Here is a 57671-nt window from a genome sequence, read left to right as displayed (position 1 = left end):
TCCGTGAAATTCTTGATCATCGCGTTCGTTCCGATCTCGACCGGTTATCCGGCGACCATGATAGCGGACTCGGCCATCGGATACGGCGCGGGATTTTTTCGCGGAGGCGCGGCCGGATCAAAGCCGAAAGAGCGCTGAAACCGCTCATTCAAAAGACCGGCGAAGCGGACGCGCCCCGACAAGCCGATTCAAAACGGATCAGCCCGTTTCAGAAAATTGCCGATGATATCGGCCACCCGATCCGGCTGTTCCACCTGCGGCAAGTGGCCGCAATCCGGCAGCACTTCGAGCCGCCCTTGCCCGAGCCGCGCGGCCGCGTCTCGGGCCTGGCGCACCGGGACGATGCGGTCGCGCTCTCCCCACAGGATCAGCGTGGGCACGGTCAGTTTCTGCAACTGGTCCAGCAGGATTTCGCGCTGGCCTCTCAGGTCGATCGTGCTCGCGGATGCCGCCGCCACCGCTTCCAAATATCCCGGCATGCGCGCCATTCGATGCGCCCGGTCCCGCCAATCGGACGGACAGCGGCGGGCGATCAGCATCGCCGACAATTGGAAGACCCAAAACCTAGCGCCGAGGGGGGTCCGAAACCAGAGCGCCGCCATTTTCCGTACACCCGGCAAACTGAGCAGCCGCATCGCCAGGCTGACCGCTCGCCCTAATCCGGCGCTGCCGATGAGCACCAAGGCGGAAACCCGGGCCGGGGCGGAAAGCGCCAGACGCATCGCCACCAACCCGCCGAGCGAATTGCCGACGATGCAGACCCGTTGCAGGCCGAGGGCGTCCAAAAAAGCCGATACGAATCGGGTAAAGAATTCGGGGGAGTACGGAACGGCCGGCTTATCGCTCTCCCCGAAACCGGGAAGACTCGGCGCAATGACCCGATAGTTTCGCGCCAATAGCGGCATCACCCACTGCCAAGTGTGGGCGCTGTCGGCGATGCCATGAAGCAAGACGATGGGCGGCCCGTCGCCGGCCATCAGATACTCGGTCGAAATCGCCGCTTCCGGCAAGGTGACGTCGACTCTCAGCTCTCGAAGAAGTGCTTCCATGATTTTGCGTCCTGTAAGGTTTGAGCGGCGGCCTTTAGTCTATTTCGACGGTTCGCCGGCGGCTTCAGAGAATAAGCATAGGCCATCTTCATCGGCCCGAAACGCCTGAGCCCGGGGAGCGATCGGCGGACGCCGGAGTCAAACAGCCAAGACCGCGGCGCGCCTTTTTGATCAAAAACAAGGCGTTCCGCTTCCGGAAATGCAAACATCGTCCGCACGATTTCAGCCGCGCGCTCGGAATAGATGAGAGCGGATACGACATTGCGACACGTAAAACCCGGCAGGACCGTTACACTCATCGGCACGATCGGGATCGTATTCGGCGATATCGGCACCAGCCCGCTTTACGCCATACGGATCGCCTTCAGCGGGCCTCATGCCATCGCGCCGAGCGAGGCCAATGTCCTCGGCGTACTGTCGCTCATTTTCTGGTCGCTGATCGTGATCGTCTGTCTGAAATATGCCGTGGTCATGTTACGGGCCGACAATCGCGGAGAAGGCGGCATCATGGCCTTATTGTCGCTGGCATCGCGCACGGCGACCGATTCGCCGCGCCGGCGCCGCGCCATCGTCCTGATCGGTCTGGTCGGCGCCGCCCTGTTTTATGGCGACGGCATTCTCACGCCGGCCGTTACAGTCACCAGCGCGATCGAAGGTCTGGCGGTCGTGGCGCCCAAGCTGAAAGCGTCCGTCGTGCCGGCGACCCTGGCGATTCTGACGCTGTTGTTTTTTTTGCAGAGCAAGGGCACCAGCCGCGTTGGCCGGCTGTTCGGGCCGGTTATGCTGGTCTGGTTTTTTTGCCTGGGAATCCTCGGCTTGCACAGCATCGTCGAGGCTCCGCAAGTGCTGGGCGCGGCGAATCCCCGGCATGGAGCGCGTTTCCTGGTGGAAGAGGAATGGTATTCGCTGGTGGTCTTGGGCGCGGTTGTCCTGGTGGTGACCGGCGCCGAGGCGCTTTATGCGGATATCGGGCATTTCGGCACTCGGCCGATTCGCACGGCCTGGTTTACCGTGGTCCTTCCGGCCCTGCTGCTCAATTATTTCGGCCAGGGCGCTTTGCTGCTGCGCGATTCGGCAGCCGCCCAAAATCCGTTTTATCTCCTGGCGCCGGAATGGGGAGCCCTGCCGCTGCTCGTGTTGGCGACGATCACCACGGTGATCGCGTCTCAAGCCGTGATTTCCGGGGTGTTCTCGACGACCTGGCAGGCGATTCAGCTCGGTTATTTGCCGCGCATACGCATTTACCACACTTCGCTGTTCCATCCCGGCCAAATTTACATGCCGACCGTCAATTGGCTTTTGTTCGCCGCGGTCTTCGGCTTGGTCGTACAGTTCGAATCATCCGCCCGCCTGGCGGCCGCTTATGGCATCGCCGTTACCGGCACGATGGTCATTACCACGTTGCTGGCTTTTTTCGTATTGAAAGGGCTTTGGCATTGGAAATGGCCGACCAGTCTGGCCGCCGCGGGCTGTTTTTTGATGATCGACACGGCCTTCCTTATAGCCAACAGCCTGAAGTTCACCCGCGGCGGCTGGATTCCGCTCGGGGTCGGCATCGTCCTGTTCACCGTGATGACCACATGGCAGCGAGGCCGGACCTTGCTCGGAAAACGCTTGAGCGAAAGAGCGATATCGTTCGAGACCTTGCTCATGCGTTTTCGGGAAAATCCGCCGCGGCGCATTCGTGGGACCGCCATTTACCTGACGGCCGGACGGCGGGGCGTGCCTCAGTCCCTTTTGAACAATCTGGCAATCAACAAAATTCTGCACGAGCGCGTCATCGTCCTGACCGTAATCGTCAAAGATCTGCCTTGGGTGCCGCGTTCGGAGCGAATCAAAATCAGGCATTTCGGCGAAGAATTATATCGGATCAAGATTTATTTCGGCTTCAATCAGGAGCCGAACGTGCCCGATGCCCTGTCGCTGTGCAAAGAACGCGGACTCGCGATCGATTTGGCCGACACCTCGTTTTTCTTGAGCCGGGAAGCCTTGATTTCGACCCCGCGTCCCGGCATGGCGATCTGGCGCGAGCATCTTTTCATCCGCCTCGCACGCAACACCGAAAACGCCATGGATTTTTTCAGAATTCCCCCCGACCGCGTGATCGAACTCGGAACGGTGGTCGAAATCTAATTTCTCTTTGCGTGTCGAGCGCCTTTCCGCGATGGCTTTGAGCCATTCAGGATCGCGCGGCCGCCCTGGCCACGGAGGACCGCGCGTTTGAAAACCCGAACGAACACAAATCCGACCTGAATGCGGCGAATTCCCGAAACTCTCGAGGACTCGGCTCGCGCCGACTCCTGTCGCCATGCCGGGTTTACGGATATTTCGCAGTCCGTCAATGAACCTGAGCACCTTTTGACGGTCGGGAATGAAAAGCCATTCAAGACATTTCATGGAGCGGTGCGATTATGATCCGATTACATTTCGAGTCCGTCATTCCGGAACACGCCGTTATCTTGGGGCCGGCCCCGTATTTCCGGATTAGCGGCCAAGTCATTCGCCGAGGTCCCGGGAACGAAATCGTGGGGCGGTATCGAAATCATTTCTGGGAAATTCAGGGCGATATGTTTTCGCGGTGCGACTGCCGGGACAACGCATCGATTCATTTCGAGGATGCCTTTGGCGGCGCGTCCGAATTTTTCGGTCCTTTCCGCCCTCTCTTCATGTCCGACGGAACCGTCTACGCCGATCACGAACCGTTCGCGAAATTTGTCGAGGAAGCGCGATGCTGGCATCATTGTGCCACGAACGTGCGCTGGCCCGTTCTGGTCGTTCGATAGCGGAAGAATGGGTTTCCGGTTCGGTTCTCCCGAAACGTGTTGACCTCAAATAAATGAGGTATCATTCGGCACTGGACATCACCGAAGCGCAATACCGACGAATCGGCCAGAGCTCGGCGCGACGAGGCGCGCCTGCCAGGTCCTCGAATCCTTTTCGCCAGGACGGTCGCATGAGAGAGCGACGAATCCGCCGACGGGCACTTGACCTTTGCTTTGAAATCGCCATCGGTCTGCACTTGAGAAATGGAACGAAAGGGAATATTACTTTGCCAGCGATCCAGGTCGCTTCCGACGCGAACCAGAACTCCCGTCTAAGTTCTGTTCCGGGCAAAAATAATAAGAGACATTGCAAATTTACATTGAGGAGTCTTTCACTTGAGTAAAAGATTATACGTTGGCAATCTCAGCTACAGCATCCGAAACAATGAGCTGGAACAACTGTTCGCCGCTTACGGTGTGGTCGAATCGGCAAATGTCATCATGGATCGCGATACCGGACGCTCCAAGGGCTTCGGCTTCGTGGAAATGAGCAGCGATCAGGAAGCGCAGGCGGCTATTTCCGCGCTTAACGGTAAGGAAGTGGAAGGCCGGAGCCTGACGGTCAACGAGGCCCGTCCCCCGCAAGACAAGGGCGGATTCGGCGGCGGCAGACGCGGTAACGGCGGCGGCCGCCGCTTCTAAAGCATCCGCGCCGGGGCATCGCTCCGTCCACGTCTTGAACCGACCCATGCGGCGATCTCGATCGTCGCATGGGTCGGCCTGCGGATATTTCGTTTGAAGACCGTCGTCGACCGGAAAAACGACGCTGCCGATTGCCAGCTTTTGGACAAGGAGCCTTCGGATCGCCCCATAGGGGCAGGCTCCCGGAGGTTTATTACTCCGAGAAACACGGAAAAGTCATCATGCAACGCTATCTATCGATCTTCACCTCCGGCACCGCAGAGGAACGCCGCTCCAATTTCGAGAGTTACTGGATCTTTTCCCAGCGCCATGCCGGAGAATTGCTGGAAAAAGAAAAGGATTTGTCGAACAAACGCGACAAGCTGAATCACTTCAAAAAGAATCCCGTTCGATCGCGCTTGCCGTTGCCCGACCCGGAAGCGTTTTATCGCAATTGCGTTCGTCTCCGCGACGCTCCGAGCCGCCTCGACCGCAAGGTGTTGCTGCTGACCTGCATCTACAAGTTCGCCCGTCACGAATGGAGCGGCATCCAGGGAGCATGGGACGCCACGCCGACGATGTCGGATTCACGCCGATTAACGGACCAAATCAGCCGGGTTCATCTGGCGGAGGAATTCTGCCATGTGCGCTTGTTTCAAGAAATGCTGCAAACATTCCATCTCGCCCGGGTCGAATGGGTGCCCGTGGGCCCTTTCATGAAAAGGGTTTACCGGATTTTTCCGCGCCTACCGGGTTTTCTGATGGATGCGCCCGCATTTGTTACCGAACTCCTGGGCATGGTGTTCTACCTGCATCTGAATGCCCTGTTCGACCGGGTGCTCGCCGACGAGCCCGAGGCGCACGACCGTCTGCGCGAGTTGCTAACGGAAATCATGATCGACGAGTTGGCGCACGTCGGCCAACGGCGGAATTTCATCGGCCCCATCGGAATTCGCTGCGCCAGACTGATGATAAAACCGTTGTTCCGCACTTTCTTCAACGACATCCCCGAAGCGCGGCATTTGTTTGACATCGATCGCATGATCGAGGACGCGCTGGCTTTCGATTACAACAACCTACCGGATTCGCTGCTTCGCCACAGCTGGATACCGAGCTACTGCCACGCGCGGCCGAAGTCGCTGGAAAATAACCCGAGTCGGCCGTAAAAGCCTCGACCGGCGAGCGGAACGACTTCGGCGGGCAAACCGGCGACGCCGTCCGGCGTGATTCGAACGGCTCGAACTTCGCTGAACTCGGGCTACAATGATCTTATCCGCGCATCCGTATTTCGAGCTCCGGCCACGACCGTCCGGGTTCGCGGCCAGCGCTTCGAAAAAAAACAGACCTTGAGCCGGCTTGGGGGGCTCGTCGATGGCTAACAGACTGATCCAAAGTTTTCTCGTGGTGCTGCCTGCCCTTCTGGCGGGCGGATGTTCCAGTTACCCTCCCGCGCAAAACGGTCAGCGAATTTACCAAGGCGGCAATGACCAGAGCTATACGGCGCCCGCTCCGGCCGCGATACCGTCTCGCGGGAGTTTGCCGTTGTCCCGCACGATGCCTTCCGCGCCGGCCGCTTCGGGCATTTTTCCGAAGCCCGCGAGTCTCGAGCCCCAGGTCGCCTTCTGGCGCAACGTCTACGGCGTTTGGAGCCGATCCCAGGTGGCTCTGCACGACAATCGTTTTCTGGATGTGATCTACGAGGTGATTCAACTCCCCGGCGATATCGCCGAGGGCTATACTCCGCGCCAAAAGGAATGGGTGCGCGAGCGGACGGCCTATTGGAAATCCCGGCTGCTCGATCTGGAGCAAAAGGTCGCTGCCGGAATGCCTTTGACGCCCGACGAGCGGAAGCTGGCTGCGAAGATCGATCGGCGCGGCGATCTCAAAACGGCGCTTCAGGGCGCGAGCGAGCGGCTCCGCGGACAACGCGGACTTCGGGAACGCTTCAAGAGAGGGTTGGAAATCAGCGGTCGTTACGACCGGCACTTCAGAGAGATTTTCCGACAGGCGGGCCTTCCCGAGGATTTAGCGTATTTGCCGCACGTGGAATCGTCGTTCCAAACCCACGCGCGCTCGTCGGCCGGCGCCGTCGGAGTGTGGCAGTTCACCCGCGCGGCGGCGGAGCGGTTCATGAGCGTGAACGCGGCGATCGACGAACGTCTGGACCCGGTCGCTTCGGCGCGCGGAGCCGCCCGCTATCTCAGCCATGCCTACGGCAAACTGGGCAGTTGGCCCTTGGCCATCACCTCCTACAATCACGGTATCTCGGGCATGCTGCGGGCCAAGCAGGCGTTTGGCCACGATTTCATGCGAATCGTCCATGACTACGACCATCCGCAATTCGGTTTCGCTTCCCGTAACTTTTACGCCGAATTTTTAGCGGCCCGGGAAGTCGCCCGCCTGCCCGAGCGCTTCTTTGCCGAGGGTCTCCGCTACGAAAAACCGCTCGATTGGGACCGCGCCGTCCTGACGCAAGACGCGCTCGTTTCGACGCTGGCCCAACGATACGTTACCGATAAATCCCGGCTTATCGCCCTGAACGCCGCCTGGAGCGAACCGGCGAAATCGGGCCGGACGGCTCTGCCCGCCGGTACGGAGGTCTGGCTTCCCGCGGGAACGCTCCGGCAGATGGCCTCTCGATCGCAACAAACCCGCACAGTCGCGCAAAGACGGGGAGCCGGAGAGATTTCAACCAACGTCAAAGTCAATTATCCGGGTAAGCTCGAAACCCTCGGAGCCAACATCCCGCCCGCTCCTTCGTCGAGAGTCCCGAACGCCGGCTATGAACCGGAGAAAACCCGGATTCTCATTCGATGATCGCGATTTCGTAAAATCAGACTGGCATCTTTGTAAGAATTAGGGTAGGCTGCACCTAGTTTGTCGCGGCGAAAGACCGGTCTTCGCCACGAGGATACGGAATTTTCCTTTCAGTCAATGCCTTTTCGGCACCTGCTAGTCCCCGCCTCCTCCCGCAAACCGCACGCGGCAGCACCCTCGGGTCCGCCCTGTGGTCATAGCAACCTCATGCTCGCGCTCCAACCGGTGCCGCTCATCGCGGCAGGCAAGAGCCAGGAAAACATTACATGGCTTTCAATTCTTTCGGCCTGTCCAAGACTCTCCTGCGGGCCGTCGCCGATCAAGGCTACGCATCCCCCACTCCGATCCAGTCGCAGGCCATCCCCGCCGTGCTGAACGGCCGCGATTTGCTGGCCGCGGCTCAGACCGGCACGGGAAAGACCGCCGCATTTACCCTGCCTTTGCTGCAACGCTTGCTGGATGGCGCCGAGAACCGCGATCGGTTGCCGCCGGGACGTCCGCCGCGGGCGCTGGTCCTGGTTCCGACACGAGAACTCGCGGTCCAGGTCGGCGAAAATGTTCGCGCCTACGGGCGTTATACGCCGCTGCGCGCGGCAACCGTTTTCGGCGGTGTCGGAATGCAGCCTCAGATCGACATGCTGCGGCAAGGCATCGATATTCTGATCGCAACGCCCGGCCGGCTCATCGATCTCGTCGCGAAGCGCCAGGCGAATCTGGCCAAAATCGGATTTTTGGTGCTGGACGAAGCCGACCGAATGCTCGACATGGGTTTCATTCATGACATCAAGCGCATTCTCGGCATGCTGCCCCAAGCGCGGCAGAACCTGATGTTTTCGGCTACCTTCTCGAAGGACATCTACGGTCTCGCGGCCGGATTCCTGAACAATCCGATGGATATCGAAATCGCGCCGCGCAATTCGCCGGCCGAGACCGTAAGCCAAAGCGTCTACCATGTCTCCCAGCAGAGCAAACGGGCCTTGCTCGCGCGTCTGCTGCGCAACGAATCCCAGGGACAAACCCTGGTGTTCACCCGGACCAAGCATGGCGCCAATCGCCTGGCGGAGCAACTCGGCCGGGACGGTTTTCAGGTTGCCGTGATTCACGGCAATAAGAGCCAGTCCGCGCGGACCCAGGCGCTCGCCGCCTTCAAACAGGATCGGGTGCAGGTTCTGGTCGCGACCGACATCGCCGCCCGGGGCTTGGACATCCAGGAACTCCCGCATGTCGTCAACTACGAGCTGCCTCAGGTTCCGGCCGACTACGTGCACCGCATCGGCCGCACCGGCCGCGCCGGTTCGACCGGCGAGGCGGTATCCCTGGTCTCTCCCGAGGAAACGCCGCAGCTCCGCGATATCGAGCGCTTGCTCGGCCGCAAGCTTCCCGCCCTTCCTTCACCGGAAGGCTATGTGCCACAGACCGCCGGAAATCCCGGAACGCAGGATGCCCGGCGGGTGTGGCAATCAACCCCGAGGCGTGGATCGGCTACTACTCCGCGTCGCCGGTTCGTTTAACCATCGCACCGCCGATCCAGGCGGCGCCCACAGGAGACAATCCATGCTGAGAATTTATGCCGGAAATCTGCCGGCCGACACTACCGAGCGGGAGTTCACGGAACTTTTCGCGGAATATGGCCGGGTCCGCTCGATCGAGTTGGCGCGAGACATCTTTTCGGGCCGCTGCCGCGGCTTCGGATTCGTCGAGATGGAAGGCCACGAGGCACGCGCGGCAATCGCGGGGTTGAACGGCCGCAATTTGCGCGGCAACAATCTTCGGGTCAACGAGGAACGCCCCCGCGGACGCAACAAGGGTGGTCGGCGACGTTAAAAAAACGTTGCGCGTCCAGTACGACCATCTACCTACAGAATCCTTTTTCAAAAAGGTGTTTACTAATAGATTCGTCGATCTCGCGAACGAGAGCTCGATCTGCATTTATTAAGTTTTTGTTTATATCCCTATCGAGGAATTTTTGATGAGCACGAAATTGTATGTCGGTAACCTGAGCTACAGCATTGACAACAGCGAACTGGAGCAACTGTTCGCGCCGCACGGCACGGTACAGTCCGCGAATGTGATCATGGATCGAGAAACCGGTCGCTCCAAGGGCTTCGGCTTCGTAGAAATGGGTACCGATCAGCAGGCCCGGACCGCGATTAGCGCCCTTCACGGCAAGGAAGTCGGTGGACGCAGCCTGACCGTGAACGAGGCTCGTCCCCGCGAAGAGAGATCCGGCGGCGGCTTCGGTTCCGGCAGACGCAACGGCGGCGGCTTCGGCGGCGGACACCGCTATTAATATTCGCAAACCGGCGCCAAAGCTCTGCCTTGGCGCCGGACAAGGGAATCATCCCGGCCTCGCGTTGGCGGAACAGGCCGGGATAGCTTGCGGGCCGAACCGTTGATTTCCGACCGGCGGGCTTACGCCGCCCGCAGCGGGGGCTCGTCCATCAATGCGATCTGCTCGCGAAGCTCGAGAACGCGGTCGTGCCAATAACGCGGGGTATTGAACCACGGGAACGCGATCGGAAAGGCCGGATCGTCCCAACGCCTCGCAATCCAAGCAGCATAATGAATCAATCGCAAGGTGCGTAGCGCCTCGATCAGGTGCAGTTCGCGCGTGTCGAAGTCGAAAAAGCTTTCGTAACCGGCGAGCAGATGGCTCAGTTGCCGCGCCATCTCCTGGCGGTCTCCGGAAAGCAGCATCCATAAATCTTGTACCGCGGGCCCCATCCGGCTGTCGTCGAAATCGACGAAATGGGGGCCGTCGTCCGCCCACAGCATGTTTCCGGGGTAGCAATCTCCGTGCAATCGCAGCGCGCGCACCGGACCTGCGCGTTCGAAACAGCGTTTCACGCCGTCCAGAGCGCGATTCACCGCATCGCGATACGCATCCGCAATGTCCGACGGAATCAAACTGTGAGACAGTAGATAATCCCGCGGCTCTTCTCCGAAACTCGCGATATCCAGCGCGGGACGCGCGTGATAAGGCTTGAGCGCGCCGACCGCATGAATGCGGCCGATGAGCCGCCCCATGCGCTCCAGCGTGGCATAGTCGTCGAATTCCGGAGCATGGCCGCCTTGCGTCGGAAACACGGCAAAGAGAAAGCCGCCGAACCGGTGCAGGGTCGAGCCGCCGGAACCCGGCAAGGCCGGCACGACCGGCAATTCGGATTCCGCAAGCTCCCGCATGAAGTCGTGTTCTTCGAGAATGGCGGCATGGCTCCACCTTTCGGGACGATAGAATTTCGCCACGACGGGCGGTCCGTCTTCGATGCCGATCCGGTAAACGCGATTCTCGTAGCTGTGGAGCGCCAGCAAGCTGCCGTCGCCGTGGAACCCCGCGCTGTCCAGCGCGTTCATGACGCAATCGGGCGTCAGGGATGAAAAAGGATGGGTGTCCGGGAGAATGTTCATGGGGCCTCATTCTACACGGATCGCGGCCGCCGTCTTCACGCCGGCGGATTTTGGATTATCCTTGGGCGATCGCCGGTCAGATTTCAAGTTCAACGTAGAAAGGCTCATGAAAATCAAACTCACGCCACACGAAGCCCGCGTCATCGGCTGCCTGATCGAGAAGGAAATCGCCACTCCCGAGCAATATCCCCTGTCGCTCAACGCGCTGACCAATGCCTGCAATCAGAAAAGCAATCGCGATCCCGTGCTCGATCTCGATGAAGCCACCGTACAACAGACGCTCGACGGACTCGTAAAAAAATATCTGGTCAGCGCCGACAGCGGCTTCGGCAATCGGGTCACGAAGTACCGGCACCGGTTCTGCAACGCCGAATTCGGCGATCTGAAACTTTCGCGTCAAGAAACGGCCATCGTGTGCGAATTGCTGCTGCGCGGGCCGCAAACACCGGGAGAACTGCGCAGCCGGGCCGAGCGCCTGTGCAAATTCGCGGACGTGCAAGAGATCGAGAGCGCGCTGGCCAGACTGATGGCGCGAGAAGAACCGCTGGCCGCGAAATTGCCGCGCGAACCGGGAAAACGCGAATCGCGCTTCATGCACCTGTTTTTTGACGCCGGCCAGGCGACGGCGCGCGATGGGGATGTCGAGGCGGGGCTTGAGCTTCCGGCTTCCGACCGTGAGCGGCTCCATCGTCTGGAGCGAGCGGTCGATGAACTGATGAGCGAAGTGCACCGGCTCCAACTGAAACTGGCCGCGCTCAGCCCCGAGTCGTAAACGGTGGATATTGGCCTGCCCGCCCTACTCGGCAGGCTTGCTTCTCAAGGCCTTGAGCCGTCCGCGCCTGCTTTTGCCGTCCAGCCGCCGCATCCGAGAGGCTTTGGTCGGCCGGGTCGATTTTCGCGCCTTGCGCGTCATCGCGACGCTTTTTATCAGCGCAGCCAGCCGCTCCAGCGCATCTTCCCGATTCTGCTCACGGGTTCGAAACCGCTGAGCCTTGATGACCACGACGCCCTCGCCCGAGATGCGCCGATCGTTCAGCGTCAACAATCTTTCCTTGTAGAACTCGGGTAAGGACGACGCCCCGATGTCGAAACGCAAATGAACCGCGCTGGACACCTTGTCGACCTTCTGCCCGCCCGCTCCCTGAGCCCGCACGGCGTTCATCTCGACCTCGGCGAGAGAAAGGCGAACCAGATTCGAGATTCTCGGCACGGCCTTTCAATAATGCGGCGGTTTTTCGTCCACGATCTTGCCCGCATCGGCTGCGATCGACAATTGCGTGATACGATCGACCAGAAGCCTGCAAGTCGCCTCCAACTGATCGATCTGTTTTTGCTGTTCGCACACCACGTTGTTCAATGCCTGAATCGTGTCTTCCTGATAAGCGAGTTTGGTCTCCAAATCAACCAAGCGTTCTTCCGTCATGTTCGGCCTTTAAGATCGTTTGTTTCAATCCGCGCCCGGCCTCATCCGCCGGACGAGAACCCGCCGCCTGCGGACGGAGGCCGTCGGATCGACCTCCTCGCGAACGAGGAAGTGATCGGAAGGATAACGATGCACCGCATCGTCGTCCAGATTCGGCCATTGCGAACTCTCTCCTTGGCGCCCGTCCCTTCGGGGCCCGCCTGCCGGCGGTCCGAGTTCGTTCCCTTCGAACTCGGCCCTCTGAAGGGGGCGATTTCAGCTCCGCCGCTCTTCGAGCCAGACCCGCGAGGCGCTCTGATAAAAGCGGCGGATTGAGCCTTATCGTTCCCGCTTTTTCAACAGGGCGCCGAGATCGGCGAACGGCTTGAAGACGGCGTCCGAGCCCCGCCGCCCTCCCCCGCTCGATCGCTCCGCACCCAGATAACGGGAATGTTCATCGTCGTGGCAATAAAGACAAAGCAATTCCCAATTGCTGCCGTCCGGCGGATTATTGTCATGGTCGTGGTCTTTATGATGAACCGTAAGCTCGCCGAGGTTTTCGAGCGAAAATTCACGGGCACAACGCCCGCAGACCCATGGATATAGCTTCAAAGCCCGCTCGCGATAGCCGCGTTCGCGCTTTTCCCGGTCGCGCCGGGCCGCGGCGACGACTTGATCGAGCCTCCGGTTGCCGGATTCGTTTTTCGTGACGGGCATGATTCTTCCTCCGATCATTCATCGTTCAGTTTGATCCCAAAATACGCCCGATGTTCGCCATGAAAAAAACCGCCCGCGCACTCCGAATTCGATGCCTGCTCGTGCTGCTGAGCGTCATCCTGGCGTTCCCCGCGATATATCGGGCGCTCCCTTGGATCATTGCGGAAAGTCTTCGATACCGGCTGGTCCTGGCCGGGTTCACTCAAGTCGAGGTGCGTACCGGATATCCCTCCCGGGACGAACTGAGCCTGGACGCCATTCAACTGAGCCGCCGCTCCGGAAACCGGATCTCCACGCTCCGCGCGACCGGGGTGACGGTTCGCTATCGCCCTCTGGAACTCCTGTCGGGACGTTTCGCCCGCATTCACATTCCGCACGCGGAGATCGAAAGCGGCTTCATCGCGGGCGAAGCGCCGGCTCGGGACGAGCCGGCCGAAACTGCCCGGCCGTCCGGCTTGGGCGCTCTCGCGCCGAGGTATCTGTTATCCCGATTGCCGTCGGACGAAGCGTATCTCGACGCACTAGACGCAGAATTCCGGATTCCAGACGGCCGGAATTACCGAGTACACGCGACGGGGCGCGTCGCGAACGAACAGGGATTGCTGACCGGTGAAATTCGTCCGGCGGAGGGACAAGCGCTCGCGTTCTCGGCGCATGTCACCGCAAGCGGCGGGTTTGAGCTGGATCTCCGGGCGGCAGGCGTTTCGGCGCCGCCGGTTCTTCATGTTGTTCTCCATGCGACGGCGGTCGATGATCGCCACTTGCACATCGACGGCTCGGCTCGGGCCGAACTGGACGGCATCATGCGCTTGCTGCGCACCGGCTTCCGCTCCGAGGAAAAATGGCCGGCCTTGGCGGGAACCCTGGAAAGCCGCTGGCAGGGTGTCGTCCCGATGGCCGCCGACGACTGGGACGCCATGAAGATCGGCAGCGATCACAGCTTGAAGATCAAGACCGGCCGGGCGAACGATGCGATTCGCGCTATCGAATCCCGCCTCGAAGCGTCCGTCGGAATCGAAGGCCGCCGAATCCGCTGGCGCATCGGAAACCGATCCGAGCTATCGGCCCGATTCGAAGGCCGAACGGACGCTTCGGCGGAACCCCGGATTGCGATGACTTTCCCGAACGGGATGGCCGGCCAGGCCGAAATAGCGACGGAAAGGCTGAATCTTCGTGTTGCGCCCGGATTCTCCGCGCATCTCGTCTCCGCCCTCCCGTCCGGATTTTCGTCGTCCGGGATCGATATCGAACTCGCCGATGGCGCGAACCTGAGCTACGACACGAAACCGGGACGATGGGCATGGGAACCTTTCGCATTCTCGACCCGGCCGGCATCCCTGAACTGGCCCGGCGGCGCGGTCGAGGCCGATGCGATCGCCCTGAAAATCGGCGAACTCGCCGGAGAACGAGCCGAATGGCGCGGCAAGGGCGAACTGCGCGTTGCGAATCTCAAGCCGAAGATTCAGGGTAAACCCTTGCCTGCCGGCGAGGTGAGGGTCGAATTCCAGGCGAATCCGAAGCAACTCGGACTGGAAGGCGCCGTGACGCTTTCCCACGGCCGAGTGACCTTGACCGGCCGGGCGCGCCACGCGCTTGCCGGCGGCGGGGGATCGGCGCAGTTCGACCTGACTCCGGTGGTTTTCGGCGAGTCGGACTTCAAGCTGAGCCAGTTGCTGGAGCCCTGGCCTTATCCACTCGACCTGCACGCGGGCCGGATCGAGGCGGCGGGCGACAGTTCGTGGAGCCGTGCGCCATCACGCGGCGCCTTGCACTTCGAAAATCGATTCACCGTAACCGCCGAAGGTCTCGCCGGCCGCTTCCAAAGCATAGGGTTCAAAGGGCTCGACGCCCGCCTGGTCCTATCCGACCTGAACGGCTTGCAAACGGTCGACCCCGCGCGGATCAGCGTCGCCCGTCTCGATGCGGGAATTCCGCTCACCCATCTGATCATGGACGCCGCGGTCGCCGGTCATGCCGGAAGCTCCGGCCCGACGATCGATTTGCGGCAGTTCGATGTCGATCTTCTCGGCGGAACGGCCCACGGCGGCCCGGTTCGGTGGAATGCGGCCCATCCGGATTCTCCGGTCGTCCTCGCGCTGAAAAGAATATCGTTGAGTCAGATCGTCGCGCTCGAAAGACAGCAGGGCGTGGAGGCTTCCGGCCTCCTCGACGGGCGGCTGCCGCTGGAAATCACCAAAACCCACGTGGCGCTGCGCGGAGGCGAACTTCAGGCGCGTCCGCCCGGCGGCTGGATTCGCTATCGGCCGACGGAAAAGGTCAAGGCGATGGCGGGCGCCAATCCCGGCCTGGAATTCGTGAACCAGGCCCTGAGCAATCTGCAGTACGAAACGCTGAAAGTGAATGCCGACAGCACTCCCGCGGGCGACTTGGCCCTGCGCGTCGGGTTGCGGGGCCACAATCCGGATTGGCAGTCGGATCGGCCCATACACCTCAACCTGAACCTTCAGGAAAATGTTTTGATGCTTCTGCGCAGCCTGAGGGTCGCCGACGATTTGACCGATCGCATGAATCGGCAGATCCAGGAGCGCTACCGAAAAAAACATTAGCCGGAGTCGATGCGGCGGATGGATATCGGCGGAACCCGATGCTATCCTCAGCCGCTCTTTTTGATCTCGATACAGAAAAACAACGATGATGCGAAGCTCTTTTTTCGCAAAGTTCTCTTCGGTCTGTTCCTTCTCCGCGATCACGCTGCTGGCGGCTTGCACTCCCCGAGTCGAACTGGCCGCGCCGCAGGAACCCATCACCATCAATCTCAACGTCAAGATCGACCACGAAGTCCGGGTCAAGGTCGAAAAAGACCTGGAAGACATTCTGTCGAAAGAGAGCGGACTGTTCTGATTCGAACGAGGATTTGCCATGTTCAGATATATTTCTTTGCGCGGAGCGATTGCTCCCCTGTTTGCGCTGGCGCTAGGCGTGGCGGTCTGGCCGTCGCCGAGTTGGGCGATCGGTCTCGACGATGCGAAAAAGCAGGGTTTGGTGGGCGAACAGCCCAACGGTTACCTCGAGGCGGTCGCGCCCAATCCGCCCGCGGACGTCAGAGCCCTGATCGCGGATATCAATGCCAAGCGCCGTCAGAAATACGAGCAGGTCGCCAAGACCAACGGCACCAGTTTGAGCGTCGTGGAAACATTGGCCGGAAAAACGGCGATCGAAAAGACTCCGCGGGGCCAGTACGTCAGATCGCCGGCGGGAAACTGGATCAAGAAATAAGCATGATTCGCCCGGAAGCCGGCTTGCCGGTATCCCGATCGGGCGTTCCGCCCGTCCCCTGCCCTTGATATCGCCATTTTTCAACCCACAAGGAGATTCCCATGTCCGACAAGATCGTCTTCAAAACCGGCGAAGCCACCGTGCTCGCCGCCGAAGGCCAATATACCGATGCCATGCCGGAAATTCTGATCGGCGACGTGAACGGCCCGGTCGGGCAAGCCTTCGCCAACATGATGGGACAGACGGCGGGACACACCCGCATGTTCGCGATCAGAGCCTGCAACCAGCAAGTGCGCCCGGCGACCCTGATGGTGCCGAAAGTCACCATGAAGAGCGGCGCCTACGTCAACCTGTTCGGCGGCGTGGTCCAGTCGGCCACGGCGGACGCTGTGCTGGACTGCGTGATCGAGGGCATCATCCCGCGCGATCAGGTCAACGACCTCTGCATCATCAGCCTGGTGTGGATCGATCCCGAGTGCGCCAAGGATCCCAACCTCGACGAAAAGGACCTGTACCGCACCAATTACGAGGCGACCAAGCTGGCCATCCGGCGCGCGCTCAACGACGAGCCTTCCATCGACGAACTGATCGCCAACCGCCATACGATCAAGCACGATATGTACGATCCGGACGCTTAGAGCGTATCGCTTGGATCGAAGGAAAAACGCCGGCTTCAGCCGGCGTTTTTGTCTCCCCTGAAACGGCTCTGAACGATGACCGTTTGCAATTGGAAGCCGCGATTGATGCGGTTCCCTTCGTTCACCGCATCCTACGACTCTTGATCTGTAGGATGCGGTGAGACACGAACCGCATCTTGCGAGGTTTAAAAACACTCGCGCCAACTGAAGAGCGCATTAGAGCTTTTTAAGCGTGCCCGAAACATTCAGCCCGTCTTCTGTTCGCAAAGCCCAGTCCCATCAAACCGCTGGCGAGCAGCCAGACGATGCCGGGTTCGGGAACGACATTGACGTAGGAGTCGCTGCCGCCACCTGAACCACCAATCGATATCACATGAAGACCTATCCGGAAATCGCCGGCCAACTTGGCCTGTAGTAGATCGGCAAGCGTAAAACCGCCAGCCAGATTGAACATGACGCCGAATATTTCGCCAGGGTTGATGCCGTTCTGGGGGGCGGGATCATCAGCCGTCATTCGCCATGTCGATATAAAACCCACCGTGTTTCCGGCCGGCAATTGAGCCGGGGTTCCGCCGACACTGAAGTCTACGTTAGGATCTCCCGTGTAACCGGCCGTAGTTTCGTCCGCATCGATGAGCCCGTTGACGCTCGAAATAATGTGATCCGCGTCGTCGTCGAAGTAAATTCCGGCAATCGATGACGCGATAGGGCCGACATTCCGAAAGACAAACAAAACCTGATTATCGGCAAGGTTCGCATCCCCGTTACGGTCGTAGATATCGACGAAAAGCTGATCCTCCAGAGCCTGCGTAAGAGGAGGATTATTATTGGTGATCGCCCTGAATGTTTGCGTATCGGCGGCATTTGCGGGATCGAGTGAAGAAAGAGGCACCGCTTGGGCCGCGACGGGCGCCAGAACGACGCTCAACAGGCCTGCCCGAACAACCGTGGATATTTGTCTGAGCATGATTATCTCCTTTAAGATTGATTTCCGTATCGAGCTCGCATCCTTCATTGCAAGCTCACAGCGAATAAAGCATTAAGTGTGCCAAGGAAAAATACAGGGAGCCAGGCTTTGATTATTCGGTTTATCTGCCGTCGCCGATACGGCCTTCGATGAGGCGGGTGTCGTGGCCAGAAAACCCCGCATCCATATCCCGGACGCCGTCTATCACGTGACGCTCCGCGGCAACGGCGAACGGCCCCTCTTTTTCCACGACGAGGACCGAGCCGCTTTCGAGGAGCTGGTTGCCGAGGGCGTTTCCCGTTTCGGCCACCGTATTCACGGCTATTGCTGGATGCCGAACCATGTCCGCTTGGCGGTTCAGGTCGGCGAACTGCCGCTTTCGAAAGCCATGCAACACCTCGCTTTTCGGTATACGCGACGGATCAACCGACGCGAAAACCGGATCGGCCATCTGTTCCAAGGGCGGTTCAAGGCGGTTCTGATCGACGCCGACGCTTATCTGCCGAGGCTTGTCCGCCATATCCATCTTGATCCGGTCCGGGCGCATTTGGTCCGAGACCCCGCCGAATATCGCTGGAGCGGGCATCGGGCTTATCTCGGTTTGGACGACCGCGCCGCCTGGCTTACGACCGACTGGGTGTATGCCCGACTGGCCCGAGATGCGGCGACGGCGCGAGAGCGCTATGCGCGTTTCGTCGCCGACGGAGCGCGGGAAGAGCATCGCGAGGATTTCCATCGGGGAACGTCGGGGGGACGAATCCTCGGCGGCCGGGATTTCGTCGAAAAGACGCTGAGCCAAGCCCGTCAAGCGCCGGAAGCGCGCATCGGACTTGAATCGATCGTCAGCGTGGTGTGCGCCGCCCGCAAGATGGATTGGGACCGGATCAGCGGAACGGGCCGCGGTCGAATGGAGGCCGAAGCACGCGCGTTGATCGCGTATCTGGCCTTGGAAACGGGCGCTGCCACCCTGACTCGGGTCGGCATGCGCTTCAACCGCGACGTATCGACCTTGAGCACGGCGGTCAACCGGTTGCGGGAGCGCATCAGGCGCGATCCCGGCCTGGCGACGGAGATCGGGCGATGGATCAATCTCTTGGGCATCGTACGATCAGCCTGAATCCGGCCGTTGGAAACGGCCTGAAAAACCCTAAACCCTCTCCCCGGCCCTCTCCCAAAGGGAGAGGGCGTTTTGAAGGTCGGGAGCGGGGTTGGGGTGAGGGCATACGGCGGCTGACGCGGCATGGCGGTCGTTTCGGCGATTCGACGGCGGTTTTCAGGATCAGCAAAGCCTGGCCCCATGCCCTTGCCTATCCAAACGTCTCGCCGTCCATTTCTCGTGGCGAACGCCGTTTCATCCCCGTTTCGGTTTTTACCCCGTTACGGCGTCAAATAATTTTACGCCGCTATCATATTGTTTTTCTTGTAAAATTCGGCGAATTTTACCGTTTTGAAACATGTTTTGGAGAATAAAGGGCTGCGCCGGCGTCGTTTTTGCGGACGAATCCGTCAGGAATTTTTACGGTTCGGAAGTTTGCACGGCAGGAGCCGCTCGCCGAGAGATCGGGATTGCCGTTGCCGGCGGCTCCGGGAAGGCCCAGGGCGAAAAGGAAACCGGCTTGAAAAAGCCGGTCACCGATAGATCAGAACCGCCTCCCGCTCCTCCTGCCATGAGCGTTCGTCCGGCAGCGTCAGCGCGTCGAGATCGGACGGCGCGGCGGCGGGATCGTCCACCCACTGGCGCAACAGCTCGCTGCCGTTGATGAGATCGATAGCGAGGCGATCGTATTCGTATTCGTACGGGAAATCGCGCCAGAGATCGTAGTCCGGCTGGAGCTTCCGAATCGCCTTGAATGCCAGCGCTTGCAGGCGCCAGGGCCGGAAAGCGTCGTGCGCGTAGGCGTCGTCCTCGACATGAATCTGCACGCCTTCGCACAGCTTTCCCGCGTGTTTGTGAAAAGTCGGCTCGAACCAGCAGACCCGCAGCCGGCAGCCTTGCAGCCAGTCCGGCGCCAGCGCTTGCATCTCGGCGACCAGCCGATTCGCCTCCAGATCGGGCGCGCCGAACAGTTCCAGGGGGCGGGTGGTGCCGCGGCCTTCGGACAAGGTCGTACCTTCCAGCATCACCGTGCCGGCATAGCAGCGCGCCATCCATAAATTGGGCGCGTTGGGGCTGGGGTTGATCCAGGTGCGCTCGCCCAAAGGCCAGCCGTAGCCCGGCGCTTTTTCCGGTTCCCAGTCCGCCATCTTCACGATGTGGCAATCCACGTCGAGCCGCAGGATTTCCACGAACCAGCGCGCCAGCTCGCCCAAGGTGAGCCCGTGCCGCATCGGGAGCGCGCCGGCGCCCACGAAGCTTTCCCAGCCGGCCCGGAGGCGCAGCCCCTCGATCGGGCGGCCGGCGGGATTCGGCCGGTCGAGAATCCAGACCGTCTTGCCCTTTTTGGCCGCTTCCTCCAATACATAGCGCAAGGTCGTGATAAAGGTGTAGATGCGGCAGCCGAGGTCCTGAAGATCGACCAGCAGCACGTCGAAGCCGTCCATCATGGCGGCGGTTGGACGGCGCACGCCGCCGTACAGGCTGAAGACCGGAATGCCATGAACCGGATCGACGAAATCCGGCGATTCGACCATATTGTCCTGCTTGTCGCCGCGCAGCCCGTGCTGGGGTCCGAAAGCGGCCGCGACCTCGAACTCGCCGAGCGCTGCCAGCGCATCGAGCGAATGAACGAGGTCGTCGGTGACCGAGGCGGGATGGGCGAGCAAGGCCACGCGGCGGCCCTTTAGCGGCTTGCGAAGGTCGGGGCTGTCTAGCAGCCGGTCGATGCCAAACTTCATTGATGTCTCCTTGTGGCGAATCTCAAGCGTTGTCGGTGCGATCGAGCGTCAACGCGAAACTGTCGGGATGATGAAAATCCGGTTTTCCCGGCGGGTGGGCGAGCGCCCAGTACGAAAGCCCGCCGCCCGCTTCTTCGATCACGGCGGACAACGCCAACCTCGGTTCGGCGCTCCCGGGCCCGGCCGGCAGATCGTTCAGATCGATCGCCGCGCTCAGCGCGAGACGGTCGGTCCGGAGCGCCAGCGCGATTTTCGGCGGGCGGGCCGCTCGAACGACCGACATGCCGTCCCGATAAGCCTCGAAGCGGTAGACCGCCCACTCGCTCGACGGCCCGAAGTTGAATTCGTAATATCCTTCGCCGCGCGTCAGGAAGGCTTCGAAGCAGGTATGCCGCCAGAGCCCGTCGGCGCGGCGCGCTTCCCGAAGGCACGGAATGTGCAGGCCAGATATGTCGCCTTCGATCGCATACTCTAGCGCGAGCAGGCCGTCGGATGCCTTCCGCAGGCGCACCGTGAAACGGCGGACGAGCCCGCAAGGCGTGGACGGATGGCAAATCAGAGGAATGGCCGGCATGGCGGCATTATAACCCGCGCCGGCCCGAAGCCCGTACGGATGGCGCCGGTCTGTCGCCTGCGGCTCGGCAAGGATTTTTTTGGACGACAGACGGTCTACCAAGCAGTATCGTACCGAAGCGATCGAAATGAAGGCCCTTTTCGGAGGGCCGATTTTACGGCATCTGCGAGCGCAGGAGGTCCGATTTGACGGTACAAGCGAGCGGTTCGAGCGCCATGACTTCGCCGGTCGACTGCGACAAGCCATCGAAATTCCGAGGGCTGCTGGAATCGGCGCCGGACGCGATGGTCGTCGTCGACCGGGACGGACGGATCGTGCTCGTCAATTTGCAAACCGAGAAACTGTTCGGCTACGACCGAAGCGAACTCCTGGGCCGCAGCGTCGACGTCCTGGTGCCGGAACGCTTCCGGCACCGGCATCTTGAGCATCGCAGTCGCTATTTCGATGCCCCCCGAACGCGGCCGATGGGCCCAGGACTCGACCTTTACGGCTTGCGCAAGGACGGTTCCGAGTTTCCGGTCGAAATCAGCCTCGGCCCGCTCGAAACGGATGAGGGCGTGCTCGCGATCGCCGCGGTCCGCGATATCACCGACCGCAAGCGTTTCGAGCAGCTCCTGCGCGACAGGAATCTCGAACTGGAGAAAGCCAATCGGGCCAAGGACCATTTTTTGGCCGGCATGTCCCATGAGCTGCGCACGCCGCTCAACGCCATCATCGGCTTCACCGGCACCTTGCTGATGAAGCTGCCGGGCCCGCTCACCGCCGCTCAGGAAAAGCAGCTCAAGATCGTTCAGACCAGCGCCAGGCATCTTCTGTCGCTGATCAACGATCTGCTCGATCTCGCCAAGATCGAATCGGGCACGGCCGAAGCCAAGCCGGAATCCTTCGTGTGCCAGGACGCCATCCGAGAGGTCGCCGAAACGCTGCGCCCGATGGCGGAACAGAAGGGACTCCGGTTCGAGATCGATCTGCCTCCCGAAGACATTGTGATGGAAACCGACCGGCGCGCCTTCATCCAAATCGTCACCAATCTTGCCCACAACGCCGTCAAATTCACGCCGCAGGGTTCGGTGTCGATCGAATTGAAGCGGCGACGGGAAAACGGCAACGCCGTGATCGAGGTCTGCGTGCGCGACACCGGCATCGGCATCAAACGGGAAGACCAGGCCAAGCTGTTTCAGGCGTTCACCCGCGCGGACGCCGCTACGGCCCGCCGCCTCGAAGGCACGGGGCTGGGCTTGTATCTCTGCCGCAAGCTGGCCGCGCTGCTCGGCGGGGACATCGCGGTCCGCAGCGAATACGGCGTCGGCAGCGCCTTTACCCTGACCCTGCCGGTGAAATAAAAAGGGCTGCCCGACATGCCGGCACGCATACTCGTCATCGAAGACGACCCCGACAGCATGGAGCTGATGGTCTATCTGCTCGAAGCTCATGGCCATGCGGCGCTGACCGCCCGCGACGGCGAAACCGGCCTCACGACCGCCTACCGCGAGCGGCCCGATCTGGTCGTTTGCGACATCGATTTGCCCGGATTGGACGGCTACGGCGTGATTCGGGAACTCAAACGCCGCGCCGATCTCCGCGCCATTCCGGTGGTGGCGGTCACCGCCCTCGCCATGACGGGCGACCGCGAAAACGTGCTCGCCGCCGGATTCGACGGTTATATTGCCAAACCCATCGACCCGGAGTCTTTCGTCGAGCGCGTGGAAAGCTTCTCGCGCGAAGAGCCGCGTTCCGCCCGTCCGCGCCGATCGGACTCACCGCCGCCGAGACGCGGGAACTCGCATTGAGCCGGAACGTCAACCGATTTATCTTAAATCTCACCGAACCGCAGACCTTGCTGAAAGAAATCAAGCGTTGTCTGAACGGAGCCGAACATGGCGAAAATTCTGATCGTTGACGACCGCCCTCTCAATCGCGAGTTTCTGGTGACGCTGCTCGGTTACGGCGGCCACCGCCTGCTCGAAGCTTCGGACGGTGCGGAGGCCCTGGCGACCATCCGGGCCGAGCGTCCCGATCTGGTCATCACCGACATCCTGATGCCGGTCATCGACGGCTACGAACTGGTGAACCGCCTCCGTGCGGAGCCGGCGCTCGCCGCCACCCGCGTCATATTTTATACGGCTACCTACCGCGCCCCCGAAGCGCGCGCCCTGGCGGAATCCTGCGGCGTGTCCGCCGTTCTGGCCAAGCCCTCATCGCCCGAGGAGATTCTCGATGTCGTGCAAAGCGTGCTCGGGCTGCCCGCCATCGAAGCCGGCCGCGTGCCGGCCGCCGCCGGCCGGCGCGAAGCCGAGCCGCTCGGCGATCTGGCCGGCCAGCTCACCGGTTACTTCTCCGACATCGAAACCGTACGCCGGTTGATAACCCGGATCGTCGAATCCGGACCGTCCGCCGTCGGCGAACGCGACCGATTGCGCGACATTACGGCGCGGCTCTCGCTGTCCTTGAACCGTTTGCAGGAAATCAGTCTCAGGCTCGCCACGCTCATCGAACTGGGGCTGGAACTGGCTTCGCTCCGCGACCCGGAGCGGCTGCTCGAGACCTTTTGCCGCGCGGCCCGCGACGTCTGCACCGCCCGCTATGCCGTGGTCGGCCTGCTGGATGAAAATGGAGAACGTCCGAGCCGGATCTACACGCGGGGCTTCGAAGATCGGGCCTCGCTGCCGCCGGAGTCGTTCTCGCCTCGGACCGGAATCCTGGCGCGTCTGCTCGCGGAGCGCCGCCCCCAGCGTCTCTCCGGGTTGGACGGCGATCCGAAAACCTTGGGCTTGCCGGCCGAACACCCACCGATTCATGCCTTCCTGGGCCTGCCGATCGCATCGTCGAGCCGGATCTATGGCTGGGTTTATCTCGCCAATAAGCTCGGTGCGACGGAATTCGACGAGATCGACGAGGACATCGCCGCCACGGTAACGGCCCAGGTGGCGACCGCCTACGAAAACCTCGGGTTCTACGATGAACTCCAGCGGCGCGCCGTGGCCCTGCATCTGGAAATCGCCGAACGCAAGCAGGCCCAGGAGGCGGCGCGCAAGGTCCTGCGCGCGCGCGCCGTGATGGCCGAATGCAACCATGTCTTGATTCATGCCACCGACGAACATGAGCTGTTCGATCAGATGTGCCGGACCATGGTCAACACGGGCAATTACCCCTTGGCCTGGATCGGGACGCTCCGGGACGACGAGTACCGGACGCTGGCGCCGGTCGCCCATGCCGGTTCCGAAGCCGGCTGTCTCAAGGAATGGCGGCTCACCAAGATGGATACGGAACACTGGAGCACGCCCGCGGGCCGGGCGACCCGCAGCGGGAGAACCGTCGTCGTGCCGGATTTGGCGATCGTCAGCGAATGGCCGGTGTGGCGGGAACACGTTCTCTCGCAAGGGTATCGTTCCATTATCGTCCTGCCCCTCAAGATCGGCGCGTACGTTTTCGGAGCCTTGAGCATCTACGACAATGCGCCGGGCGCGTTCGGGCACGACGAACTGGTGCTGATGGAAGAGCTAGCGGACGATATCGCGTACGGCGTAGCCCATCTTCGCACCCAGGCGGCGCGCGACCGGGCGGAACGGCGTCTGACGACGCAATACGAAGTGGCCCGGATCCTGGCCGAGTCGGCGAGCGTAGCGGAGGCGAGCCCGAAGATCCTACGAGTCATCTGCGAAACGCTGAACTGGGACGTAGATGTGGGTGAGCTCTGGGTGGTGGACGACGCCGCCAAGATAGCGCGCTGCGCGGGCCTCTGGCGCCGGGAAGGAACCGACACCGAGGCATTCGAGGCGATCACCCGCTCGATGGCGTTTGCCCCCGGCGTAGGACTGCCGGGACGCATCTGGCAGTCGCAAAAGTCCGTATGGGTTGCCGATCTCTCGCGCGATCCCAATTTTTTGCGAGCCTCGCTCGCCAGCCATGCCGGACTGCGCGCCGCGTTCGGTTTTCCCATACGATTCGAGGGCCGGGTACTCGGAGCCATCGGATTTTTCAGCCGGGAAATCCGCAAGCCCAAGGAAGATTTGATGAACATGTTCACCGCGGTCGGCAACCAGATCGGGCTGTTCGTGGAGCGCAAGCGCACCGAGGAAGAACTCAGGATTTCCGAAGAAAAAATGAGCAGTATCCTCGGTTCGATAGACAATATCGTCTGGTCCCTCTCGCCGACGACCGGCGAGACACTGTACGTCAACGCCGCGGCGGAAAAAGTCTGGGGACGGCCCGCCGCCGATTTCATGGGAAACAAGGACATCTGGCTGCAAAGCGTCCATCCGGACGATCGCGCGCGGATGCAAAACACCCTGAGCGAGCTTTTGGAAAAAGGCGTGTTGACCACGGAATACCGTATTCGGCGCCCGGACGGCGAAATCCGCTGGCTGGAAGACCGGGTCAAGGTCATTTACGACGAAGCCGGAAATCCCTTGCGGCTCGACGGCGTCGCCAGCGACATCACCGAACGGAAGCAATACGAGGCCAGCATCGAATATCTGGCGACCCACGACGCACTAACCCGCCTCCCGAACCGCACCCTGCTCTCCGATCGCCTGTCCCAGGCGCTGGCCCACGCCAGGCGCACCGAGCGGCTGCTGGCCCTGCTTTTTCTCGATCTGGATCGTTTCAAGGACGTCAACGACAGCTTTGGCCACGCTTTGGGCGACGCTCTGCTGCAAGCCGTCGCCGAACGCCTCCAGTCCTCGGTCCGCGAAGGCGACACGGTGGCCCGGCAAGGCGGCGATGAATTTCTCATCCTGCTCTCCGATCTCGACAGAGTGGAAGATATCGAACGGGTGGCGATCAAGATTCTGCGGGCGCTCGCCCGGCCTTTCGTGATCGAGGGGCGCGAACTGTTCATGAGCGGCAGCATCGGGGCGAGCGTTTATCCGGCCGACGGCGAAGACATGGATACGCTGCTCAAGCATGCGGATACGGCCATGTACCGCATCAAGGAGGAAGGCGGCAGCGGTTTCCGTTTCTACGCGCGCGAAATGAGCCAGCGCGCCATCGAGCGCATCAAGATGGAAAGCGCCTTGCGGCGGGCGTTGGAACAGCGGCAGTTCGAGCTTTTTTATCAGCCCAAGATCGAGCTTACCGGCGGGAAAATCATCGGCTCGGAAGCGCTGATCCGATGGCGGCATCCGGACTTGGGACTGATTTTGCCCTCCCGTTTCATCCCGATGGCCGAGGAGACCGGCTTGATCCATGCGATCGGCTCTTGGGCCTTGAAAACCGCGTGTTCGCAAAGCAAGGCGTGGCAGGAGGCGGGGCTGTCCTCGTTCGATGTGGCCGTCAATCTGTCGGCCAGACAACTGAAACGGGGAAATCTGGTCAATTTGGTCGCCGAAACGCTGCGGGAGACCGGGCTGGAAGGCCGCTATCTGGAACTGGAACTGACCGAAACCATGGTCATGCACGATCCCGAGCGTTTCATTCCGATCTTGGAGGAATTGAAACAACTGGGCGTGAAGCTGTCGGTGGACGATTTCGGCACGGGCTATTCCAGCCTGAGCTATCTCAAGCGGTTTCCGTTCGACCGGCTGAAGATCGACCAATCCTTCGTCCGGGACATCGCGACCGACGCCAATGACGCCGTCATCGTGCAAACCGTCATCTCGCTGGGCCACACCCTCGGGCTCAAGGTCATCGCGGAGGGCGTCGAAACCCTGGAACAGTTGACTTTCCTATGCCGGCACCGGTGCGACGACATGCAAGGCTATTATTCGAGCCGCCCGGTCACGGCCGAACAATTCGGCCGCCTGCTGCGCGAGAACCGCCGGCTGCCGCTGCCGTCGATAGCGGCTTAATCTCAAAGCGCGCCGTTCGAAGCGGTTTCCGAGCGCCGACGGCGCCGGGCCGCGAGCCCCAGTCCCGCGCCGAGAAGGATGACGACCGGCCGGTCTCCCCAGCGCGCGTACGGCGTACTGCCGGCATAGGGCGTGATCGTCCCGGTGGCCCGCGCTTGCCGGAACAAAGGCGCCGCAACGGCGATTTCACCCTTGGGCGAAATGATCGCCGTCACTCCGGTGTTGGTGGCGCGCAGCATGTAGCGTCCGGTTTCGAGCGCTCTCATTCTGGCCATTTGCACATGCTGATGGGGCGCGATCGAGTCGCCGAACCAGGCGTCGTTCGTGACGTTCACCAGATAGGCGGCCTGCGGCAAATCGGCCAGCGATTCCTGGCCGAAGATGTCTTCGTAGCAGATCGAAGCCGCCAGCGGATGGCCCGCGGCCACCAGCGCCTTTTGCTCGCCGTTCCCGCTGGCGAAGTCGGACAGCGGAATTTCCAGGACATCCAGCATGAAACCCAGCACCGGACGCAACGGCAGATATTCCCCGAAAGGCACCAGATGCCGTTTGAAATAGACTCCCGGCGACTGTCCCAGCGCGACGAGCGCATTGAAATACCGATCCTGGGCTTGATCGTAAAACGGTACGCCGATCAGGAGGTCCGTGCCCCGGGCTTTCGCTTCGGCGTCGAGATCGGCCAGAAAGGTGTCCTTGACCTGATGATAAAAGGCCGGGACGGCGGTCTCGGGCCAGACGATCAGCCGCGAATCCCACGATTCCCGAGTCATCGCGGTATACATTTGCAGCGTTTCCCGCTGGAATTCCGGCTGCCATTTCATGTCCTGAGGGACGTTTCCCTGAAGCAGGGCCACCTTGAACGGCTCGCCGGCCGGTCGGGTCCAGGAAACCCCGCTCAACGCCCGGCCCAGGCCGAGCGCCGCGACGATCGCGATGGCGACGACGATCCGCGTGTTGCGGGCCGAACGAAACGCCGCCAGGATTCCCCCGGACACGAAGGCCACCACCCAGCCGATGCCGTACACGCCGAGAACGGGTCCGTAGGCGGCCAAGGGCGTGTCGATTTGACTGTAGCCGACTTGCAACCACGGAAATCCGGTCAGGAACCAGCCGCGGAACCATTCCGCCAAGACCCAGACGGCCGGGAAAACGAGCAGCGCGCCATACAACCGGCCGGCAGAGAAAAAACGGGCCGAAAGCCAGCCCGCCAGCGCCGGATAAAGCGCCAGAAAGCCCGCAAACAGGGCGGTCAGCGCGGCCGCCTCGATGAGGCTCGCACCGCCGTAATCGTGCATGCTGACGTAAACCCAGGAAACGCCGAGCCCGAACTGCCCCAAACCGAACAGATAACCGCGCAGGAACGCTCGGCGCGGCGAGGCGTCCGCCCAGCCGGCAAACAGGAAAAGCAAGCCGACGACGGCAAGAACGGGATGGTCGAAAGGCGCGAACGCCAGCGGCAACAATAAGCCGCCGAGCAAAGCCAGAATGTCGTAAAACACGGTCGGAATCGTATCAATCCGCGTGAGCGCCGGCTCCGGATTGGCTTTCGGGCTGCGGCAGAAGGATCAGCTTGAGCAGGTGTACGCGGCGGCTGTCGGCCCGAAGCACGACGAAGCGGAAGTGATCGATCTCCACTTTCTCGCCGCGCTTGGGCACATGGCCCAGATGATGAACGATCAGGCCGCCTATGGTATCGAATTCGTCGTCGTTGAAGTCGACATAGAAATAATCGTTGAACTCGTCGATCGGCGTCAGCGCTTTCAACGTATATTCGCGATCGTTTTTCCTGAAAATGTATTCTTCTTCGCCGAAGTCGTGCTCGTCCTCGATTTCTCCGACGATTTGCTCCAAGACGTCCTCGATCGTCACCAGCCCCGCCGCGGCGCCGTATTCGTCCACCACGATCGCCATGTGGCTGCGGGTCGAGCGGAATTCCTTGAGCAGTATGTTGAGCCGTTTGCTCTCCGGAACGAATTGGGCGGGCCGCATGATTTCCCTCACTCGCCGGGTTTTGTCCTTGAGGCTGTGAATGAAGAGGTCTTTCACCAGGAGAACGCCGACCACTTCGGTACGGTCTTCCCCGATGACGGGATAACGCGAGTGGGCCGATTCGGCCACCAGCGGGAATACCGATTCCAGTTCCGCATCCTGCGAAACCGCCACCATCTGGGCCCGGGGAATCATGATGTCACGGACTTTGAGTTCCGAGACCTGCATGACGCCCTCGATCATCGAAAGCGCTTCCGCTTCGATCAGGTTCCGTTTCTGCGCGGCGCGCAACAATTCCAGCAAATCCTCGCGGTCCTCGGGTTCGCCGGCGAAGAAAAGGCCGAGTCGTTCGAGCCAACTTCGATGCTCGCCCGTTTGCTCCTCGTTCATGACGGCATGGTCTCCTCGTAGGGATTGGGAAATCCTAGACGATCGAGAATAGCGATCTCTTCGGCCTCCATGACGGCGGCGTCGCTTTCCGAGATATGATCGTAGCCTTGAAGGTGCAGCACGCCGTGCACCACCATGTGGGCCCAGTGCGCTTCCGGATTTTTGCCTTGCTCGCGCGCTTCGCGCTCGACGACGGCGGCGCAGATCACGAGATCGCCCAGCAGATCGTTGGGAATGCCTTTCGGCACTTCAAAGGGGAAACTGAGGACATTGGTCGGCCCGGCCTTGTGCCGGTAGTGCTCGTTCAATTCGGCGCTTTCCGTCTCGTCCACAATCCGTATGACTAGCTCGGCCCGGTCCCGTTTCACGGCGGCGCTCGCCCACTGCGGAAATTTTTCGTCCTCCGGGATCCCCTGCCGCTCCGTGGCGTGCTGAATCTCGACATGGATCATTGCCGATCCGTCACATGCGCCCGCTCGTAAGCCTCGTAAGCGGCGACGATCCGCTGCACCAGGGGATGGCGCACGACGTCCTGAGACGTGAAAAAGGTGAAACTGATGCCTTCGACGTCGCGCAAGACTTCCAGTACGTGCCTGAGTCCCGATTCCTTGTTGCGCGGAAGATCGATCTGGGTGATGTCGCCGGTGATCACGGCCTTGGAGCCGAAACCCACCCGGGTCAGAAACATCTTGATCTGCTCGACGGTGGTGTTCTGCGCTTCGTCCAGGATGATGAAGGATTCGTTCAGGGTGCGACCGCGCATGAAGGCGAGAGGAGCGACCTCGATCACGTTGCGCTCGATGAGCTTGGCCACCCGCTCGAAGCCCAGCATCTCGTACAGGGCGTCATAGAGCGGCCGCAAATAAGGATCGACCTTTTGCGCCATGTCGCCGGGCAGGAAGCCCAGCTTCTCGCCGGCCTCGACCGCCGGGCGCGCGAGAATCAGGCGCCTGACTTCGTCCCTTTCCAGGGCGGCGACCGCACAAGCCACGGCCAGGTAGGTCTTGCCGGTCCCCGCCGGGCCGACCCCGAAGTTGATGTCGTGGCTCTGGATGCTCTTGAGGTAGCGTTGCTGATTGGCGCCCCGCGGCCTTATCGCGCCGCGTTTGGTGCGTATCGAGAGCGATTCGACCTCGTCGGCGGTGTTTTCCAGCATGTCGGCTATGTTGGCGTCCTGTAGCGATAAATGGACGCGCTCGGGAGTCATCACCTCGCGCGAGGTCGCGTCGAACAAGCTCTGAAGAACTTTGTACGCCGCCTGCACCGGCTTGCCGGAGCCTATGATTTCGAACTGATTGCCGCGGTTGGCGATTTCCACGCCCAGCCGTCTTTCGATCTGGCGCAGATGTTCGTCGAATTGGCCGCACAGGCTGGCCAGCCGCTCGTTATCGGCGGGTTCCAGGGTAAGGTGTAAGGAGTTCAGATGATTAAGCAAGTTATGCGATGAGACCGCTAGTCTCGGGTATTGAAAAATCGGGAGCCGAGGTATTTACGTATCTGCCCCGGAGCGAATTGGGCAGCGCTTCGACGATCAAGACATCCAGAAACTGCCCGATGAGTTCGGACGGGCCCGAAAAATTGACGACCCGGTTGTTCTCGGTGCGCCCGCTCAGTTGAGCGTAATCCTTTCTCGAAAAACCCTCGACCAGTATACGCTGCACGGAATTGACCATGTTACGGGAAATTTCCGCCGACAACGCGTTGATTCTCGCCTGCAACCGGGCCAGGCGTTCCCTTTTCACCGCGATCGGCACGTCGTCTTTCATTTCGGCGGCCGGCGTGCCGGGGCGAGGACTGTAGACGAAACTGTAGGAATGGTCGAAACCCAGGGTTTCGATCATATCCATGGTCTCCTCGAAGTCGTGTTCGGTTTCGCCCGGAAATCCCACGATGAAATCCGAGGACAGGCTGAGGTTGGGTCTGACCTGCCGGAGCCGCTGCATCTTGTCGATGTACTCCTCCCGGGTATGGCCGCGTTTCATCAGGCCCAGGATACGATTGCTGCCGCTTTGCACGGGGAGATGCAAATGGTTCACCAGTTTCGGAATCTCCGCATAGGCTTCGATCAGACTGTCGGTGAATTCCACCGGATGAGACGTGGTGAACCGAATCCGCTCGATGCCGTCGATGGCCGACACGTAATTCAACAGTAGCGCGAAATCGGCGATCTCGCCGCCTGCCATCGCGCCCCGGTACGCATTGACGTTCTGCCCGAGCAGCACGACCTCGCGCACGCCCTGATCCGCCAGGGCGACGATTTCCGCGATCACGTCGTCCAAAGGACGGCTGATCTCTTCTCCCCGGGTGTAAGGTACGACACAAAACGTGCAATATTTACTGCACCCTTCCATGATCGAGACGTAAGCCTTGGGCCCTTCCGCGCGCGGTTCGGGAAGCGCGTCGAACTTTTCGATTTCCGGGAACGATACGTCGACGGCGGGCGCCTTCTCGGTCCGCACTTTGTTCAGCAATTCCGGCAAGCGATGCAGGGTCTGCGGGCCGAAGATCATATCGACATAGGGCGCTCGCCGCTGTAGAGCCTCCCCTTCCTGGCTGGCGACGCAACCGCCGACGCCGATCACGACTCCCGGTCTTTTATCCTTGAGCGGACGCCAGCGTCCCAATTCCGAAAAAACCTTTTCTTGCGCCTTTTCCCGAACCGAACAGGTGTTCAGCAGCAAGACGTCGGCTTCTTCGGGATCGCCGGTGAGTTCGAATCCATGGGAGGCGCGGAGTACGTCGCGCATCTTGGCGGAATCGTACTCGTTCATTTGGCAACCGATGGTTTCAATGAAAAGTTTCTGGGTCATTCTCAGCAGAAAAACGAGTTGGTGGCCAAATTTTACCAAATTTGGCCACCAATCGTCTGTTCGATTAGACCTTGTCGCTATCGGGTTTCAATCCGTGCCCGGCTTCATCCGCCGAACGAGAACCCGCCAGCGGATGGAGGCCGGCGATCGCCTCTCCTCCGTGAACGGAGCGGTGGCTGGAAGGTGTTCTGATCAAATGCCGCCGTTGCCGCCGTGTGGCGGGAACCGGAAGATTCCGGCTTCAAGCAGGCGTTCTGGCGAGCGTGAACGGATTGACGAGAGTGGACCCTACCCGCACCAAACGGGCCTCCGGATGTTTTTCGGCCATCAGCGTCCGGACGCTTTCTTCCTGGTTGCGGCGCACGTCTATCATGATCAGGTACTTTCCGGCATCGATATCGTCGTGGTATTGGGCGATGGCGTGATTTTCCGTCGCCAGGCCGCGCAATCCGCCGACCCAGGCGCCGAAAAGCGTGATGAAGCCGAAGATCGCCGCATAGGTCAAGCCGCTGGTGTTCGCTCCGAAGGGCTCGGTGGCCACCACATACCCCGTGGCGAGCAGTGCGATCAAGAATCCTATCGCCGCTCCGCGCTCACCGGACCGGATCACGTCATGTTTGTGAATGAGGTTGGCGGCGTGGATATGGCGTCGATAAAGCCCCGCCTCATCCTTGCTGATGACGTGAAAATGCCAGTCGCTAATCCCGGCCTGGTGCATGTCGTTGGATATCCGCTCAGTGCTGTCGAGATTGCTGGTGAGATAGTACATACGCTTCATGACTGTTCTCCTGATCACTGATCGACATAATTAGATAACATTCAGGAAATAATTAATTTCCAAATGTCGATCATGATTTAGCACTCGTCCGAATTTATTGTCAAGAGCCCGGCGCGCCGGATCAAAACCGAAGCAGCTCGATCCAGTGGAGAACCGGCACGTCGGCCTTGGAACGCAGGTGCGCCCAACAGCCGATATTGGCGGTCACGATGCATTCCGGTCCGCCTTTTTCAAGCGCCCGGATTTTGTCGGCCAGAAGTTTTCGGGAAAGATCCGGTTGCAGCAACGAGTAGGTTCCGGCGGAACCGCAGCAAAGATGGGACTGCGCAATGGGGGTCAGTTCGAATCCGAGCTTGGACAGAACGCTTTCGACCGTCCCGTTCAATTTTTGGCCGTGCTGGAGCGTGCAGGGGGAATGAAATGCAATCCTGCGGTCATTCGATCTCCGCAGCGGCGATAAATCTTCCTCGGCCAGGATCTCGCCGATATCCTTGGCCAGCATGGAAACTCGCCGGGCTTTTGCGGCGTAGAGCGGATCGTGCTTCAGCACGTCGACGTATTCCTTGACCATCAGACCGCAAGCGCTGGCGGTGCCGACGATCGCCTCCGCCCCCTGCTCGATGTGGGGCCACCAGGCGTCGATGTTGCGCCGCATGAATGCCGTGCCTTCCTCGCGCGCCGCAAGATGATGGCTCAGGGCGCCGCAGCAACCGCTGCCCTCGACGCGAATCGCGCTGATGCCGAGCCGGTCCAGGATGTTCGCGGCGGCGGCATCGATAGCCGGCACCATCGAGGGTTGCACGCAACCTTGCGGAATCAGCATCCGGCGGGCATGCCTCGCGGGCGGCCACGGCGGAGTCGGAGATTTGGGCGGTATCTTGGCGCGCAAGGCCGCCGGCAGCATCGGCCGCGCCAGCCGCGCAAGTTTCAGGAGCGGGCCGAATCGTTCCGGATAGGGTATCAGTTTGCGCAAAACGAACCGCTGAATCCGTTGCAGCCAGGAACGCCGGACCTTCTTTTCCAGAATGTCCCGGCCGATGTCGGCCAATCTGCCGTATCGCACGCCCGACGGACAAGCCGTTTCGCAAGCCCGGCAGGTCAGGCAGCGGTCCAGGTGCGCTTGCGTCTTCGCCGTGACCTTCTGCCCTTCCAGCATCTGTTTCAGCAGATAAATGCGGCCGCGCGGGCCGTCCAGTTCATCCCCCAAGAGCTGATAGGTGGGACAGACGGCGGTACAGAATCCGCAATGCACGCAACTTCTGAGAATGGCGTCCGCTTCCCGCCCTTCGAGCGTGTCTTTGACGAAATCGGCCAACTTCGTTTGCATCACAGGTCCTCGTACAGCCGGCCGCGGTTGAATAAGCCTTTGGGGTCGAATGCCCGCTTCAGATTCGCATGAAGAGATTTCAAACCGTCCGGCAGCGGCTGGAATACTCGCCCGTCGCCGCGATGTCCCCGAAACCGGGTCGCATGCCCTCCGGCCGCCCGAGCCGTCCGGAACACGGTCTCGGCAGGCGCCTCGGTCTTCAGCCAGCGCAGCGCGCCGCCCCAATCGCAGAACCATTCGCCCGGCAAATCCGGGACCGGCGCGGCCGGCGCCAGGGACATCCGCCAGAGATCGCCGCCGCCGCGAAAGAATGCATGGCGCTGCTCGCGCAAGTCTCGCCAAAAAGCATCGCCTTCGGCCGAAACCTCGCCGCCGAACTTTCGGTACGCGGCATCGACGGCCCGATCCGAACCCGAGAGGCGGGCATGGATACGGCTGCCGTCGTAGGCCAGCCCGGACAGCGGCCAGGGCTCGGAACACCACCGATTCATGGCGTTCAAGGCGTCCTCGACGCTGTGTTCAAAGCACACGGTCAGCTCGCGCTCGGGTTCGGGCAAGACTTTGAGCGACGCTTCCAAGATTATCCCCAGAGTACCCATCGCGCCGACCATGAGCCTGGAGACGTCGAAACCGGCGACGTTTTTCATGACCTCGCCGCCGAACGAAAGGATTTCGCCGTTGCCGTTCAAAATCCTGCAACCGAGCATGCAATCGCGCGCCGATCCCGCAAACGGACGCCGCGGCCCGGAAAATCCGCAGGCCAACGCGCCGCCCAGCGTCGCGCCCTCGCCGAAATGAGGCGGCTCGAAAGGCAGCATCTGGCCGTATTCGGCCAGAACGGCTTCGATTTCGAACAGCGGCGTGCCGCAGCGCGCGGTCAGCACCAGTTCGGTCGGTTCAAAACGGAGGATGCCGGCATGCCCGGCCGTTTCCAGCAGGCGGCCGGAGGTTTCCCTGCCGTAAAAGTCTTTGCTTCCGCTGCCGGCGATTCGGAGCGGCGTTCCGGAAATCGACGCATCCAAAACGGCTTGACGAAGGCTCTCGCCGAGATCGGCATCCATCAGAAACGTTCCAGGTCGGGATGGGCTATCCGCCCGCGATGAACGTGCATCGCGCCGAATTCGGCGCACCGATGCAGCGTCGGAACGGCTTTTCCGGGGTTGAGCAGCCCGGCGGGATCGAAAGCCGCCTTGACGGCATGAAATTGCGCCAACTCCGGCGCCTTGAACTGGATGCACATCTGATCGATCTTTTCGATTCCGACTCCGTGTTCGCCGGTAATGGTCCCGCCGACCTCGACGCAGACTTCCAGGATTTTTCCGCCCAACTCTTCGACCCGCTCCAACTCCCCGGGATTGTTCGCGTCATACAGAATGAGCGGGTGCAGATTGCCGTCCCCGGCATGAAACACATTGCCCACCACCAGCCCGTATTGCGCCGAAAGCTCGGCGATCCGACGCAGTACCTCGGCCAGGCGCTTGCGCGGAATCGTGCCGTCCATGCAGTAATAATCGGGAGAAACCCGCCCCGCCGCCGGAAATGCTGCCTTGCGGCCCGCCCAGAACCGCTTGCGCTCGGCCTCGCTGGTCGATTGACGCACCTCGGTCGCGCCTCGGGTACGGAAAATGTCCCTCGCTTTGAGAAGATCGCTTTCGACCTGCTCGGTGATGCCGTCGAATTCGCAGAGCACGATGGCCGCGGCGCCGACCGGGTAGCCCGCGTGCACGAAGTCTTCCACCGCCCGAATGGTGATGTTGTCCATCATTTCGAGTCCGGCCGGAAGCAAGCCGGCGCCGATGATGGCGGCCACCGCCCCGCCCGCCTTTTCGACGCTGTCGAAAGACGCCAGAAGCACCCGCGCGCAAGGCGGGATCGGCAGCAGCTTCACGGTGATCTCGACGATCACGCCCAGCAAGCCTTCGGAACCCGTGATCAGCGCCAGGAGATCGTAACCGGGTCCGTCATACCCCGACCCGCCCAGCGTGACAAGTTCGCCGTCCAGGGTGACGAGCCGGACCTGAAGGACATTGTGTACGGTCAGCCCGTACTTGAGACAGTGGACGCCGCCCGAATTCTCCGCCACGTTGCCGCCGATGGTGCAGGCAATCTGCGAGGACGGATCGGGCGCATAGTAAAGCCCGTAAGGCGCCGCGGCCTCGGAGATGGCGAGATTGCGGACGCCCGGCTGAACCCGGGCGGTGCGGTTGGCGCGGTCGATCTCGATGATCCGGTTGAGCTTGGCGAGACTCAGCAAGACGCCGTTCGAAACCGGCAAGGCCCCGCCGGAAAGTCCGGTGCCCGCACCCCGCGCCACCACCGGCACGCCGTGCTCGCGGCACAGCCTGAGAACGATCCGCACCTGCTCCGGCGTTTCCGGCAAAACGACGATCCAGGGCAACTCGCGGTAGGCGGAAAGTCCGTCGCATTCGTAGGGGCGAAGGTCTTCCGCATCGAACAGCAGTCCGTCCGTCTCGATATGTTCGCGCAGGAGGCGGAGAAAACGGTTACGGTCGACGCGGTGCGGAATCCGTTCGGACGGATGAGGGCGATAGGTCATGAATCAGGCCGAATGCCGCTTGTAATGCGTATCATTCTTCCGTTCGGCGAGCAAAAAGATACGGTACAGCAACATGCCGGCGATGAAGCCGCCGAGATGTCCGAACCAGGCGACATCGGCGAAAGGTTCGCTGGAAGTAAGGCCGACGGTGACCTTGTAAAGCTGGATCATCACCCAGACGCCGAGAAAGGCGATGGCCGGCACCTCGACGAACCAGGGCAGGAAAAACATCCAGATCACTACGCGAGCATAGGGAAACAGGAAGTAATACGCGCCCATGACGCCCGCTATGGCGCCTGAAGCGCCTATTGTCGGAATATTGGAATGAGAGTTGGTATAAACGTGAACCGCCCCGGCGATCAAACCGCAGAGCAGATAAAAGGCCAGGAACCTGACGCTCCCCATGCGGTCCTCGACGTTGTCCCCGAATATCCATAGCAGCCAGAGATTGAGAACGAGATGGAGGGCGTTGCCGTGAATGAAGATACTGGTCACGAACGGCGTGTAATCGCCGACGGGAAAACCCACCCTGGCCGCCCACTCGGGGTTTATGTACCGGACCGGGACCAAGCCGTGCAGATTCAGAAAAAAGTACAAGTCCCGTTCGGACAGATGTTCGGTATAAGCGAAAACGGCCAGATTCAACGCAATGAGAGACCAGGTCATCCAAGGGGTGTACCGGACGGGAACGGTGTCGCGGTAAGGAATCATCGCTCTATCCTAAGCAGTCATTCGCCGAAGGTGCGCATTCGCCTCTCGCCGGCCTACTTTTCCCGCGCGCGGGCGCGGAAATCGATGAGCGCATCGGAAGCGCCGACCAGCGCGAGCCCGACGAAAGCATATTGAGGAACGAACATCAAGGCCAGGTACGGCGGCAACGACCAAATCCAGAACAGGCGCCGGATGGCGACCAGGCCGTGCACCACCGCGAGCCCCGCAAAGAAATAGACCATCACGGCCACCATAAGGAGATCGGCCACCAAAATCGGACTCACCGCCCCTCCCGCCCAAATCGCGCCGATGGCGGCGGGCAGAGCGAGCCGAGGCAATCGAAGACGCTGGAATTCGGGGCCGAATCCGCCGGGATTGAAGACTAGGGATTGCAGCCAACGGGCGCACAACAGGCTGAACATCAGGGCGATCCCGTAAAGCATGGCGATCAACCCGTTCATCAGGCGCAAGGTTCCGTCCCGCTCGAATCCTTGGACGGTGGCGCCGGGTACGGCGGCGACGGCCCGATTGAGCCACGCGTGCCAGAACGCGACGACATCGCCGGTCATCCAGTGCATTCCCAAAACGAACAAAGCGGCCGTCGATCCCACCACGAGCAGGGCCAATCCCTGAGATTCCGTGCGCCGCAGAGCTTCCGCACCGATCAGCAGCGGCAGCCAGAGCGCGAACACGACCGGAAAATTCAATCCGGGCCGAAGCGCCATGAGATACCAGCCGGCGCCGACTGCGACCGCGGCGCCCACCGCCACCATCGCGCCGTCCGGCCAGCCTTTGCGCAGCGCCGCCAAGCCGAGAGCGGCCGCGCTGAGCAAGGCGAACGGAAGGGCTTTCAACGACAAAATCCCGAACAAGCCGACGATGGCGATCGCATGCAGCCGGCTTCGCATGATGAAGGCGGCAAAATCACGCATCGTCGGACATCCGTTTTACGGCATCGATCGGGTTTCGGCCGGTCTGGGCCGAATTTTTGTTATTCTGCATAGCCTCGCTCATCCTCTTGATTCTTATTCAAAGATTTTTCCCGTCTCCGCCAGCGGGCCGTCTAGTCCTGCGCTCGCGCGGCGTGTCGATTTCTCTTTTCGCATGAATCTTACTGATTCTGACCCGAAAGACGAATAACTTTTTGCCCGGACAAGCGCGGCGCCGAACGGCCGCGATGTTTTGCCGCCGCGAATCGGAGTAAGATCGGCAGCCGCTTCTTTCCCGAACTGGATTTGCGATGAGCGACGACGAGATACGCGAATCGATGACGTTGCAGCCGGTGGCCGGCGGCGGCCTGCTGGATCGCCGGCTGTTTCTGAAAAAAGGTCTGGCGCTGGGCGCCGGCGCCGCGCTCGCCGGGCGCGCATCGCAAAGTCCGGCCGAGGAGCCGCCGCCCTGGATGAAATCGCCGGGCGAACCTTTCACCAATTACGGCCGGCCCTCGCCGCACGAGAAAGCGGCGATACGCTGGATATCGGCCAATTCCGGCGCGCCCGGCAACGGCATTTCCTGGACGCCGCTCCATAAACTCGAAGGCATCGTCACACCCAACGGCCTGCATTTCGAACGGCACCACAACGGCGTGCCGCAGATCGATCCGCACCGGCACCGCCTGTTGATTCACGGCTTGGTCGAAAGCGCGCTGACCTTCGGCATCGAAGACCTCTTGCGTTACCCGATGGTTTCCCGCCTCTGCTTCGTCGAATGCGGCGGCAACAGCAATGCCGGCTGGCACGAGGAGCCCATCCAGACGCCGGTCGGCTACTTTCACGGCCTGGCGTCGTGCAGCGAATGGACCGGCATTCCGCTCGCCGTCCTCCTGGAAGAGGCCGGGCTGCGCCCCGAGGCCCGTTGGCTCATCGCCGAAGGCGCCGACGCCGCCGCCATGAACGTCAGCATTCCCGTCGAAAAAGCCCTGGACGACGCCATGCTCGCGCTTTATCAGAACGGCGAGCGGCTGCGCCCGGAAAACGGTTATCCGCTGCGGCTGATCCTGCCGGGCTGGGAGGCGGTGCTCAGCGTCAAGTGGCTACGCCGCTTGCAGGCGGCGAACCGGCCGGTCATGGCCCGCAACGAAACCGCCAAATACACGGAACTGCTGCCGTCCGGCAAGGCCCGGCAGTTCACCTTCGTCATGGACGCCAAATCGATCATCACCTTCCCCTCGCCCGGCGAACATCTGCGCGGCCCCGGCCTCTACCAGATCAGCGGTCTCGCCTGGAGCGGCCGGGGTCGGATCGAGCGCGTCGAGGTGTCGGCCGACGGCGGACGCAGTTGGGCGGAAGCGGCGCTGCAGGAACCGGTTTTGCCGCAATGCTTCACCCGTTTCCGGCTGCCCTGGCGCTGGGACGGCTCGCCTCTGGTGCTCAAAAGCCGCGCCGCGGACGAAGCCGGCTATATCCAGCCGGAGCGCGCGGCGCTGATCGCGGAACGCGGGCGCCACGGCTATTTCCACTACAACGCCGTCGTCAGTTGGGCCGTGGCCGCCGACGGCAGCGTGAGCCATGTGTATGCGTAACCGCCGCCGCGGAAACGGGCCGCGGCGATGGGCTCCGGCGCTACTGTTGTTCGGCGTGTCGGCCGCGCTCGCCGCCGCGCCGGAAGGTCATCGCCTCGGCCGGCCCGCGACGCCGGAGGACATCGCCGGCCAGGACATCACAGTGTTCCCCGACGGCAGCGGACTCCCGCCCGGTCGGGGCAGCGCTCTCGAAGGCAAAGCCATTTACGATTCGGCGTGCGCATCCTGCCACGGACCCAAAGGCCTCGGCGGAAGCGCCGGTGAACTCGCCGGCGGCGGCTCTTTGACGGGTCCCCATCCGGACAAAAACATCGGCACTTACTGGCCTTACGCCACCACCCTGTTCGATTTCATTCGCCGCTCGATGCCGCTCGACGCTCCCCGCCGCTTGAACGAAAATCAGGTCTACGCCGCCACGGCTTACCTTTTGCACATCAACGGCATCATCGGCGAACGGGCGGAAATGAACGCCGACACGCTGCCTCGGGTCGCGATGCCGAATCGCGAGGGTTTCGTACGGATTTGGCGCGAAGAAAAATCGCCATGAAAACGCGGCCTCGGTCCGTGGGTATATCGCCGCCTCCTCCGGGAAACCGGGCTGATCGGCCGGGCGCTTTACCTCGAAGCCGGCCGCCGGCGTCCGCGGCACGGACATCGGCTGTTTCTTCGACGATCCGGTACATGAATTGCTCGGGCTTCGGGGCACGCAGTTTCAGAGCCTATATCACTTTACCGTGGGCCGTCCGATGATCGCCCCGCGCCTGGAAACCCTGCTGCCGCATGCTCGTTTGAACGCCGGACAACGACCGACAAACAGTAGAAACAATGAAGAAAAACCTCGAAATCGCACGACTCGACATCCATAAACTCGACGTGCCGCTGATTGCGCCGTTTACGATCGCCTCGTCGCGGCTGGATCATGTCCGTAACGTCGCGGTGCAAATCACGCTCGCGGACGGATCGGCCGGATGGGGCGAGACTCCGACTTTGCCGCCGGTCACGGCCGAGGATCAGGCGGTCGCGCTGAAAGCGCTATCGGACGAAGCCGACCGGCTACCGGGACGACAGGCGGGCGAATGGCGGCGGATTTCGGCCGAACTCCTCGAACGCATCCCGCATCTCCCATCGGTGCGGGCCGGCCTCGAGATGGCGCTGATCGACGCTTTGGCACGCAGTTGCAGGATTCCGCTATTCCAGTTTTTCGGCGGATTCCAAAACCGGCTCGCCACCGACATCACCATACCCATTTGTGCGGCCGAGGACGTGGAAGCGCTGGCTCGGCAATACCGCCGCGAAGGTTTCGAAATCCTCAAGATCAAGATTGGCCTCGACCGTTCGGACGATATAGACCGGCTCCTGGCCGTAAGGCGCGGGCATCCGGCCTGCCGTTTGATTCTGGACGCCAATGCCGGGTATTCGGCGGAAGAAGTGCTTGCCATGCTCAAAGAACTCCGCCTTGCCGGAATCGAACCCGCAATGCTCGAGCAGCCCGTCGCCCGGGAGGACTGGGACGGCCTTGGAAAGCTGGCACGGGAAGCCGGAGTGCCGGTGGCCGCCGACGAATCCTGTCGGACACCGGAGGATGCTCTCAGGATCGTACGGGATCGTCTCGCCCAGGTGATCAACATCAAACTGGTCAAGTGCGGCGTGGTCCAGACGCTCGAAATCGCCGCCATCGCCCGCGCCGGCGGGCTCGGCCTGATGATCGGCGGCATGGTCGAAACGCGGCTGGCCATGGGGTTCAGCGCGCATTTCGCGGCGGGTCTCGGAGGCTTCGAGTGGATCGACCTCGACACGCCCATGTTGCTCGCGGACGATCCGGTGGAAGGCGGCTGCAAACCGGCCGGACCGCATTATGAGCTGGATGCGGAAATCGCCGGACACGGGGGGCGGCTAAGCCGGTTCTGATGAACGTTCTGCCAGGAGTTTGAATGGATACGCGAGGCGTACCGCCAGGCTCTTTTCGGCGGGATGCGGAAACCGGAATTTCATGAGCGGGTTAGGCGCGCACCGGCACCGGCCGGACGTTGATCGACGCTCCGGCGAATCCGATGAAGCTCAGGAAACGAACGTGTCTTTATTCCGAGACTTCGTCCGTTCCGCATATTCCTGCTCGTTGCGATGCCACTTCGACCGACCGTAGAGATAACCCACGAAGGTCCAGACCAAAGCGCCCAATACGAGCCGGAACGGAAGATTGCCCTGGGTGCTGAAGACATCGCCGAACACCTGGTGCTGATAAACCACGGTCGAGAAAACGTACATGAACCCGCCCCATTGCAGCACGCCGTGAGTCCAGATGAAGTGACGCTTCCCGCGGGCTCGGGTTTGTTCCCATTGGGCCAGTTTCTTCGAAGTCCGGTGGTTGAGAGAAGTCTTCATGCGTTTTCGTGTTTCGGATAATACCCGCGGCCGACATCAGGCCCGGCGCAGCGGTGCGAGGCTTGCGAGCAGCGCGAGCGCTTCCAGCGCTTTGACCCGTTCGATTCGCGACGAGCTTTCGCTGCCGCCCAGGGCGAACGCCGGCACGTAAGTATACATTTCGTCCCAGCGCAAAGGACCCGCCGTTTCCCGGGCGGCTCGTACGCGTCCCGGCAGATGCGTTTGCGGAGCGAAATCGTCGGCCGTAAGCATGCGCGAAAAAAACCAGTCGGGATCGTCGACCGTTGTCATCGCGAGCGATTCATGCACCAGAACGAACCAGAACATCTCGCCGTCCCAAATGAACAAATCGCCGAATGCCGTCCGCGCCAGCACCTGCGCCTGCGGTTCGGAGGGAAACCAGGCGTGGGCCGCCGGCTGCCAATCGTCCGGATCGCAGAGCCATAAAACCTGGTCCTTATAGGAGCACCATCCCTCCTTGCGCAAAATTTCCAACATGACTCCCGGAATTCGGCCGGACAATCGCCCCTCGTCGGCGTCCTCGAAGGGCCGATAGGGATCTCCCGGACCGAAAACCTTCAGAAAGGTTTCCGATGTCGGTGCTTTGGTTCGACGAGCCATCTCGATTTCCTCACGTGGTCAGCGTAACGTTCATTCTCACCTGACGCCAAAATGCGCGCCTGACGTTCAGCCTGCGCATCGCGTCGCGGGTGTCGCGTTCGAGCTGATTGGCGAGATGAACGGGTTTTTCGAAGCCGCCCCAGTTTTTCCCGATATCGACATTGACCGCGCCGGACCCGAGGCCGGTCAACTGATCGTGACGCCCGCCCGCCACCTGGTCGGGGGAGTGCAAGGCGTGCTGGGTGCTCATCCACGCATCCACCTCCCGGCTCGCCGTGCTCTCGGCCAGACCGTTGCGCCGGGTAGTCGGGGAATACCGGGCAAACACCCCGGCCACGAACGCGGCGAGATGCGGATCGGCATTGATCGCGGAAACGACGGGGCCGCTCGCACTGATCCCTCGGGTCAGCCGCAATATCAGTTGGACACGGGTCCGGGCGCGGAGGTCCTGTTGCGCCTGGCGCGACTCGGGATGACGCCCGGAACCGGTAAACGCGCGCCGCTCGGCGAAACGCATGCGGTTGGCCAGCCAGTCTTCGACGACCATGGCGTTGATGGCGGACTGCTGCATGCCGAGTTGGCGGGCATACTCGCCGAGGTCTATGCCGGGGTAGGTGGTGAAGCGGACCCTGAGTGCGGGATCGATCCGGGCCGGCACGCGCACGCGGAGCGCGTCGAGGATATTCGCCAGAATCGGCCTGAGCGTCGCTTCGTTGGCTTCGATCCGCGCGTCGAGAGCTTCGCGTTGCGGCGTATCGATCTGGCGGGAGGCAGCCCGCCGCGCGTCCGCCTCGATACTTCGCGCGAGCGGCAGCGCCGCGCCGATCCAGCCCAGCACGCGACTCCTGGTCGTATCGTCATCAATGTCCCGCGCATCGGTGCGGAACTCGGCAAGATGTCGGGACAGCGGCTTCGGCGTGCTCGCCAACATGACTTCGGCCGATTCGCCGCGCACGTCGATCCAAAGGCGGTGTCCCTCCTCTCCGGCCGTAAATTGTAGGGTTTCGCCGATCTCCCCGTCGCCCGGACGGGTTTGCGGCGGCCCTGCCGCTCCCGCAGGCTGCGGCCCTCCGCCGGCCGCCAACCGTCCCAGCCGCCGAGCCTGCGCCACAATCCAATCCACCACCCGATCCAACGCCCGGTCTATGGGCTGTCGAACCCGGTTGACGATATTCACCACGGCGTCGCTGACGCGGCCGAGGCCGGCGATGCGCGCCAGGAAGCTGATCACCAGGGTGAGCAAGCCGGCCATGGTCCTTTCCACCCGGCTGGCGGCGGCCGCGATGACGCCGCCGGCGATGGCGGAAATCGAATCGATGAAGGACATGGCCACCTGGGCGATCTGGCGCAACCGCTCCACGAAGAACATGATGGTGTTGTAGGTGGCGATGATGGCCTGGATGAACGCCCCGGCGGGGTTTAGGCTGGTGACGAGGCGGGTGATCGCCGCCTGCACGATGTGGTCGCGGACGAAGGTCATGACCTGCTCCATGACCATCTCGCGCAGGTTGGAAAGGCTCTCCTGGATTTTTTCCCAGGCCGCGGCGGGCCCCTGCGTGACCAGGGCGACGACCAGGTCGAACCCGGTTTCGAGCGCCCGCACCGCGGTCTCGCCGATGACCCGCACCAGCTTCTGGCGGATGTTCTGCCAGGTGAGTCCCAAGACGCTCAGCACGAACTTGATGATTTCCCGCAGGGTGAAGGCTTGCGGAATATACACGCCCGCCCCGCTCAGGGTCCCCGTCAGCCAGTTGATCAGCGAGGTGCGGAGATGGGTCAGGAAATTGGCCGCGAACCGGCGGAAGCCCAGTACTCCCGCCCTGACCAGATTGCCGACGAATCCGATCGGATTCCGAATGATCGAGCGGAACGCCCCGGCGGCCCGCCTGATGTAAGGCATGGCGCCCGGAGCGACGACTTCGAAGATGATTTGCAGCAGATTCATCACCTGCTGCCCGGCCCAGGACATGAACTGGCCGAGGAAACCGGCGAACGCGCTGCCGACCTTAGCGAACGCCCGCGGCAGCAGCACGATGTCGGCGATTTCCAGCGATTGCAGGGTCGTGACGAACAAGACGGGAATCTGCCGCACGAAGCCCAGCAGCCCGCCCAGCGCGCTCTGGAACCAGGCCCAGGCCCTCGCCACGGCATTGGCGCGCTTCAGATTGTTCCACACTTCCTCTTGCCCGATCAGCTTCATGAAGCCGCCGATCAGCGTATCGGCGGTGCGCGGCACCGGGTCGCCGGTGATCGGGTCCTGCCCGAGCACGGCCTTCAACAGATCGTAGCCGCGGGTGCCCTCCGCCAGCCTCGCCAACGGGCGCAGGATCGCTTCCTTGATGAGCCGTAGGATGCCGCTGACGAGGCCGCCGGCAAAGCGGATGATCTGATCGATGGGCGCGGTGAATATGCGCTTGGCGCGGTTCCAGACGCCGCCCAGGTCGAAAATGTCCGTCCAGCTCAGAGAATCGAGAAACTGGTTGATCGCGTCCCGAATGACGGCTCCGGTCATGCCCAGCGCGCGGATTTGCTGCTCCACCCAAGTCCCGACCCGGTCGAACACGCCGTAATTGTCGAGCGCCTGAGTGATCAGTCCTCCGCCGGGGATGAACTCGATCAGCGCGCGAAGGATGTTGGCGGCACTCCGTTCCACCCGGCTCATGTTGATCGGATTCACCCCGAGAATGATGGTGAACATCCGGAAGCCGGGAATCAGATTGGCCTTGTCGGCAAAATAGTCGAGCGCGTCGCCGATGCCGAGACGCTGCACCTCCCCGGCCGGTGTCTGCTGGGTGACGCCGACGTCCTCGCTGCGCTGCACCGCGCCGCCCTGCTGGATGGTATGCGTCAGCTCGTGGGCGATCAGCTCCCGGCCTTCCTGGCTTTCCGGGCGGAACTGGTCCTTGCCGAAGAAAATATGATTGCCGACCGCGAACGCCTTGGCGTTCACCTGCCGGTTGAGCTTTGCGGCGTTGTCGCCGGTGTGCATGCGCACGTTGCCGAAATCGGCTTTGAAGCGGGGCTCCATGAAGCGGCGCACGCTGAGCGGCAAGGGCTGTCCGGCGGTCATGCTGTTCCGGATGTCGGCCGCGACGTTGGACGCCACATTCGGCTGGCCTTCCGCCTTGCGCTGGATCGTGTCCTCTTCCTTCTTGGTCTTGGCGAAAACACCGGAAGCGGCAAAACGCGCGATATAGGGCGACTCCAGCTTGGCCTGGAGCTTCTTTTCCTTTTCGTCCTTTTTGATTTGCCTGAATACGCCGCCGGAACCGGTTTTCACGTACGCGACGGAGCTATCCGGCACCGCCATGCGCATGATTTTTTTTGCGGTGACGTCGGCCTCCCGCTCCGCCGGATCCTTGGGAGAAGACACCTTCATGGCCGTCTGCACCCGCGGGGGCACATTGCGCACGGCTATCGGAGCGGCGGCAGCCGGCTGCACGGCCGCGGCGCGATTGACGGTCTTGGCGCGGGCGGTTTCCAAAGGTTCGAACTCAGGTTGATTTCGTCATGGTTGGGCTTTTCCATTCATAGCGTGCGTCCTTCTTTCAGAAGTTCGCGCCGTATGCCTTCCTCGATGTCTTCCAACAAGACGGTGTCGCTATGGCGGCTCAGGGCTTTCAGCGAGGCATATCGCACCACGTTCATGATGGTGCCGCCGGAGAGATCGTATTTCTCGGCGAGCTTGCCGAAATCGATCCCGTCCTCCAGCTTCGCTTTGCGCGAGAACGCGTTTTGCCAGATGCGAACCCGCTCCGAAGGCTTCGGCATCGGGAAGAAAATCACCGATTGGAAGCGGCGGATAAAGGCATCGTCGATGTTCGTTTTCAGATTGGAGGCGAGGATGACCACGCCGTTGAATTCCTCGATGCGCTGCAGCAAGAAACTGATTTCCTGATTGGCGTAGCGGTCGTGCGCGTCGTCCACCTTGGTGCGTTTCCCGAATAGGGCGTCGGCCTCGTCGAAAAACAAAATCCAGTTTTTGTGTTCGGCGGCGTCGAAGATTTTCGAGAGGTTTTTTTCGGTCTCGCCGATGTATTTGGAAACGATCATGCTGAGATCGATCTTGTAGACCTCGCATCCGCAATGCTTGCCGAGCAGGCAGGCCGACAGGGTTTTTCCGGTTCCGGGCGGACCGTGGAACAGGCTGGTGAAACCGGGCCGCAGTTTGTGGCTCATTTCCCAATCGTAGAGCAAACGCTGGCCGAACTCGATCCAATGCTTGATCTCGTCCAACTGCTCGCGGGTCGTCGCTGGCAAGATCAACTGATCCCAGTCCAGCTCGGTCTCGATCCGCCGCGCCGGAAAATCGCTGTTGAAACCCGGTTTCCGTTCCGTGCCTACGGTGAACCGGCAGAGACACTCGTCCGACAGGGTGAGCGCGCCGCTCAGCGCGGGCTCGCCCGAACCGGGCCGAGCGAGGCTCAAAAGGCCGTGGCGCGCAAAAACCTGGTTTTCCTCGAACAGCGCCATGAACTCGAAACGCGCGGCCAAGTCGTCGCCGGCCAGGATGAACAGCGCGGTCTCGCCGGTCGGGATGAACCCGCCGTGGGTATTGCCCTGCAGCCCGCCGAACTCGGTGAAACCCCGGCCGGTGGCTTCGCTCTTGCTCCACAGCACGTCCAGAAGCTGCGGGCGAATATGGGGAATCAGCGCCAGCAGGAGGACCAGACGCTCCGGGAAACCCAGCTCGTGCCGGCGGACGAATCGGGCGTAACCGGACGCGCTATCGCCTAAGTCGGGTGGATCGATGGCAAAAATCGTGTCGACGGCATCGCCCGTCCCGAAGTATTGCTTCAAGCGGGCGTCGAGAACCTCGGCGAACCAATCCAGCTCCCTGGATAGGTCGCGGGCGTTGTCCTTCAGGATGCCTGCCATTCCACGTATACCGGTTTTGTCATCCAGGGCGATTTCACGATGCCGATGCTCCAGGGCAGTTGGTCGAGCAGCATGTCGAAGGGACGGCTCTCCACCTGCAGCCGCCAGCCGGATTCTTCCTCGCGAATCAAGCCGCTGCGTTCCAGAAAGGAAGAGCGCAAACCCTGAATCGAGGTATTTTTCAAAACCTGCCAATAGCCGATGACCGATTGCAGCAGCGTCTCCGTTTCTTCCCGGTCGCGGGGCTCGATCAGCCCTTCGGCGACCGGCAGCGGCGTTTCAGGATGCAGGCCCAGCAAAATCTTGATGAACCCGAGCTCGTACTCGTAAACCGTCTCGCGGCCCGTGGCGAGATAGTGGAGCAAAGCCGCGGCCCGCGGCAGAACATGAAAGGCGAGTTCGGCGCCGCCCGCTTCTCTGAGGCCGGTATTTTCGAAAAGTCGCGGAATGAAGGGATGGAGGATCGCCAGCCCGACATGATTCGCCATCAACGGAAACTCGTCTTTTGCGGCGGTTTTTCCGAAGGAACGTTCCGGCAATACCGGCGCCGTTCGATGCCCCGATGCATCGCGGGACAACGGCGCTTCGCCTTCGTTATTCAACGGAACCGCTGGAGGTCTCCCTTCGGTTGCGAAAGACGATCCTGCGGCCTGCTCCGGACCGTCCGATCCGCCTGACCTCTCCTCCGTAAACAAGGCCGCGGAATCGGGCAGAGTGGACAGGGCGCTTCGGAAGGCGGCCAGCCGCTCCCCCGGCAAGATCTTCCCGATAGCAGCAAGGACATCAGGCAGGGCTCGTCGGCCCGACAGCGCCTCGGCGATCAAGGCCGCTGCCGCGGCCAAGCGCTCGTAGCGGGTGAGTTCCCCGGCGCTCTCCTCCAGCAGCCGGGTGATCGCGTGGGATAGCGCCTCATCCGATGCTTGAGATCCTAGCTCGAGAACCTCATTCAACCGCGCCGATAAGCGCTCTTCGGATATCAGTTGAACCAGCCGGAAATAAAATTCGTGCGATTCCGGCCGAGTGCGCAAGTGCTGCGCCAAGGAAAACCATTGCGTCCGGCAGATGTCGCCCAATTCCGCCGCGATGTCCGACGCCGGGGCGTGCGCGAAAAGCCACGACGCCGAGCCGGTGCGAAGATAATGCAGCAGCCCCTGGAACCGGCTTTCTCCGGTTCCGGCCTCGGTCCCCGCGATTCGGCCTTCGGCCGGCGCCGCTTGGCGTCCCAACGACCTAAGCTGCTCATCGAGCTGATTGCGGATCAAATCCGGAAGCTTTTCCGGCAACTGCTCCTCGGAGGGCAGGCTTATCCTCAGTTCGAGCTTGGGAATGTGGATCAGGCGGTCTCCTCCGGCGATTTCGTCGAAAGCGTTCTCGAGGACAGGCACGAGCCATTCTTCCCAGCGGTCCCGCAACAGCTTGCGGGTGGCAAAGGCTTCAGCCGTCGAACGGTTGCGCACCTGCCAGCGCAACCGGCGTATCCGATGGGTCGCCCGCGCCATCGGCAGGCTCACCGCTTCAGCATGGTGCCGATCACCCGCTTCAGATTGGCGTTGCCGGTGGCGGCGCTGATTCCTTCCAGACGGGTCTTCACGGAACCGAGCGCCTGCGCGTCGGTGACGGACGCCATGCTGTCGGCCACCACCTGCATGGCCTTGTAGCCGTCGCTGCCGGAAGAGACGTCCATGCCGGAGGAGGCCACGTAGCCGGCGGTGCGTTCGATGGATTTCGCCAACTCCGATTCCGCTTCCCTGAGCTGGGTTTCGATCTTCGCTTTCGCGTCGGACGTCAAATCCGGCCGGCTCGCCTGGCGTCTGAGGTAATCCGCCTTTTGCCGGTTGTATTCCGCCTCCTTGATCTGCAAATCGAGATATTCGTCCTGAAGCTTTCCGATGCTCATTCCGGCTTTGTCGACGCCGAGGTTCCGGTACACGTCGCTGACCATGGTGACGGAATCCTTGAAAACGTTGAGATACTCCTTCTGAAAGCCGAGCTGTTGAACGATTTCGCCCTTGAAATCCGCGAGCTTCACCTTTTCGAACACATCGAGCCGGTCCTTCAGGAATTTCTCGCGGGACGGCTGCATCTGTATCCCGTGATCCAGAATCCAGTCCGGCCTCAGCCCCGGCTTGCTCAGCACGGGCTCGTCCGTTTCCTCTTCCGCCGTATCGCAGCAGTAATAAGGCAGCATGAAATCGCCCACCACCGTCTTGTTGCCGTCGTAAACCAGCACGAAGGTGCCGCCCCGAACCACGCCGGCGTAATGTTCCAGTCCCGGATGGCGGGTAATGAACTTGCCGAACAAGAGCCGCTCGTCTTCCTTGTCCTCTTTGTTCTTGATGACCTCGTCGAGCCAGTCCAGCCACTGGACGTGAGTATTGGCAATCAGGGAGTCGAAAGGCGTGCTGAACTCGGTTCTGACCGCTTTACCGAGGTTGTACTTGAATTCGCCGGCCGCCCGGACAGTGTCGTTGAAGTCGTTCTTCCAGGACACGTCGCTCTTATATTGCGAATAGCTGCCGCCCAGCTTCGTGCGGACCGCGGCCGATTTTCCGGACACCGTGGCGTGTTTCTGAGCAGCGACGTCCTTGGCCGCCGGACCGTCGCTGTCCTCGATATATTTCGCCGCAACCGCGTCGTCGACCTGCTGTTTGAAAACGCCGCTGAACCGGCTCACTTCATCCAGTTGATGAAAAATTTCCTGCCGCAGCACGTAGTGGAAACGGTGAAGATCGGTGTAACGGATTCCCGGCTTCTTGACCACCTTGGTCTTGTCGGTGTCCAGCATGACCGAAGCGACGGTGAACGGGAGATTCCTGGAGGCGATTTCGCTTTCGATCGTCGCGATGGCCGAGGAAACGTTTTGCCCGAGATGTCCTTCGATCCGGAAGAACGAGAATCCCCCGATTTGAGCGGTCAGGGGGCTCGCGGCGGCGCCCTGCGCCCCGTAGGCTCCGGCGTTATAGGAATAATTGTGCGCGTCCAGGCCGCGCCGGTTCAAGCGGTAATTCCAGACCTTGTGTACGGGATTCGCGGCGTCGATTCGGTAGTAGTAGGGAATCGCCCGCTCTTCCAACGGCCGGTCCTCGAAACGGCTGGGCGTGATGCGGATGGCCGCGCTGCCGGTCGGAAGCTGAAACGTCCGGATCAGCGTATTCAGCTTTCGGGCAAGGAATTTCGCGTGGCTCAGCCGATCGGACGTCCGGCTGGTCAGCGGCGAGGGATAGAACCCCGTACGGTTCTCGTCCGGGTTCGTGCCCGGGATCAGATTTCCGAGCAGGAGGTGTTTCGGAAAGCTGTCGATATCCGGATTGCAGCACGCGGTATCGCCGAACAACCGATCGAGAAAATCGTTGTAGGTCTCGGCCAGATCCTTCAGGAAATCGTAGTAGTACTGGATGCCGGCATGCGACGAGCCGAACCGGGTCTTCAACTCATCGAGCCGCGTGCTCCAGGCCGGCGCCGGATCGGCGGCGAAAACCTCGCCGAGGAAAGCGGAACAATGGGGATAGAGCTTCGCCAGCTCGGCCGACAGTTTGTTGTGAACGGCGTTGCAGGCGGAGCGATAGGCTTGGGCGACTTGGCCGGGCGTAGCGACCGCCGCGGAAAACAGGGCGCGGTCGACCGCTACCGGACTTAGCGCGCGGCTCGCCTCGTCGGGCGTCGCGATGCCGCTTTTCAGCGCGCCGAGAGAGGATTTGTCGACCAGCAGCAGCTTGACCGTGTCGACATAATGCCGGCCCAAATTGTCGCAATCGGTGCCGGAGCACAGATCCTCGTCCTTGACGTAGCTTTCCATGTAGAGCACGGCCGCCATATCGGCGAGCGCGCTCCCGGTGTCCGTGCCGAATTGCGTCAATGAAGCCGCGCGATTGTCCTCCACGCCGGCGGCGACCAATTCGTATAGCGGGATCATGGTTTCCCCGCTATAAAACGGCGCATATTTCGGCATCGATTCGTCGTAGCGCTTGTACTTGTCGTACACGGTATCGGCATCGATGCGCAGCAGGTCGCCGTCGGTGGTGATGCCCAAGCCTTGGGTCAGCGTCACCGCACCGGATTGCGCCGTAATCCGCAGCCCGCACACGACGCCTACGCCCAACACCTTCGCCCGGGTCAGACGGCCTTGATCGCCCAAGTAGCCGGCGATGCTGTTGAGCTGATCGTGGGTCAGCACCTGATCCTTTTCGAACACGCTGTAGCCGGTCGAGATTTGCTCGAGGCTCTTGAATACTTCGGTCATAGCAGGGTTCCTTTTTGGGAACGATGATTAAGCTTCGCGATTCAGGGTGCCGATCGCCGTTCGTCCCAGGACGAACTTCGCTTGCGACTCGTCGGCGGTGCAGTCGTGCAGGCTCTGGGACGGGTAGACGTTCCTGACGGAGAATAGCGTTTCGATGAACGCCCCGAGCTTCTCTTTCCGTTGCGCGAACTCCCGTCCGGGCTTGAGGTAGATCCAGTCCCGGTAAAGCTTTTCGAATGCGGCCATGGCCTCCTTGTCGATCCAGCAAATCTTCGGCAGGATGTGGGCCGGCGTTTCCTCGCGGATCACCTGCTCCGCGAAGCGCCTGAAATCCATGTTGCCGAACCGGCTGCCGTAGGCCGGCAGGATAATATGGACACGATAGGAGTAAGGATCGGCTTCCGCGCAGTCGGTGCAATTGGGGTCCGGACAAATGGGCAGAAACGGATCGTCCGCCTGTTCCGGCCGCAGCAGGATGTTCTCGATCAGATACATCCCTTCGTCGCTGTAATTGACGCGGAGATATTCCATGGTTTCGTCGATCGCGGCGTTCATGGCCTCCTCGGTTTCGAAATACTCGATCCGCCGCGCGATCACCTCGCCGGTGCCGTCCACGATATTGAAATAATGCTTGCCGCTCACGGTGGTCTTGCGCTGATAGCCCGCCGGCGTCTGCGCGAACTGGATGGCGCGCCGCATCTCCTCCCTGGCCAGTGACGGAGTGGCGTACTTGGTGCTGCTGCTCAGGATGATCTCGCCGGTATCCTTCTTGCGGATGCGGAAGCGGAATTCGTCCACGGGGTTGGCATCCACTTCGGCATAGATGTCGTAGGCGATATCGCCGAGATTGCGCCGGTTGTGGTTGCGGATGCCCAGGAGTTTGGCCAGCCGGCGCTCCAGCCCCGAAACGTTGTCCGAATTCCACAGCGATTCGTCGTCCTTCAGGCTGTAGTCGTAGGCCAGGCACCGTTCGCTGCCGATGGCGGGATAGGCGTTCAGAAATTCGCACTTGTACCCGATCAGGCTTTCCGGACTGGCGCCGAAGGCCGAGTGCATGATGTGGGCGAACTCGGTGAACCGCTCGGCGAAACGGGCGATCAGATGATCGAGAAACCGGTTGCGCCGGCCGCTGCGCACCGTTTGATCCTCGGCGAGACCTTCCAGTGCGGCGAGCGGATCGTCCGCTCCGTAGATTTTCTTATACTCGGCGAAAGTGTCGACGACCTGGCAGAAATAGGTGCGGTGCAGGCCGGGATCGCGCGAAAACAGATCCTTCACCCGCCCCAACTGGGCGAGATAATTGGCCATCAACTGATCGAAGAACAGCAGATAGGCCTTCAATTGATAGGCCAAGGCCTGTCTCCGGTCGTCGGCGGGCCCGCTCAAACCGGCCTCGCTCAAGCCGTAAACGGCCGGGAAATGATTCTGGAACGAATAGTAGCTGTCCGGCCGGCGGTATGTGCCCAGGGGAATGTCGAAATCGTAGGCCGTCTCCGTTTCCGCCTTGGCCGTGGCCTCGCCCCGGAGTTCGTCCAGATACCCGCTCGTCTTCGCGGTATCCGCCACTACGGGCATGTTCCGCTTGTAGAACACCAGCCGTGATCGATCGTTGTCCAGCACGGCCTTTTTCCCGGACGCCACCGCCACGATCCACTTGTTCACCAGCGGTTCCGTGAGCCCCTTCGGATTGACGACGATATCCCGCACCGCGCGGACGCCGTCGATGTCCATGATGATGCCGATGATGTCGGAAAGGCGGATTTCGGTGCGAAGGTCCGCCTCTGCCAGTTCCGCGTCGTCGATGAAGCCGCAGGCGAGCGCCGGTCCGTCGAAAATTTCGTCCACGGCATAGGCGGCGCCGTCCGCCTTGCGGCGTTCCAGCATCTCGCTCAGGGTATAGTTCCGGACCGGCGGCGAAAGATACTCCTGAACCTTGAACAGAATTTCCGCCTTGGCCCTGGCCGTGTCCGCTTCGGGCGCCAATTCCAGTTCGGCGCACAACAGGAACGGCTGTTCGTCGACGATCCGGAAATCGACGAAGTCTTCGCACAGGTTACGGTTCGCCTGAAGCGTTTTTTCGACCCGTTCGAGCACGTCCTGCCTGGCGCCCTCTCCGGTGATGCCGTCCATGCATTCGATGGTCACGCTGTAAAGGCCGCTCAGGCTTATTTCCGCGATGCCGGGCAGGCCCGGATTTTCGCGCAACAGTTCTCCTTTCACCGTATCGGCGTAGCAGCTGAGGCTCGCGGGCTGAATCCAGGCGTTTTTCACGCCCTTGAGGTCGATCAGGAGCTTCCGGTAATCGGAGACGGTCAGCGGACGGTTGGGCAGGATTTGGCGGGCGGTGAAAAATTGCGCTTTCATCGCCTCCGCATTGTTTTTCTCGCTCGCCAGGAGATCCCGGATCGGATAGGACGCCCGATAGCCTAAATCGGTGAGCGCGTAACAGAGAAGCTCGAGGACGGTGATGCCGGGATCGTGGACGTTGTAGTCGGTCCAGACCCGGCTGGCCAGGCACTGCACGTGCTTCAGCCCGATCGCGTAGAGCTGCTGCTGGTCGAGAGCGGCCTCTTTGGTAGCGTTCTTCGGAATGGTGAGTTGACGCAGCATGGCAGGCTAAGGTCCCTCGCTCACGATATGGGTTTCCGCCGAGACCAGAATGGCGTCCGGCGTCGCAGGCTGCACCTCGTCGAGATCCAGGCGGCTGCCGGCCTCTCCCGCATAGCTGTAGAGCTTGAAATCGGTGACGTAATCGACGTAATCCCGCTCCTCGACGAAATCCAGCAGGACCGACTTGTAGATCTTGCCTCCGAAGGAAATCTCGCGCTCCGCATCGTAAGCCCAGGGCGACAGAAACCGGATCAGCGCCTGCTTCAGTTGCTCGGCGTAATAATTGAACTCGTATCCGCTGCGGAAACGCACCTTGAAGTCCAACTGGACTTTCTGATAGCTCGGGTTCTTGACCTTCACCTTGACCTGCATGCCCGCCCGCTCCTGCACATGGGCCGTGATTTGGTCGATCGTGGCGGCATCCACCTTCGGTTGCAGCGGATCCATGGCGTTCTTGTTCTTGAGGTCCGGAATCACGATCAAGAGCACGTGGCCGGGCGCCAGCCAGGAACCCTCCTTGGCATGAGGGATGCACTTCACCTTGTGCACGCCGGGAAACGCTTCGAGCACGATCCGCTCGTAATCCCATGCGGTGATGCAGCGGTTCTTGTGGCGCAACCGCTCGGAAACGCGGGTGTGGAAGGCATCGCCCGATTCGACGGCCCGGCCTCCGAAAGAGGCGTAAGGCTGCTTCACGGTCTTCACGGCCGATAGTCCGGTCTTCAGCTTGCCTATCTTGCCTTTTTCCAGGGCGCTTCCGAGGTGATCGGGATCGTTCCCCCGATCGACGAACCGGACCTCGATGGCGCCGGCAGCGACCTGGATCAACCGACAAACGGCGTTCACATCCTCTGCAACCGCGGCTTTGATCCAGATGCGGCCGCTCGGCAGCCGCGTATGGACGGTGGTCGCTTCGGCCGGAATGACGAATTTGACGATGCCGCTGGTGCGCAGGTGCCCCGTCGAATCCGAGACGACCTCGCGGCTGCCGAGCGGTTTCCAATAGTTGTCGCACAGGACGGACCAGGCGATGTCTTCCCGCGCCGAATCGGGATCAGCGCTGCCCTCGGCGACCTGGAACAGAACGCTGACGCTGTCGCCGGGATTCAGGTCGGTAAACCCGATGAGCAGTTCGCCGGCGTTTCGGTAAATCGGAAGCAGCGAAACCGCCTTGTCAACGAGGAATTCGAACTGCGCGCGCTGGTAGCCGTGCTCCAGCATCCGCCCGGAATCCGCCACATGGAAGAACTGAACGTCGGCATTGGCGAAATCGTCCAGGGAATCCGTGCCGATGCCGATTCGATCGGTATAGGCTTTGTAGGACAGCGAAATACTCTGCACGGTCGGGGTATAGGGCTCGTTCAAAACGATCAGATCGCCCCCTTCCCGGCTGTATTTCATCACGTTCTCCACATATTTCTTGCGGTATTCGGCGTGGAGAAAGCTTTTTTCCAGGGAAAAGGTCATAAAGCCCTGCCGCGGTTCCGGCGGCGCGGACTTGTAAGCCGTCATCACGGGTTTCCGGAACACGTATCGGTCTGCCGCCTTGGCCGCCCAAAGGCTTCCGGCCACATTCAGGGCATAGATCTTGAACCCGTCCGAAACGGACGACGACACCGAAACGCTTCCCGGCGAAAAAACCAGCGTGTGTTCGGAGCCGGCATTGGCGGATTCGAACAGGGGCACGCCGTAGCGGGTCTCCTCCCAGCTCCCGCCGTCTTTGAAAACGACGCTCGCCGTGAAGTACGAGTTGCCTATGCTGCTGTTCCCGTAATGCTGATAGTGGGTCGAAAAGTTCGCCGGAGCATCTTTCCATTGCACGCCGATCTTGATTTCCGACAGCTTTTTCGAGAACGCCTCGTCGTATCCCACCATGAAGCGCGACCCTTTGCCGGGCTGCGGCCCGAACGGCAGGAACGCCTTTTTCGGATCGAGAACGCCGCCGTCGCTTTCCAGGTTCAACGACGCGATGTTGTCGACTTTCACCAGAATGGCGGCGTTTTGCAGCGTGACGTTTTGGAAGTCGAGATAGCCGACGCCGCCCGTCCTCAGCAATACCTGCACGATGGGCGCACGGGCGGCATAGTCATAGCCGTGGATCGCCGCATCGTAGTCGATCACGGCTTTTTCGGTTTCCGGCACGGTGACTTCGAAACCGAGCACATCGTCCTCGCTTATGGCAGGCGAGACGACAAAAGGCCCCAGCCAATTCTTTTCGCCGGTGATGAATACTTCGAAAGCGTTTTCCAAAGATGCGTCGTTCAATCGGGCGCGGTCGACATTGCCGAGACCGAGGCTCACCGTGATCTTCCGAAGTCCCTCTTTCATCCGCAGCACCGGCGACGCCAGGGCGAACCCGACTTCCGCCTGCGGCAAATCCGCATGACCGAAGCCGTGCCACTTGGGCTCGTCGCCTTGCAGCTCGCCGCCCACGCCGTCGGAAGAATCGGCGATAGGCGCATAGCGGACGACGCCCCGCCCGCTCTGGTCGAGAAACAGCGAGCGCAGGGAATCGACTTTGGCTGAATTGACGACGGTTTCGCCGGTCGGCGCGTAGATCATCTCGACGCCGGTGGCGTCCTTGCCCGCCGAGAAGAGATGTTCCGGACCGATCTTCAGCGGGGCGGCATTCTTGTTCAGTTCGATCAAGAGGTGAGCCTTGTCGGGCTCGGATGGCTTCTTGGCGAAACGCAGGACTTCCCGGTACTGGAAATCCAGATGGCGGCCGGTCAGACGATTGATGAGCTCCTGCGGCAGCTTGTAGAGTTCGAGAAATGCGAGAAACAGCGCCAGATGCGGCGTCACGCTCGCGTCCTCGCGCGCGAGCAGCCGCCCTATCGCCTTTGCGTTCTCGGGAAAGAACGAACTCCAGTCGCCTGCCGCAGAGTCCGGATCGTTCCGGTAGTAATTGATGCCTTTCGCGAGGTTCCTGGCGAAGAGCAGCAGTTCTTCCGTGCTGCGCTCGTCCACGTCGGCGAAAT

At 61.4% G+C, this 57671-nt stretch carries 48 protein-coding genes (2 of these 48 only partly in view); 20 read left to right on the top strand and 28 right to left on the bottom strand.

The features are described from left to right. Window positions 1–20, bottom strand: the beginning of a protein-coding gene (locus tag ACWJKU_RS08200; protein WP_454147563.1) for a YidH family protein. It extends 364 nt beyond the left edge of the window; the window shows 20 of its 384 coding nt (coding positions 1–20); it begins with the start codon at window positions 18–20; its stop codon lies off the left edge, out of view. A gap of 168 nt (window positions 21–188) precedes the next feature. Continuing rightward, window positions 189–1049, bottom strand: a complete 861-nt coding sequence (locus ACWJKU_RS08195; RefSeq protein WP_454147561.1) for an alpha/beta fold hydrolase — start codon at window positions 1047–1049, stop codon at window positions 189–191. Between the two features lie 261 nt (window positions 1050–1310). Here ACWJKU_RS08195 and ACWJKU_RS08190 point away from each other — a divergent pair, with 261 nt between their 5' ends. From ACWJKU_RS08190 to ACWJKU_RS08160, 7 genes are all read left to right on the top strand, one after another. Continuing rightward, window positions 1311–3182: a potassium transporter Kup gene (locus ACWJKU_RS08190; RefSeq protein WP_454147559.1), complete on the top strand. Its 1872-nt coding sequence runs from the start codon at window positions 1311–1313 to the stop codon at window positions 3180–3182. Between the two features lie 1025 nt (window positions 3183–4207). Beyond that, window positions 4208–4513: an RNA recognition motif domain-containing protein gene (locus ACWJKU_RS08185; RefSeq protein WP_454147557.1), complete on the top strand. Its 306-nt coding sequence runs from the start codon at window positions 4208–4210 to the stop codon at window positions 4511–4513. A 221-nt stretch (window positions 4514–4734) separates the two neighbouring features. Further along, complete coding sequence (locus tag ACWJKU_RS08180; protein WP_454147555.1) at window positions 4735–5658, top strand: hypothetical protein; 924 nt, start codon at window positions 4735–4737, stop codon at window positions 5656–5658. A gap of 205 nt (window positions 5659–5863) precedes the next feature. Continuing rightward, window positions 5864–7309: a lytic transglycosylase domain-containing protein gene (locus tag ACWJKU_RS08175; RefSeq protein WP_454147553.1), complete on the top strand. Its 1446-nt coding sequence runs from the start codon at window positions 5864–5866 to the stop codon at window positions 7307–7309. Window positions 7310–7575: 266 nt separating this feature from the next. Next, the gene (locus ACWJKU_RS08170) at window positions 7576–8820 is read left to right on the top strand and encodes a DEAD/DEAH box helicase (protein ID WP_454147551.1); all 1245 of its coding nucleotides are present in this window, start codon (window positions 7576–7578) and stop codon (window positions 8818–8820) included. 43 nt (window positions 8821–8863) lie between these two features. Beyond that, window positions 8864–9133, top strand: a complete 270-nt coding sequence (locus ACWJKU_RS08165; RefSeq protein WP_454147549.1) for an RNA recognition motif domain-containing protein — start codon at window positions 8864–8866, stop codon at window positions 9131–9133. A gap of 145 nt (window positions 9134–9278) precedes the next feature. Then, window positions 9279–9599 (top strand): RNA recognition motif domain-containing protein, encoded by a 321-nt coding sequence (locus tag ACWJKU_RS08160; protein ID WP_454147547.1) that lies wholly within the window; start codon window positions 9279–9281, stop codon window positions 9597–9599. Between the two features lie 122 nt (window positions 9600–9721). Here the strand turns inward: ACWJKU_RS08160 and ACWJKU_RS08155 are convergent, their stop codons facing one another. Further along, window positions 9722–10717, bottom strand: coding sequence for a serine/threonine protein kinase (locus ACWJKU_RS08155; protein ID WP_454147545.1), 996 nt, complete (start codon window positions 10715–10717; stop codon window positions 9722–9724). Between the two features lie 106 nt (window positions 10718–10823). Between ACWJKU_RS08155 and ACWJKU_RS08150 the strand changes: the two genes are divergently transcribed. Beyond that, complete coding sequence (locus tag ACWJKU_RS08150; RefSeq protein WP_454147543.1) at window positions 10824–11489, top strand: YceH family protein; 666 nt, start codon at window positions 10824–10826, stop codon at window positions 11487–11489. 24 nt (window positions 11490–11513) lie between these two features. Here ACWJKU_RS08150 and arfB read toward each other — a convergent pair whose 3' ends face one another. The 3 genes from arfB to ACWJKU_RS08135 form a co-directional block, all read right to left on the bottom strand. Further along, window positions 11514–11927, bottom strand: coding sequence for an alternative ribosome rescue aminoacyl-tRNA hydrolase ArfB (gene arfB, locus ACWJKU_RS08145; RefSeq protein ID WP_454147541.1), 414 nt, complete (start codon window positions 11925–11927; stop codon window positions 11514–11516). 6 nt (window positions 11928–11933) lie between these two features. Then, on the bottom strand, window positions 11934–12140 hold the full coding sequence (locus ACWJKU_RS08140; protein WP_454147539.1) for a SlyX family protein: 207 nt from the start codon (window positions 12138–12140) through the stop codon (window positions 11934–11936). A 318-nt stretch (window positions 12141–12458) separates the two neighbouring features. Further along, window positions 12459–12836: a YajD family HNH nuclease gene (locus ACWJKU_RS08135; RefSeq protein ID WP_454147537.1), complete on the bottom strand. Its 378-nt coding sequence runs from the start codon at window positions 12834–12836 to the stop codon at window positions 12459–12461. A gap of 59 nt (window positions 12837–12895) precedes the next feature. Between ACWJKU_RS08135 and ACWJKU_RS08130 the strand changes: the two genes are divergently transcribed. From ACWJKU_RS08130 to fae, 4 genes are all read left to right on the top strand, one after another. Beyond that, window positions 12896–15403 (top strand): intermembrane phospholipid transport protein YdbH family protein, encoded by a 2508-nt coding sequence (locus tag ACWJKU_RS08130; RefSeq protein ID WP_454147535.1) that lies wholly within the window; start codon window positions 12896–12898, stop codon window positions 15401–15403. Window positions 15404–15488: 85 nt separating this feature from the next. Beyond that, a complete protein-coding gene (locus ACWJKU_RS08125; protein ID WP_454147533.1) occupies window positions 15489–15698 on the top strand; it encodes a YnbE family lipoprotein in 210 nt (69 codons plus the stop codon). A gap of 18 nt (window positions 15699–15716) precedes the next feature. Beyond that, window positions 15717–16073, top strand: a complete 357-nt coding sequence (locus ACWJKU_RS08120; protein WP_454147531.1) for a YdbL family protein — start codon at window positions 15717–15719, stop codon at window positions 16071–16073. 101 nt (window positions 16074–16174) lie between these two features. Next, window positions 16175–16711: a formaldehyde-activating enzyme gene (fae, locus tag ACWJKU_RS08115; protein WP_454147529.1), complete on the top strand. Its 537-nt coding sequence runs from the start codon at window positions 16175–16177 to the stop codon at window positions 16709–16711. 226 nt (window positions 16712–16937) lie between these two features. Here the strand turns inward: fae and ACWJKU_RS08110 are convergent, their stop codons facing one another. After that, window positions 16938–17678: a PEP-CTERM sorting domain-containing protein gene (locus ACWJKU_RS08110; RefSeq protein ID WP_454147527.1), complete on the bottom strand. Its 741-nt coding sequence runs from the start codon at window positions 17676–17678 to the stop codon at window positions 16938–16940. A gap of 163 nt (window positions 17679–17841) precedes the next feature. On the opposite strand from ACWJKU_RS08110, the gene ACWJKU_RS08105 reads away from it, so the two are divergent. Beyond that, window positions 17842–18795, top strand: coding sequence for a transposase (locus tag ACWJKU_RS08105; RefSeq protein ID WP_454147525.1), 954 nt, complete (start codon window positions 17842–17844; stop codon window positions 18793–18795). Further along, window positions 18759–19148, top strand: coding sequence for a hypothetical protein (locus ACWJKU_RS08100; protein ID WP_454147523.1), 390 nt, complete (start codon window positions 18759–18761; stop codon window positions 19146–19148). Before ACWJKU_RS08105 ends, ACWJKU_RS08100 begins: the two co-directional genes overlap by 37 nt. Window positions 19149–19307: 159 nt before the next feature. On the opposite strand, the gene ACWJKU_RS08095 is transcribed toward ACWJKU_RS08100, so the two are convergent. Continuing rightward, a complete protein-coding gene (locus tag ACWJKU_RS08095) occupies window positions 19308–20513 on the bottom strand; it encodes an exo-beta-N-acetylmuramidase NamZ family protein (RefSeq protein ID WP_454147521.1) in 1206 nt (401 codons plus the stop codon). A 22-nt stretch (window positions 20514–20535) separates the two neighbouring features. Beyond that, the gene (locus ACWJKU_RS08090) at window positions 20536–21189 is read right to left on the bottom strand and encodes a DOMON-like domain-containing protein (RefSeq protein ID WP_454147519.1); all 654 of its coding nucleotides are present in this window, start codon (window positions 21187–21189) and stop codon (window positions 20536–20538) included. Between the two features lie 83 nt (window positions 21190–21272). Between ACWJKU_RS08090 and ACWJKU_RS08085 the strand changes: the two genes are divergently transcribed. From ACWJKU_RS08085 to ACWJKU_RS08075, 3 genes are all read left to right on the top strand, one after another. Continuing rightward, window positions 21273–22430 (top strand): PAS domain-containing sensor histidine kinase, encoded by a 1158-nt coding sequence (locus ACWJKU_RS08085; protein ID WP_454147517.1) that lies wholly within the window; start codon window positions 21273–21275, stop codon window positions 22428–22430. Window positions 22431–22445: 15 nt separating this feature from the next. After that, window positions 22446–22877, top strand: a complete 432-nt coding sequence (locus ACWJKU_RS08080) for a response regulator (RefSeq protein WP_454147515.1) — start codon at window positions 22446–22448, stop codon at window positions 22875–22877. An 87-nt stretch (window positions 22878–22964) separates the two neighbouring features. Next, window positions 22965–26876: an EAL domain-containing protein gene (locus ACWJKU_RS08075; protein WP_454147513.1), complete on the top strand. Its 3912-nt coding sequence runs from the start codon at window positions 22965–22967 to the stop codon at window positions 26874–26876. 2 nt (window positions 26877–26878) lie between these two features. Here ACWJKU_RS08075 and lnt read toward each other — a convergent pair whose 3' ends face one another. From lnt to ACWJKU_RS08020, 11 genes are all read right to left on the bottom strand, one after another. Further along, complete coding sequence (gene lnt / locus ACWJKU_RS08070) at window positions 26879–28375, bottom strand: apolipoprotein N-acyltransferase (RefSeq protein ID WP_454147511.1); 1497 nt, start codon at window positions 28373–28375, stop codon at window positions 26879–26881. Between the two features lie 13 nt (window positions 28376–28388). Further along, a complete protein-coding gene (locus ACWJKU_RS08065) occupies window positions 28389–29255 on the bottom strand; it encodes an HlyC/CorC family transporter (protein ID WP_454147509.1) in 867 nt (288 codons plus the stop codon). Further along, window positions 29252–29707, bottom strand: a complete 456-nt coding sequence (gene ybeY, locus ACWJKU_RS08060) for an rRNA maturation RNase YbeY (RefSeq protein WP_454147507.1) — start codon at window positions 29705–29707, stop codon at window positions 29252–29254. The genes ACWJKU_RS08065 and ybeY overlap by 4 nt, the downstream gene beginning before the upstream one ends. Then, on the bottom strand, window positions 29704–30690 hold the full coding sequence (locus tag ACWJKU_RS08055; protein ID WP_454147505.1) for a PhoH family protein: 987 nt from the start codon (window positions 30688–30690) through the stop codon (window positions 29704–29706). Before ACWJKU_RS08055 ends, ybeY begins: the two co-directional genes overlap by 4 nt. A 1-nt stretch (window position 30691) precedes the next feature. Beyond that, the gene (miaB, locus tag ACWJKU_RS08050) at window positions 30692–32065 is read right to left on the bottom strand and encodes a tRNA (N6-isopentenyl adenosine(37)-C2)-methylthiotransferase MiaB (RefSeq protein WP_454147503.1); all 1374 of its coding nucleotides are present in this window, start codon (window positions 32063–32065) and stop codon (window positions 30692–30694) included. Window positions 32066–32306: 241 nt separating this feature from the next. Next, window positions 32307–32843, bottom strand: coding sequence for a hypothetical protein (locus ACWJKU_RS08045; RefSeq protein ID WP_454147501.1), 537 nt, complete (start codon window positions 32841–32843; stop codon window positions 32307–32309). Window positions 32844–32964: 121 nt separating this feature from the next. Then, entirely contained in the window at window positions 32965–34170 is a 1206-nt protein-coding gene (glcF, locus tag ACWJKU_RS08040; protein ID WP_454147499.1) for a glycolate oxidase subunit GlcF, read from the bottom strand. Next, the gene (glcE, locus tag ACWJKU_RS08035; protein ID WP_454147497.1) at window positions 34170–35231 is read right to left on the bottom strand and encodes a glycolate oxidase subunit GlcE; all 1062 of its coding nucleotides are present in this window, start codon (window positions 35229–35231) and stop codon (window positions 34170–34172) included. The genes glcF and glcE overlap by 1 nt, the downstream gene beginning before the upstream one ends. Further along, window positions 35231–36727: an FAD-linked oxidase C-terminal domain-containing protein gene (locus ACWJKU_RS08030; protein WP_454147495.1), complete on the bottom strand. Its 1497-nt coding sequence runs from the start codon at window positions 36725–36727 to the stop codon at window positions 35231–35233. The genes glcE and ACWJKU_RS08030 overlap by 1 nt, the downstream gene beginning before the upstream one ends. 3 nt (window positions 36728–36730) lie before the next feature. Then, on the bottom strand, window positions 36731–37438 hold the full coding sequence (locus ACWJKU_RS08025; RefSeq protein WP_454147493.1) for a rhomboid family intramembrane serine protease: 708 nt from the start codon (window positions 37436–37438) through the stop codon (window positions 36731–36733). Between the two features lie 53 nt (window positions 37439–37491). Further along, on the bottom strand, window positions 37492–38370 hold the full coding sequence (locus ACWJKU_RS08020; protein WP_454147491.1) for a hypothetical protein: 879 nt from the start codon (window positions 38368–38370) through the stop codon (window positions 37492–37494). 308 nt (window positions 38371–38678) lie between these two features. Here ACWJKU_RS08020 and soxC point away from each other — a divergent pair, with 308 nt between their 5' ends. The 3 genes from soxC to ACWJKU_RS08005 all read left to right on the top strand — a co-directional run bounded on the left by soxC (window position 38679) and on the right by ACWJKU_RS08005 (window position 41867). Then, entirely contained in the window at window positions 38679–39959 is a 1281-nt protein-coding gene (gene soxC / locus ACWJKU_RS08015) for a sulfite dehydrogenase (protein WP_454147489.1), read from the top strand. Further along, a complete protein-coding gene (locus ACWJKU_RS08010; protein WP_454145242.1) occupies window positions 39952–40506 on the top strand; it encodes a c-type cytochrome in 555 nt (184 codons plus the stop codon). The genes soxC and ACWJKU_RS08010 overlap by 8 nt, the downstream gene beginning before the upstream one ends. A gap of 278 nt (window positions 40507–40784) precedes the next feature. Then, window positions 40785–41867, top strand: a complete 1083-nt coding sequence (locus tag ACWJKU_RS08005) for a dipeptide epimerase (protein ID WP_454147487.1) — start codon at window positions 40785–40787, stop codon at window positions 41865–41867. 150 nt (window positions 41868–42017) lie between these two features. Here ACWJKU_RS08005 and ACWJKU_RS08000 read toward each other — a convergent pair whose 3' ends face one another. The 8 genes in view from ACWJKU_RS08000 to ACWJKU_RS07965 are tightly spaced (at most 44 nt apart) and all read right to left on the bottom strand, a layout consistent with a single transcriptional unit that may run on beyond the window. Next, a complete protein-coding gene (locus ACWJKU_RS08000; RefSeq protein ID WP_454147485.1) occupies window positions 42018–42341 on the bottom strand; it encodes a hypothetical protein in 324 nt (107 codons plus the stop codon). Window positions 42342–42377: 36 nt separating this feature from the next. Beyond that, window positions 42378–42962: a GAD-like domain-containing protein gene (locus tag ACWJKU_RS07995; RefSeq protein ID WP_454147483.1), complete on the bottom strand. Its 585-nt coding sequence runs from the start codon at window positions 42960–42962 to the stop codon at window positions 42378–42380. A gap of 10 nt (window positions 42963–42972) precedes the next feature. Next, window positions 42973–46446 carry an eCIS core domain-containing protein gene (locus tag ACWJKU_RS07990; protein WP_454147481.1) on the bottom strand — a complete coding sequence of 1158 codons (3474 nt, stop codon included), beginning with the start codon at window positions 46444–46446 and terminating at the stop codon, window positions 42973–42975. 44 nt (window positions 46447–46490) lie between these two features. Next, window positions 46491–47840 (bottom strand): ATP-binding protein, encoded by a 1350-nt coding sequence (locus ACWJKU_RS07985; protein ID WP_454147479.1) that lies wholly within the window; start codon window positions 47838–47840, stop codon window positions 46491–46493. Next, window positions 47825–49339, bottom strand: coding sequence for a contractile injection system tape measure protein (locus tag ACWJKU_RS07980; RefSeq protein ID WP_454147477.1), 1515 nt, complete (start codon window positions 49337–49339; stop codon window positions 47825–47827). The genes ACWJKU_RS07985 and ACWJKU_RS07980 overlap by 16 nt, the downstream gene beginning before the upstream one ends. Window positions 49340–49347: 8 nt before the next feature. Then, on the bottom strand, window positions 49348–52080 hold the full coding sequence (locus ACWJKU_RS07975) for a hypothetical protein (RefSeq protein ID WP_454147475.1): 2733 nt from the start codon (window positions 52078–52080) through the stop codon (window positions 49348–49350). 27 nt (window positions 52081–52107) lie between these two features. Beyond that, window positions 52108–54690 (bottom strand): hypothetical protein, encoded by a 2583-nt coding sequence (locus ACWJKU_RS07970; RefSeq protein WP_454147473.1) that lies wholly within the window; start codon window positions 54688–54690, stop codon window positions 52108–52110. A gap of 6 nt (window positions 54691–54696) precedes the next feature. Then, a protein-coding gene (locus ACWJKU_RS07965) for a baseplate J/gp47 family protein (protein ID WP_454147471.1) crosses the window boundary here: on the bottom strand, window positions 54697–57671 show its 3' portion. It continues 85 nt past the right edge of the window; only the last 2975 of its 3060 coding nucleotides appear in the window; the start codon falls outside the window, past its right edge; it ends in the stop codon at window positions 54697–54699.

The sequence above is a fragment of the Methylocaldum sp. MU1018 genome (assembly GCF_053646775.1).
Note: the sequence above shows the minus strand (reverse complement) of the source record. Positions and strands in the feature narration are given on the sequence as shown.

Bases quoted from the DNA above. Each gene is read 5' to 3' on its own strand.
- ACWJKU_RS08195 (WP_454147561.1), bottom strand. From the start codon at position 1,049: ATGGAAGCACTTCTTCGAGAGCTGAGAGTCGACGTCACCTTGCCGGAA.
- ACWJKU_RS08180 (WP_454147555.1), top strand. From the start codon at position 4,735: ATGCAACGCTATCTATCGATCTTCACCTCCGGCACCGCAGAGGAACGC.
- ACWJKU_RS08175 (WP_454147553.1), top strand. From the start codon at position 5,864: ATGGCTAACAGACTGATCCAAAGTTTTCTCGTGGTGCTGCCTGCCCTT.
- ACWJKU_RS08170 (WP_454147551.1), top strand. From the start codon at position 7,576: ATGGCTTTCAATTCTTTCGGCCTGTCCAAGACTCTCCTGCGGGCCGTC.
- ACWJKU_RS08165 (WP_454147549.1), top strand. From the start codon at position 8,864: ATGCTGAGAATTTATGCCGGAAATCTGCCGGCCGACACTACCGAGCGG.
- ACWJKU_RS08160 (WP_454147547.1), top strand. From the start codon at position 9,279: ATGAGCACGAAATTGTATGTCGGTAACCTGAGCTACAGCATTGACAAC.
- ACWJKU_RS08155 (WP_454147545.1), bottom strand. From the start codon at position 10,717: ATGAACATTCTCCCGGACACCCATCCTTTTTCATCCCTGACGCCCGAT.
- ACWJKU_RS08150 (WP_454147543.1), top strand. From the start codon at position 10,824: ATGAAAATCAAACTCACGCCACACGAAGCCCGCGTCATCGGCTGCCTG.
- ACWJKU_RS08140 (WP_454147539.1), bottom strand. From the start codon at position 12,140: ATGACGGAAGAACGCTTGGTTGATTTGGAGACCAAACTCGCTTATCAG.
- ACWJKU_RS08135 (WP_454147537.1), bottom strand. From the start codon at position 12,836: ATGCCCGTCACGAAAAACGAATCCGGCAACCGGAGGCTCGATCAAGTC.
- ACWJKU_RS08130 (WP_454147535.1), top strand. From the start codon at position 12,896: ATGAAAAAAACCGCCCGCGCACTCCGAATTCGATGCCTGCTCGTGCTG.
- ACWJKU_RS08125 (WP_454147533.1), top strand. From the start codon at position 15,489: ATGATGCGAAGCTCTTTTTTCGCAAAGTTCTCTTCGGTCTGTTCCTTC.
- ACWJKU_RS08120 (WP_454147531.1), top strand. From the start codon at position 15,717: ATGTTCAGATATATTTCTTTGCGCGGAGCGATTGCTCCCCTGTTTGCG.
- fae (WP_454147529.1), top strand. From the start codon at position 16,175: ATGTCCGACAAGATCGTCTTCAAAACCGGCGAAGCCACCGTGCTCGCC.
- ACWJKU_RS08110 (WP_454147527.1), bottom strand. From the start codon at position 17,678: ATGCTCAGACAAATATCCACGGTTGTTCGGGCAGGCCTGTTGAGCGTC.
- ACWJKU_RS08100 (WP_454147523.1), top strand. From the start codon at position 18,759: ATGGATCAATCTCTTGGGCATCGTACGATCAGCCTGAATCCGGCCGTT.
- ACWJKU_RS08095 (WP_454147521.1), bottom strand. From the start codon at position 20,513: ATGAAGTTTGGCATCGACCGGCTGCTAGACAGCCCCGACCTTCGCAAG.
- ACWJKU_RS08080 (WP_454147515.1), top strand. From the start codon at position 22,446: ATGCCGGCACGCATACTCGTCATCGAAGACGACCCCGACAGCATGGAG.
- ACWJKU_RS08075 (WP_454147513.1), top strand. From the start codon at position 22,965: ATGGCGAAAATTCTGATCGTTGACGACCGCCCTCTCAATCGCGAGTTT.
- ACWJKU_RS08065 (WP_454147509.1), bottom strand. From the start codon at position 29,255: ATGAACGAGGAGCAAACGGGCGAGCATCGAAGTTGGCTCGAACGACTC.
- ybeY (WP_454147507.1), bottom strand. From the start codon at position 29,707: ATGATCCATGTCGAGATTCAGCACGCCACGGAGCGGCAGGGGATCCCG.
- miaB (WP_454147503.1), bottom strand. From the start codon at position 32,065: ATGACCCAGAAACTTTTCATTGAAACCATCGGTTGCCAAATGAACGAG.
- ACWJKU_RS08045 (WP_454147501.1), bottom strand. From the start codon at position 32,843: ATGAAGCGTATGTACTATCTCACCAGCAATCTCGACAGCACTGAGCGG.
- glcF (WP_454147499.1), bottom strand. From the start codon at position 34,170: ATGCAAACGAAGTTGGCCGATTTCGTCAAAGACACGCTCGAAGGGCGG.
- glcE (WP_454147497.1), bottom strand. From the start codon at position 35,231: ATGGATGCCGATCTCGGCGAGAGCCTTCGTCAAGCCGTTTTGGATGCG.
- ACWJKU_RS08030 (WP_454147495.1), bottom strand. From the start codon at position 36,727: ATGACCTATCGCCCTCATCCGTCCGAACGGATTCCGCACCGCGTCGAC.
- ACWJKU_RS08025 (WP_454147493.1), bottom strand. From the start codon at position 37,438: ATGATTCCTTACCGCGACACCGTTCCCGTCCGGTACACCCCTTGGATG.
- ACWJKU_RS08020 (WP_454147491.1), bottom strand. From the start codon at position 38,370: ATGCGTGATTTTGCCGCCTTCATCATGCGAAGCCGGCTGCATGCGATC.
- soxC (WP_454147489.1), top strand. From the start codon at position 38,679: ATGAGCGACGACGAGATACGCGAATCGATGACGTTGCAGCCGGTGGCC.
- ACWJKU_RS08010 (WP_454145242.1), top strand. From the start codon at position 39,952: ATGCGTAACCGCCGCCGCGGAAACGGGCCGCGGCGATGGGCTCCGGCG.
- ACWJKU_RS08005 (WP_454147487.1), top strand. From the start codon at position 40,785: ATGAAGAAAAACCTCGAAATCGCACGACTCGACATCCATAAACTCGAC.
- ACWJKU_RS08000 (WP_454147485.1), bottom strand. From the start codon at position 42,341: ATGAAGACTTCTCTCAACCACCGGACTTCGAAGAAACTGGCCCAATGG.
- ACWJKU_RS07995 (WP_454147483.1), bottom strand. From the start codon at position 42,962: ATGGCTCGTCGAACCAAAGCACCGACATCGGAAACCTTTCTGAAGGTT.
- ACWJKU_RS07985 (WP_454147479.1), bottom strand. From the start codon at position 47,840: ATGGCAGGCATCCTGAAGGACAACGCCCGCGACCTATCCAGGGAGCTG.
- ACWJKU_RS07980 (WP_454147477.1), bottom strand. From the start codon at position 49,339: ATGGCGCGGGCGACCCATCGGATACGCCGGTTGCGCTGGCAGGTGCGC.
- ACWJKU_RS07975 (WP_454147475.1), bottom strand. From the start codon at position 52,080: ATGACCGAAGTATTCAAGAGCCTCGAGCAAATCTCGACCGGCTACAGC.
- ACWJKU_RS07970 (WP_454147473.1), bottom strand. From the start codon at position 54,690: ATGCTGCGTCAACTCACCATTCCGAAGAACGCTACCAAAGAGGCCGCT.